Below are 57,671 nucleotides of genomic sequence, written 5' to 3'. Positions count from 1 at the left end.
AAGCGGCCCAATGTGTGGACCTTCCTTCATAGGATCCCCGACTACGGTTTCAATAGCTGTACGACGGGCGATCTTTATAACATCTTCGTAGACTGAACGTTCGACAAGCAAGCGTGTCGGTGCATCACATGATTGACCAGAGTTGTTGAAACATTCAGCGACACTGCCAGCGACCCGTTTCTTCAGATCGGCATCCGCGAAGACGATATTCGGAGACTTACCACCCAATTCGAGAGTGACCCTCTTTACTGTGTCCGCAGCATCTTTGCTCACTGCAATCCCGGCTCGGGTCGAGCCCGTGAATGACATCATATCCACGTCTTGGTGTCTGGATAAAGCAGCACCACACGTCGCGCCATCGCCATTGACGAGGTTAAAAACACCTGGCGGAAAACCAGCTTCATGGATGATATCTGCATAAAGCATAGCGCTCAGCGGCGTAAATTCGCTCGGCTTCAGAATACATGTGCATCCCGTCGCCAAAGCCGGTATCACCTTCAGTGTGATCTGATTAATTGGCCAGTTCCATGGTGTAATCAAACCACAGACGCCAATCGCTTCACGCAGCATTGTGTCTCCGTTTGCGAGTTCCTCTTGTTCAGTTGCGCTTCCAAGCGCATCAATGAAACTCTGCAGGTGCCCTACACCGACATCAGCTTGTTGTTCTCGGCTCATTGTAATTGGAGCACCGAGTTCCAAAGTTATCGTTTCCGCCATTTCGTTGTAGCGTTTACGATAAATAACCAATAATTTTTCGAGTAGTGAAAGACGTTCTAATACAGTGGTTTTGCTATAGGTAGCAAAGGCCCGTTTTGCAGCAACAACCGCGCTGTCAATATCCTCTCCCGCCCCCATTGAGATAATAGCAACAGGTTTTTCCGTCGCAGGATTGATGACGTCCCGCGTCTGCGGAGAATGGGGCGTAACCCAGACACCATTAATATAGAATTTACGCTTATCGAACATATGAACCTCCTTTCAGAGTACGCTTCCATCAAATTGAATCCGACCAGCGCTTAAACTCTTCATTCTGGTCATAAAATTTATCAATAATGTTTCCACATAGTCGAAATCTGCCTGATGTTTCGACAGATACTGACACGTCACAACGGAAAACCCATGTGATGAACGAGCCTCGCCCATAACTTACGCCACCCTCCCTTCGTATCTACCTCATCAAGTGCATACATCGTTAGTTTGGCACCAATCCAGCGCAACGGTTCGGGTGGAATCATTTTTGGGAGTGTTGCGGCAAAATCAAGTTTGAGGTCAGGATTGTCTTCACCGTCCAGCAGAGCAAGCCCCATACGGGCACCAAACCGTGTTGCGGTTACGCCAAATCCTGAATAACCGCCTGTGTAAAGCGCCTTACCGTCATAATAGAGTTGGAAATGAACAGCGAGGCGTGTTGAAAGGTCAATTGGTCCGGACCAGGCATGAGTGAAGCGAATGTCCGACAATTGTGGGAACGTGTTAAAAAAATAGGTTGCTAACTGCTGATATGTTGCGACCCGCCGATCTTGCAGCGGATCGATATTGTCATTGAAATAGTAGCCAACTCTGCCGCCGAAGATAATTCGGTTATCCTTCGTCAATCGCATATAATTTAACTGTGTACGAGTGTCGTAGATTCCCTGCCGGTTTTGCCAACCAAGACGCGCCATCTGCTCGCCAGTCAATGGTTCTGTCGCTAACACGCGATCACGGATAGCTGCAATGCGTCGTTTTATATTTTTGTGACCAGCTGCCCAGGCATTGGTCGCAAACATAACCTTCGGTGATTTCACGGACCCATCATGACTGACCACTGAAAGAGTCGTGCCGTTATTCTCCACGCTGACCATCGGTGTGTGTTCATATATACGAACGCCGAGTTCGATTGCGACGCGTCTCAAGCCCCACGCGAGTTTGGCAGGGTGAACTATACCGCTCCTCGCACGCGACCACATGCCTGCTTTAAACAACGGCGAAGCAACCTCAGACTGTACCTTTTGTTGGTCCAACATGACTACATCATGTCCATACCGTTTTGCCAAATCATACTCACTCTTAAGATAGTCTAGATGATTGTGTTCAATGGCAACTGTCATTTCACCAGACCATTCCAGATCTGCATCGATGCCAAAATTGAGCAGAGTGTTGGACCAGCCTTGTAGGTTTTCAACTCCCAATCGTTCTAGTTGTGGCAGGTCCTTCGGAAAAATTTTCGATGCATGATAAAGGCCATGCATAACTGATGTAGACACAATACCGCCCGGCCGCCCGGAAGCGCCGTGCGCAATTTTTGTTGCTTCTATAATAACAACATCGCGTGACGGGTTTTGCTGTTTTGCAAGTATAGATGCCCAAAGGCCAGTAAACCCACCGCCCACGATCAACAGATCAGTTTCAGTTTTACCTATCAAGTTTGGTTGGCAATCAGGTTGCAACGCATTGTCCAACCAGAATGGGTATAATGTGACGTCCTTTAATGCGTTCCAACTTTTATGCATTATGAAATTCCCACTGCCTCAGGCAATTATTACCGACCCAACATCGCTTTGTTTACCGCCTTCAATAAGCACATAGGTTTTACGCATGGTCCTGGTGACCTCGAAACGCCCAACAAACCCATCGGTCAACACATAACTGTCGCCGCTGGCAAACTCATATCGAACGCCATTACTATCCGTAATAGTGAAAGCACCCGACAGAATAATTGCGTACTCGCATGCGCCGCGCATCTCCAGAATTTCGGAATAAGGCGTTGCCTCCCAGGTGCCGACTGACATACACCTATCTGTGAAATACAGCGCTCCCATTTCAATAGGATTTAGTGACAAATCAGCACCCAGAGGAACAAACGCACAGGATTCTAGCTGGTCGGGTTCACATGCAAGTGCCGATATTCTATGTATTCTTTTCATTTATTGTTCCCTATCCTAGCTTTAGGATAGGACGGACAACCAATCACGGAAATGTTAAATTTCAAATCGGAACATTTGCATTATTGAATAGTGAATGAGAATTTCAGGCTCGGATATACATCTATTCCGTGTTTTCGATAGCGTTATTCGCAACAATGGAATTTCATCTGCGCAAGTTGAATTGTCGCTTAGTCAACCGACAATTTCTAACCACTTAAGCGCTTTGGAAGACCGTATTGGATTAAAGCTTTGTGAACGTGGACGGCGCGGTTTTGCTTTAACCGAAAAGGGCAGAATTGTTCACGAAGCGATTTGCGAGATTTTGAATTGTCTCGATAAGAATTCAAACAGACTCAATGAATTACGCAGTCCTCTAAGCGGTCGCGTTCGTATAGCGATTGTAGATTGCCTGTCGACAGATAAGAATTTTTACCTCCCGGCCATCCTCGCCAAAGCAGCACGTGAAGCACCAACACTTGAAATTTCTTTGGAAATATTGCCCCCCAACGAGATCATAGTCCGCTTGTCCAATAACCAGCTCGATATGGGACTCGGTGGTTTTGATCTCCATCTGAATGGTCTGAAACACACGATGTTGTATAACGAGGAACACCGGCTCTACTGTGGTGCCGAAAGCCCGCTTTATGCCATGGAAGACCACGATATAACAACTGGTATGTGTTATCAATTGCCCTGGGTTCATCGCAAGTATTGGAGCCATATGCGTCAACGCAGCTTCCTGTTTAATGAAACTGACAGGCTTATTGACGACATTGAATCCCAACTCTTATTTATAATGTCGGGAGCGTACATCGGATTACTGCCTGTTCATTATGCCCAGAGTTTTGTTGGCAAGGAGCTTTTGCGTCCATTACCCGTGCGCAACGACGACTATCAGGCGAAAATCGAGATGGTTGTGCGGGCGGGTAAACAACAAAGAAATATTTCTTATGTAGAACAATTAGTCTTTCAGACCTATGCGAAACATTTGCTCTAATCAATATATCGATTGGCATATTCTAATTTAAACCAGGCGTTATGTTTTGTACCCTCATGCATATTTTCATGCGGTTGTAGAGGAGCGAAAGCATGACGGTATCCGAGAAAAAATTTAAGTTTAATCAGCCTTTGGGTGGGGATACCATGCCACGCTTCGCTGGTCCAGCGACGATGATGCGCCTACCACAAGCGGTTAGCGGCGCGCTGTTGGACGCAGCATTCATTGGCATTCCATTGGATATTGGAACCTCCAATCGCTCAGGAACCCGTTTGGGGCCGCGCCAGATTCGTGACGAAAGCCGCATGATCCGCCCTTTCAACATGGCGACAGGATCCGCCCCGTTCAACCATATTCAAGTTGCAGATCTTGGTGATGTACCGATAAACACATTTGATCTCAAGCGCAGCGTCGATATCATTACCCAATATTACACCGATCTTCTTCGTCATGAGGTTATTCCACTGACAATGGGCGGCGATCACACTATTTCGTGGCCAATTCTGCGCGCCGTAGCACGCAAGCATGGACCAGTCGCTTTGATTCATGTTGACGCGCATGCCGATACGAATGAAACCATGTTTGGCGAAGCTGTTGCTCATGGTACGACCTTTCGACGTGCCGTTGAAGAAGGACTACTTCAATGTGATAAGGTCTGGCAAATTGGCTTACGCGGGAGTGGGTATTCACTTAGCGATTTTGATTGGGGGCGACAGCAAGGCTTCACGGTCGTGCCCGCTGAAGAATGTTGGTATAGCTCAATGGCGCCAGTTATGGCACGCATCAGATCAATCATTGGGCAAGAGCCGTGCTATTTGTCCTTTGATATTGACAGCCTGGATCCCGCCTTTGCTCCCGGCACCGGGACTGTCGAAATTGGCGGGCTGACGACTATCCAAGGACTAGAGATTGTCCGTGGCTGTAAAGGGCTAAACCTTGTGGGTTGCGACCTGGTGGAGGTGTCCCCGCCCTATGATCCCACAGGCAACACAGCCGTAATTGCTGCCAACCTACTATACGAGATGCTATGTGTGTTGCCGGGGGCAAAATGATGCCCCAGGAACCAGTTATTTCATACTCAACAAAGCGTTTTTCTTCTTTCCGAAAACTCAATCAGGATGGATTAACAGCGCAGGTTTTGGCGAGCTATGTCGGATCAATTGCGCTATCTCCGCTTATGCTGCTACCTATTCTGGTCTATGCATATGACGTCCACTTGGGTTTTGGACCTGATATGGCTGGATGGATATCGTCGTCCGCAATCATTGGACTCTCTATCGCCACTGTTCTAGTCGCATTACGCGCCAGCCACTGGAATATGGGACGAATATCAGTTTACGGCATGATTATCATGCTCATATTTACGATGTTTACACTTATATCTCACCAGATTATTGCAATTTTTATATCCAGCTTCATTGCGGGATTTGGTGGCGGTCTGACACAAGCTGCCGTTGCCGCAGCACTTGGTCGAACAAAGCGTTATGAGCGCTCTTTCGCCATTTTTACATCATTTCAGTTTTTCTACCCAGGCATAGGTGCGTATATTTTTCCGCGACTGCTACAGAGACCGGTAACGTCTCTTTTGCATGGTTTCAACGGTATGCAATGGGGGCAATCGATTCTCATTTTGTCGGGACTGCTATTAGCACCCATCGTCGGAGCATTCATCTATTTGCCAGAAAACGGAATGTCCGTCGACCATTCTGCTGAGGCGAAAAATCTTGAGCTAAAGGCTCTAACATCTTTGCCTGCTATACTATCAAATATAGGTATATGTATTTATGGTGGATCAAACGGAGCTATATTTGCCTATTCCGAAGGGATTGGACGCATAGCCGACCTCGATATTAATCGAATTGGCGACATCATCGCATATGCAAATTTTGCGGCTGGAACCGCCGCATTAGGAGTGGCCTGGATCGAAAATCGATTTGGCCATTATCCTCCTCTAATCACCGGCATTTTAATACAATTGATCTCAGCAATAATTCTATATGTCTTCGCGTCTGAAGCGGGTTATATTACCGGAATGTTTGTATTTACAATATCGTGGGCACTGGTATTCCCTTTTTTCCTCAGCATACAGTCGCAACTTGATCGTTCAGGTTCAGTGGTAACATTTGGCCAGTTCGCTAATCTGGTTGGTACTGCAGCCGGGCCTTCAATCGCCGCTTACTGGGTTGGCTCAAAAGGCCATTTCGTTTCGGCGATATGGGTGGCGGCCGTCATGACGATTTTGTCAATGCTTCCAATGATCGCAATAAGAGTCGTTTATAAAGGACAACCCAAATAATGTGGAGTATCCCATACCAGACATTCTTGTCGGCTTAACGTAACTCTTAATGGTAGGCGTCCATCGACCCTCTCCGCTATTGTTTAAGCGTTTATGCAGATGATGACCACAAACGTATAGCCAATCTTTCCTTAAAAGCTCGATACGCCTTAGTTTTTAGCAATCATTATGTGGGGAAACACCCCTAGCCTGAAAGGAGCCTACTGATAACACTTTTGGTAGCGATAGTATGATCGCGGTTTGTACGGAATTTTTTTGGTTAAGTTCATTCTGATCGTCAACGCGCCAGAGAGTATGCTTCGCACCTTTGATTTATTACAAGTACTCAACTAATTGCCATAAGTCACCTGGAGATGATTTACGGAAAAAGGTAATTGTACAATGCTGTCCTAACTTCTCATAACCATTCGGTTACTTTCTTAGCGAAAGCGATTGTACCCCAATAAGTCAACATGGCTCCAACCATCCGAAAATTCATCAAAGGAAGCGGATACATCCATCTGATACCGCGATGATTTCAACTGAAAATGATACCGATGACACAGCAGAGAGGGAGACTATGGCTTAGTAAATGATCGGCTCCTTAGATAACAAGAAAGTTACTTAGCGATGCCACGGGCTACACCTATTCCTTAACGTCAGAGCCATGGGTGGCGCGTCTGCCCCAACAGAATTAGCGCAGCAATACCGTTTGGCTTTGTTTGTATAAAACGGATGAAATAAGGTTCCCGAGACAATGGAATTTGTTGTTCGCGGACGATGTTTTCCCAATTACCCGCAAGTTCGGCGTTCCCCTTATAATCAACAATCAAAAGGTGAAATAATGCGTCTGATTTTTGGTCTTCCCGCAATTTTGAGCGTAGTCATTTCCGTCACCCTTGCGATCGCCGACGTAACCATCTATAGCGGTCAGCACGAGGCCGGTACGAAGGCTGTTGCCTCAGCATTTACGAAAGAAACTGGAATTAAGGTTGTCGTAAAGCGCGGCTCTACAGAACAATTCGCAGGTCAACTCGCTGAAGAGGGAAATGAATCCCCCGCTGACGTTTTCTGGTCAGAGCAAATTCCTCCGTTACTGGCTCTTGCCGAAAAGGGTTTGCTTGCTCCACTGAACGCTTCGTTGATTGCTCAAACGAACGGTCAAGGGTTCAAATATGTCCCTAAGGCGGCTGGCAGGGATTGGGTTGCAACAAGCGGAAGAGCCCGCGTGGTCGTTTATGATCCAAAGCAAATCGCTGAATCCAAACTGGCGGCATCAATCCTCGACTATTCAAGGCCAGAATGGAAAGGCCGGATCGGCTATGTTCCCACGTCGGGTGCGTTCCTGGAGCAGGTGATTGCTATTACAAAGCTGAAGGGCAAGGAAGTCGCTCGCAGCTGGCTCACGGGTCTGAAGGAGAATGGTAAGCTTTATGCCAGGAATTCCGTCGCACTGAAGGCAGTTGAAGCTGGAGAGCTCCCTGCTGCGCTCATCAATAACTACTACTGGTACAACATGCTCCGCGAACAGGGCGGCCTGGACAAGGTCAGAAGCAGATTGCATTTCATTGGTCATGAGGACCCGGGTGCGATGATAACTTACGCAGGGATCGGCGTTGTTAAGGCTTCTGTGAACAAAGAAGAAGCTAATAAGTTCGTTGAATTCGTCGTCAGCAAGAATGGACAGCAAGTATTCTCGGACGTCAGAGCTGAATATCCGCTTCGTTTGGATGTCAAATCTCCTTTCGGTATGATGCCCTACACGGAACTGGAAGCGCCTGTGGTGCCCTCGACAACGTTTTTGGATGGCGAGGCCGCTCTGAAGCTGCTTGAGGAAGTTGGCCTCAAGTGATTTCAAAACGATATGTCGTCAGTAGTCGAAGCAGCCAGCGCCCGCCCCTGGGGCTGGTGTTAGTGGTGATGGGGATCAGCGTTCTGATGCTGATCCCTCTTGCTTACATTGCTATTCGAACATCGAATGTCGGCATGGATCGTGCTGTCGCCCTACTTTTTCGAGAACGTACCTGGTCTTTGCTCGGTAATACCATGATACTTGCCATCCTCGTTTCCCTGATCTCTGTGAGCGTCGGCACATGTTCTGCATTACTCCTTGAACGCTATCGGATACGCGGGCGGCAATTCTTTTCGTTAACAATCACCTTACCGCTTTGCATCCCGGCTTTTGTATCAAGCTTTAGCTGGTTAAGCTTAAGCTTTCGCTTTTCGGGATTGGCTGGCTCTGTACTGGTTATGTCCATGGTATCTATTCCGCTGGCATATCTTCCAGTCGCAGCAGTCTTGAGACGAATAGACATATCATTGGAGGAGGTCAGTTTTTCGTTGGGACGTAGTCGCGTATTCACCTTCTGCCATGCCGTGTTACCGCAACTTCGCCCGGCTTTGGGCAGTGGCTTCCTGCTTATATCGCTGCATCTGCTCGTTGAGTTCGGAGCGGTCTCAATCTTAAATTACCCGACTTTCACAACGGCGATATTTCAAGAATACGATATGGCCTTCGATAACGCTACAGCGGCCCTTTTGTCGCTTGTTCTGGCCTTCATCTGTCTTGTTATTGTTGTGGGTGAGTTCTTCATTCGCGGTAACGAGGAACTAAGCCGCCGCGGGCGCGGCGTAGCAACGCAACCGGTTCCGCGTGAACTGCCCGGAGTGCTACACATCTTAGCGGTACTTTTTTTTCTCATTCAGTTCGGTGTCGGAGTGATCATCCCAGGTGCCGTGGTCGTCTATCGGACGGCGATGGGTTCGTCTCTGCAAACAAAGTTTGCGTTTTGGGAATTGGCTGACTCTATTGGCCTCACCATGGGAATATCGCTTGTAGGCGCGCTTGTTACCCTGCTTGTAGCAGCGCCGCTTGTCTGGTGCTCGGTACGATACCGAAGTTTGCTCACCTTGTGGATAGACCGGCTACCGTTTCTGTTGCATGCGCTCCCCGGAATTGTCATCGCTTTGGCTTTGACATACTTCTCCATTCATTATGCCCGCCCCTTCTATCAAACATTTGTTCCTGTATTACTGGCTTACCTGATGCTATTTCTGCCTATGGCACAGACAGCACTCAGGGCATCGTTCCTAATCATACCCAAAGCAGTTGAGGATGTTGGATATTCTCTAGGGCGGTCCCGGGCCTTTGTATTTCGAACGTTGGTAGTCCCAGCTATGTTACCCGGCATCGCAGCTGCATTTTCCCTTGTCTTCCTCAATATGACAAAGGAACTCACCGCTACACTGGTTTTGACACCCACGACAGTACCGACGGTAGCAGTATCTGTGTGGGAATTGACTCAGGATGGTTCGTATGGAGCCGTCGGCCCATATGCTCTGGCACACATACTCTTCTCAGGTATTCCAGTATTTTTTGTGAGGAAATATGCGTTCCACTGACAAAAAAACCAGTCTGCTAAGCTTGAGCAATGTCAATAAAAGCTTTTCAGGCAAAACCGTCCTTAATGATGTCTCACTGATACTTGCTGAGGGTGAAGTAATTTTCCTGCTGGGTTCATCAGGCTGCGGCAAGACGACCCTACTGAGGATTATCGCCGGATTTGAACAAGCCAACCAGGGCAGCATGCAAATCCGCAATCGGATGGTTTTTGGACACGGCAGTTTCATTCCGCCTCAAGGCAGGCATCTGGGTTACGTCGTGCAGGACGGCGTGCTATTCCCGCATCTCAATGTCTATCGTAACATAGCCTATGGCCTGGGTGACGGTACGGGGCGGTCGCGTGAGGATCGCGACAGGATAATTGAAGTTATGAAACTTACCCAAATTTCAGAATTGGCCAATTATATGCCGCATCAGGTCTCGGGAGGGCAACAGCAACGGGTGGCGCTTGCTCGGGCACTCGCTCCAAAGCCTGAGGTCATGTTGCTCGATGAGCCATTCAGTGCTCTCGACGAGCATCTAAGAGCTCGGATTAGAAACGAAGTTATCGAGATACTGCGCAAGAGTGGCTCTGCAGCAATTATTGTCACTCATGACCGCAAGGAAGCTTTCAGCTGCGCTGATCGTGTTGGCCTGCTCCAGAACGGACGACTCGTCCAGCTCGACACACCAAAGGAAGTTTATAACAATCCGACTTCAAGGGAGGCGGCAGACTTCATTTACGATGAATACCTTCTCTTACCCGCCCGTCTTTCCAAAGACGGAAGTTATGCGACCTGTACACTTGTAGACCGCGTACCCGTCCAATGTCATGAAGCAGCAGCGAACAGTGGAAAAATAGGGCAACTGCTTATTCGCTGTAATCAACTGCAACCGGTAGCGCAAGACGATGCTGAAGCGCTATTCTTAGCAACGGTTAGTCAAGTGAATTACCTAGGCGCCTCGACCCGGCTATCAGTGTCGACTAAACGAATCACTTTTTGCTTAGTGCTGCCTGGCGAAGCTCTGTCTTACAATGTGGGCGATGTTATTGGCTTCAAGGTTTTCGGTAGTAGTAACTTTTTCTAGGAGTGTATATATTTTGCTCCATTTTCAGATGTTACCTCTCCTTTACCAGGGGAGTGTCCGTTTTAATCGCGCAGGAGACTTACGTTCAGCGGGCTTGCCGCGCGGGTAAAATAGTTCCAATTTTATTGGAGTGAGAACTTTGCTGTGCCTGGTCAGGAAAGCACCAGTTACTGGTTGAGCATTTTAAGTTGCCTAACAGTCCAGCATCTATGTTCAGGACCTACGCGTGCATGCGAAAATTCCCTAAACAATATTGCTTGTTGGACTGCATCAAGATCAAAACCTGCAAAAGCAGCTCCCATAGAAAGTTCCTGACCGTCAACGTTAGTGTCCTCACCAGACAGCGATTTGCCGTTTATTCTTGTGGTGTCGGCAATTTTAACCACCCCATAACTCATAACAGTGGCAGCGTAAAAGCGATTAAATCCGTGTCTAAATCACCAACAGAGACTGACGCTCCGACATCAATGGCCCTGCCTTCAACCTAAGGCCGCAAATCATGATCGCCGCCAACAATTACAGCTCCATTTGTAGAGGCTTTACTCACGACAAAAACAATATCGGAAGCGGCGCTCGTCGCAACGATGGTAAGGGTGGCCGTCGCGACGAGCGCCCCGCCAGTCGGGATACTGTCAGAAACACCAACATCCAGTCCGGCGGTAAGGGTCATATTGTGGAAACTGACAATCGAGGCAGCAGCGATAGAACCAAACGTAGCCGTAAAGCAATCTGAAGCAACTCGTTATCAGAGGACTTTTTGTCAGATTCCGGTGCGGTCCTCGCAATTGCCAATGTGAGAACATTCACGTTTTCCTCACCTTGCTTGAACCGTGCAGTCAGTACAACTAATCACTACGAAACGGCCTTACTCTATGCGGCTTTAACCTCAGCGCAACCATGTCAATTATCAAAACGGACCGATTGGACTGCTGGTGCTTTTGGCTTCTCTGCTTCACCCTCCGCCTGAGCTGACACAGAAACGGTCATTAGCATGGTGGAGACAACAGATAAGGAAATCCGACATTAAATTACGTTCATTCCAGCAAAAATCCCAACTCATATCATCACTCCCAACACTGGCGATAATTACTAATCTGAATGTTAAACCTCTGGAACGACCCTAGGAGTACCTAAAGCGAAATCAGCAATTACCACTGTTTTCGATTTGCATACATAAGTCATACAGAATAGATTTCATAATGGAAATAAATTCATATATTCTTTTCGGAAAGAGATTTATGTCAATGAATTTTAACAATAAAAAATGAAAATAAAAAATCCTTAATCAACCCCAACGGAATTTATGTGACTGCTACCAGTGCTGTCGCAATTATATCTCATATGATAAGTTATAGGTCGATCTATGTAGGAATTGACCGGGACAGGCGCGCGTTTCGGCTGACTTCAAAGAAAAACCTTTTCTCAAATCCGTCATCCTACATGCGGTTTTCTTTTACGTTCGCTACCCGGTTTCATATCGAGAACTGCGAGAGATCCTTAATAAAAGAAGCATGTCAGTGGATCATGCGATCCTGAGGCGATGCGTCGTTTATTACTCACTGCAGATTGTGTGGTCATGGGCACATGGCTTTGACGATGCTTCGCCTTCAAGCTTCAGAAACTGATGTTATTCGACTTGCTCTGAAAGCGAAGGCAAGTTTCCTGCTTCGCCATTTTGGTTTGACAACCAAGGTATCAACCTCACACAATTCGGGTAGGAACTGCGTGTTATGAACAAGCGAGAGAGTAACAAAGCCGACACCCGGCGTTGTCGCCGGACATATCTCAGCCTTGCCCGCGCATCTGTGATTGTCGCCGGAATAGGTCTCGCAATTGTCATTCCGCTTGGGTGGGGAAGCTTGGTCGTGGGCATGACCAATCAGACGACCGACAATGCCTGTCTGCGCTCTGACACTACGCAAATGCATTCGGTACCCTAATCATAAATACGTCCGTGGAGAGATTTCTTCTCGTTCGCGCGCCATTTGTGGATTTTTGGCCATCAGGTCCAACGTGTTAAACGAGTCCGAATGATATCGTTTGGCCTGTATAGGCCCGAACATTGCTATGCCGTGCGCATCAATAGCAATGATGTCTTCTTCCGCCTGAAGCGAGAGAGCTAATTCCTTCAGTTGCGTTTCAGAGATTATTCCGCGTTAGCAATTGCCATAGCAAAGAGATCATCCCGCGAACGAGTTCCCTTTCCACTTTGTAGGCCCTCATCGACACAATGCTGCATTGTTGCGATCTTATCCCCACGCATCTGATCCTTATGGATCAAGTCGCGAACAAAGTCACTCGCGTTCGAATAGCGTCCTGTTTTGGCCTGAGCCTCAACCCATTCTTTCATAGGGTGAGGGAGCGATACATTCATCGTTGCCATCAAACTCTCCTGTCTGTGCAAGCCATATTCACAGCTTGGCAAAGTTTGTCAATTTAACATCAGCTCTCCCCCTTGCGTTGTGCGCAACCCTATTGATGCCGATCACCAGTTAAGATCCTTAGTTCTACTTCTCTCGGCACCAATAAAGACTTATCTTGAAAGGTACAGAACCTGATCAGCAAACAATAGGGAGATTGGAGCCGACACAGTGTGGATCACGCGTTTACTGATCCAATTTAGGCTTCCGACGGCCTAATTTATTATCCTCTAATAACTAGATCCCATCGAAGATTTTTTCCAACTCAGCATAAATAAAAACATTTCCCGCAATAACGGGATTTCCTCTCCTCAAACCGCCATTCGCGAGAAAATCATTAGTGTTAAGCCCGGCTGCACGAACCACAGCGATCGCGCCTAGACAATCCCAGGAATTGATATGGGGCTCAATGTATCCAATGAGACGGCCGCTCGCCACATAACACAGCGTTAAAGCTCCAGAGCCTTCACGGCTGAACATACCCCCTGCCTTGAGGAGACGTTCAAACATTGGCAGAAACTCGTCGGGCGTCACACGAGGGGAATAACCAACACCTACAATACCTTCGCGCACTGATTGCGCTGGATGTCGCTCAACCGGTTTACCATTTAGCGTGGCAGCATGGTTTTCACCACCAGCGAAGAGTTCATTTCTCGCTGGAGCATATACCATCCCAAATTTGAGCTCTCCATCTTTTACAAATGCGATTGATACACACCAACTCGACATGCCGGAGATAAATGGTTGCGTTCCATCAATCGGATCAACAACCCAAATACCCTGGCCAGGTTTAAAGTCAGTGATACCCGTTTCCTCTCCCAGAAAAGCATCTTGAGGAAAAGAGGCAGCAAGTCTTTGTTTGATGAGAAGTTCTGTCTGTAGATCGGCTTCGCTTGCCATATCCTGAAGACCCTTGCTCTGAATAGTCAATGCTTGCCGATTGTTAAAAAATTGATTTGCAAGATCGCCTGCTTCACGAATCAGAGCGAGCGAAAACTCAAAACGTTCATCAATTGCATGGGATTCAGTCACGATAGTCCTCCCTTATTTTAAAAGCACGCCAACGGCAGATTCTTTCAAGCGCTCCAGAGCCAGGCAGCTCCGCGTACACCGCTGGAGTCGCCATGAACAGCCCTGCAAATCGGGGTTTGAAACACAGTCGAAAAAGTTCGCTCGGCAAGCGCCACAGGCAAATCCTCGTACAGCTCGTCGACATTCGACATACCCCCGCCCATAACAAGAATGTCCGGATCGAGTGTGTTGACGACCGTTGCAAGTCCACGTGCCACTCTGTCTATATAACGTGACCACAACAGACCGCTCAATCGATCACCGGATCGCTTGCGTTCTATGATTTCTCGGGCTTTCAATTCCTCTTGAGTGTGGCGGAAATATTCCGCTTCAAATGCGCGACCAGAAACCCATGTCTCCATGCAACCGTGGCGACCGCAATAGCATGGTTGACCTGGCAACTCCGTTACATCAGGAAACGGCAGCGGATTATGTCCCCACTCGCCACCGCTATTATTGGGTCCATGATGTGCTTTTCCTCCAATCGCAATACCTGCGCCAGCTCCAGATCCCAGAATGACGGCAAATACCACGTTGTAACCAGCTCCCGCCCCATCCATAGCTTCAGAGGCTGCAAAGCAATCTGCATCATTTTCAACCCTGAGGTCACGTTTGAGACATTCCTGAAGATCTTTCTCTACCGGACGTCCGAGTAACCAAGTAGAGCTGGCACCCTTACCCACACGACTGACCGGCTCAAGCGAACCAGGAATACCGATACCCACGGACCCAGTTCGTCCCGTTTTCTTTTCCAGTGCGGTAATCATATCATTGATAACACTGATACAACCAAAATAGTCGTGGCGTGGCGTATCAGCACGCAAACGCAAAAGCTCCCGACCATCTCGTTCCATGGCAACACCTTCAATTTTAGTGCCACCCCAATCAATCCCAATAAGCATGCTCCTCCCTTCCGGCACATGGATAGCCAACTGCCGCTCGTATTCACTCATTTTAAATTGCCGGCTAACTAAAGAGAATATCCCTGTCACGGGCATATTCTGCAAGAAGTGGGAGGCTCGCCGCACCCAAAACACGAGCATCGCTGCCAATATTTCCTTCAACTATTTCGACAGGCGCAACCCCCTGAACTTCCATTTTGGCAACTTTCTCGCGTGTCCGGCGCACCAGATCGGCACGTACGTGTGGTGGAAACCCACCGTCGATCACTACATTATGAAAGTCGATCACCGAAATTGCTGAAGCGATCACAAAAGCCAGGCTGTCGGAAGCCTGTTCCGTCCAGCGATCCAACACGGTACCTAAATGGCTCCAGTCGTCGGACTTATGCCAGATCACGCTAGGATCACCGCCCTCCGCCACGATCATGCGTTCAAGAAGATAAATGGACGCGCATTGAATGAGACGTTTGGGCGCTTCGCCTAAAACAGGTGAAGGTACGGGCGCAGAACCAATAGAGCCCGCATAGCCACGGCGCCCCGGGTACAAAGCGCCATCAAGCACTACCCCACCACCAACCAGGGTGGCGAAAAACACATAAAGGAAGTCCTGATATTTCCGCCCAATGCCAAAAGCCATCTCGGCTGCGCAAGCAGCAGTGGCATCATTATAAGAATGAACAGGCATAGAAAAGACCTGCTCAATATGTGCTTTGAGATCAAAAGCCTTCCAAGCATCGACGACAGTATGCGGTGCGCCGACTTCTTCTTCCCAGCTCCACATCTCAGATGGCATCGCAATCCCGATCCCTCTTACCCGCCCCAGCTGAATCCGGGTCAGATTATCAATAATCTCATTGATGCCTTTGTTAACAAACTCTACCAGCACAGCCGGTGTAGGGTATGCAAAATTAAGGCTGATCAGACGGCGCACTTGCCCCGCCATATCCATCAGCAAAAGCTCAGCCGTCCGGCGTCCTACTTTCACTCCAATCGAGAAGGCACCCTCTGGATTAAGCGACATCGGCACGGAAGGTTGCCCCACTTTGCCCCGTTGAGGCTCACCACGCAAAAGCAAACCATCATTTTCCAGCTGACCCATAATCACTGAACTCGCCTGCGCTGAGAGCCCAGTCATGCGAGATACTTCGCCTTTTGATAAAGGGCCATGCGAGCGGATGAGCGACAAAACCAGCCGTTCGTTATAAAGTTTCATACCGGTTTGATTTGTACCACGGCTCGGATCACTCAAGCTTGGCTGAAACTCTTCAAGTCCACCCATCTTAAACAAAGTCACCTCCCCGATTCAAATATCCGCTCTATTCTTTAACCGTAAACTGCACAAGCTGGTGCATGAACTTTTTCAATTCCAGACATGCCATGGCGATTACTCTCATATCGTACGAATGTTGATGTTCATGATTAAAAACTTTCTTCGACACGTCAATATATAAATCATACCGAATGAGATATTTAACCATAAAATCTCTATATCCCGCATAAGTCGGCCGATTTCTGTGTGAATATCTTTTTATTAAATCATCCGGTATTATATATTGACACTGATGCAGATAGCTGATTGCATCCGAAAGCCAGCACTGCGGAAGAGGAACTGTCAGTCTGGAGGCACTTGTTCAAAACCGGATTACACCGGTAATGGGAGGAATGATGCGCAAATATCTGACACTTATGCTTTCAACAATCGCTGTCTCTGCCGTTTCATTTGGGAGTGCCCGAGCGGATGAAACGAGCGTCTGTTTGGTAACGAAAACAGAAAACAATCCATTCTTTGTAAAGATGAAGGAAGGCGCCACCGCAAAGGCTACAGAACTGGGTATGAAACTGCTCAGCTATGCAGGTAAAGCGGAAGGAGATGTCGACACACAGATTTCAGCGATTGAGTCCTGTATTGCGGCCGGAGCGAAAGGCATCCTCTTGGTGCCAAATGACTCAAGTGCACTTGTACCTGTCGTTAAGCAAGCGCGAGATCAGGGTATACTGGTCGTCGCACTCGACACACCACTGGCGCCAGCCGATGCTGCCGATGCAACCTTTGCTACCGACAATTTTAAAGCGGGTGTTCTGATCGGCGAATGGGCAAAAGGACGTATGGGAGAGAAAGCCCGCGACGCGAAAATTGCTCTCCTCAATCTAAATGCCCAACAAATTACAGTCGATTACATGCGCAACCAGGGCTTCATGTCCGGGTTTGGTATTGACATCAAAGACAAGACCAAAATTGGAGATGAAGACGACAGCCGAATTGTTGGAAATGAAGCCAGCAACTCCAATGAAGAAGGCGGGCGCACTGCGATGGAGAGCCTGCTGCAAGTGAATCCGAAGATAAATCTAGTCTATACCATCAACGAACCTGCGGCAGCTGGCGCGTATGAAGCGATTAAAGCTGCTGGACTTGAAGACCAGATCACCATTGTATCCATTGATGGTGGTTGCCCCGGCGTCAATAATGTCAAACAGGGCATTATCGGAGCGACGTCAATGCAGTTCCCATTGCAGATGGCTACAATGGGCGTAGAAGCTATCAAGACATTCGTAGATAGCGGTAAGAAGCCACAGGCTTCGGATGGACTTGATTTCGTCGACACTGGAACCGAACTTGTTACAGACGATCCGGTAGACGGTACAAAATCCATGACATCGGAAGAAGCCCTCAAAAAATGCTGGGGTTAGCCAGAAATTTTGAAAAAACCTGACGAGAGATGCGGATGGCTCCTCAGAAACCATCCGCGATCGCCGAGGCCATGAACGGAAGGTTGTCATGTCAAACGCCCAGCCATCGCAGGAAGTCCTGCCTAAAATTACGAGCAACCCACCGGCCCATGCGCAGTTTGAAACATCTGACGCCGGATTTCTCGTCCGTATCCAGCGCTTCTTTCATAGTTATCCCACCGCAGTTCCACTGGTTGTACTCATCCTCTCACTAATTGGTTTCGGCATGGTAGCTGGGGACCGGTTCTTCTCAGCCTACAACATGTCGCTGATTGTGCAGCAGGTTTCTATCATCGGAATTCTCGCCGCAGCCCAAAGCCTGATTATTTTAACAGCCGGCATCGATTTATCTGTTGCAGCTATTATGGTTCTTAGTTCGGTTATTGCAGGAAATCTTGCTGTTAAGCTTGGGGTTCCAGTCGGCTTCGCACTTATGATCGCCTTTTTGTGCGGAACTGCAATTGGTCTCTTCAACGGGTTTCTTATTACTAAGGTCAAGTTGCCGCCTTTCATTGCCACTTTGGGCACATGGAATATCTTTTATGCACTCAACCTGTATTTGTCCGGCGCCCAGTCGATCAGGGGAACTGAGATTGATGCTACAGCGCCAGCGCTGAAGTTCTTCGGCAATACTATTTCAGTTCTGGGGGCACAAATCAGCTACGGTTCTCTTTTGCTGATCGCTGTGTTCGCAATCCTTTGGTACGCACTTTCGCGGACGTCCTGGGGAAGGCATGTCTACGCAGTGGGCGATGACCCGGAAGCTGCCAAGCTCGCTGGTATTCGCACTGATCGTGTACTGATCTCGGTTTACGCTGTTGCAGGCTTCATCTGTGCTCTTGCCGGCTGGTCAGCGATCGGGCGTGTGGGATCTGTGTCTCCGACCAGTTTCTTTGAGGGAAATCTACAGTCGATCACCGCCGTAGTAATTGGTGGAATATCGCTGTTTGGCGGCCGTGGCTCTATTCTTGGTCCACTAATCGGCGCCCTCATTGTTGGCGTTTTCCAGTCTGGCTTACGCATCGCTGGCGTCGATGTGCTTTGGCAACTATTCGCCATCGGCTGGCTTATCCTCCTTGCCGTGGCTGTAGACCAGTGGATCAGAAAGGTATCAGCATGACCGTCACTCCAGTATTACAGGCAAAAGGCCTCTCCAAAAAATATGGACGTGTTGTAGCTATAGACGGCGCGGACTTTGAACTAATGCCGGGCGAAATTCTGGCAGTGATTGGTGATAATGGAGCCGGCAAGTCGAGTTTGATACGCGCCCTTTCGGGAGCCCTAAAACCCGATAGTGGCGAAATCCTTTTAGACGGCAAACCGATCAATTTCTCATCGCCAATCGAGGCGCGGCATGCAGGAATTGAAACTGTATACCAGACACTCGCTCTGTCACCAGCCCTATCGATCAGCGATAATATGTTCCTTGGCCGCGAAATCCACAGCAAGGGCTTCTTGGGTAAGTTTTTTCGACAGCTCGACCGCCAAGCGATGGATCGCGTAGCACGTGAAAAGCTTAACGAACTTGGCTTGATGACAATTCAGAACATTGCTCAGCCAGTGGAAACACTTTCCGGTGGTCAACGTCAGGGTATCGCCGTAGCACGCGCCGCAGCCTTCGGGTCAAAAGTCATCATTATGGATGAGCCGACAGCTGCGCTTGGTGTCAAAGAATCCCAAAAAGTGCTTGATCTGATAAAAGCGGTGCGCGCTCGTGGCGTTCCAATTGTGCTCATAAGCCACAACATGCCCCACGTTTTCGAATTGGCGGACCGTATCCATATCCACCGGCTTGGAAAGCGACTAGCCGTAGTGCGCCCAACCGAATGTTCAATGTCAGATGTGGTCGCAATGATGACAGGAGCCCTGCAACCCCCAACGGAAGTGTTGCAGACAACGCATTGAACAGCCCATGGACGCGAAAGCCTTTGGGACAGACAGCTTAACTTTGCATGCTTAATAGGTGTACCTTGAAATTTGGCTTTAATACTTTTGCGTTCAGCAGTTTTCCAACATTCTTGCCAACATATTCCCTTAAAGAGACGATCCGCATTTTGGCAAGAATTGGGTATGATGCAGTTGAGATCGGATGCTGCGCGCCACATGCATGGCCAGATCACCTATCCAAAGATGATCGCAGAGAGATCGCAAAGACAGCGAAGGGGGAGAATATTGCCATATCAAGCCTCTTGCCAGCCATTGGTGGGGGGTTCGGCTGCAACCCCTGCTCGATTCTCGCATCTGAACGGGAAGCGACTATCGATCATTACAAGAAAATTATCGATCTCGCACATGATCTTGATGCCGGCATGGTTCTTTACATCGGCGGCTGGCGCGCACAGGGTATGTCGCAGACTGACGGCTGGGCTCACAGTCTAAATTGTCTGCTGCAGGTTGCAGCCTATGCCAATACAGCAGGAATCCAGATTGCAATTGAACCTACCACAGCTGACACCAATCTCATTGACAGTGCTGCTGACGCGCAACGCATGATGAATGAATGCAACGCCCCCAATGTGGGTTTGATGTTTGATACTTGCCATGTTGCATATGAAGGTCAAAGCCTTCCATCCTATGTGACTGCAATGGGTGATAAACTCTTGCATATTCACGCTGCAGATACAGGTCGAACAGCCATCGGGAAAGGCAATATGGATTGGAATATTTTGCTTCAATCGCTTGCGGATCATCGCTACAAGGGTGTGTTTACAGTAGAAACAGGCTTCGGCAATAGAAACATAGACCCCATTGGAGTTGCTCGGTCTAGCCTTTCGTATCTGCGAGAACGACTAAATGGCCTACATGAATGCCGTTAAGGTCAATTTCTAAAAACGCTGAAATAAAACTAATCAAACAAGAGGCTCCATGGCAAAAAGTCATCTGAAATCTCTCGAAGGTTTATGAGCCACTGTTAACTGCCATTAGGCGGTAATTTGATAGCCAGTCAATAGCATTTGAGCGGTCTGTCGTCTTTAATGATGCATTTGATATTGATGAGCCTTTAACACCTCATTTTCAAGCACAACTCTCCGGTCAAGTGCGCTTCAACTTATCGTTTATCGACCAATTCCTGAACGCCATTGTTTTTCATGCCTCAGGACAACGTAGTTTGAACCGGCTTAGCCATGATGGAGAGAACTCGAGATGACTTACTTGCAGCTTTGAAAGCACCAACGTACTCTCAAGGAAAAACTATGGCTGATTGGGCTTGATCAAGCCAGCTAAGCAAAAGTCACGCCAGAGCTCTTACCAAATGAACGTCGCGCCATTCAACTATGCTGAAAACATAGTTGGATTTCTATAGGTACTGGTGGGACACGGCTGCTGAAGATAATGGATTGCTCATATTATCTTTTGCAATTTGCGGCACCCCATTTGAAGACGGGCGCCGCAAAAAACTTGCAGTAAATTAGTGAGCGATCAGCTCTTCAACGATCTGCTTCGAGTTCAAAGCCGACGGATAATATGTCGGCCAATTGACAACTTCATCGAGCAGGGCAGTGCGGTCATTGCCCCAGAAAAGGTGATAGTGGTGTGCCTTCGCAGGATAAATCCCATGATCGCTAAACTGGATAAACTGCGGAGCTTCTGCATCGCCTTCTGTCTTTTTAAAGATGAAGCGAACGCCACGATTACCCTTCTTATACGTCAGAACTTCGTAACCGTCGTAAGTATAATGACCTGCGGTTGGTTTGCCATCCTCGTAAAAGGAGACCTTATCGCCTTCAATGGTGATGCGTTCTACATTCGTTTTATAGCCAGCGTCATATTCTGTCCGAATCTGTTCAGCCGTTCTATCGCTGCCTTCTGCTTCATGTTTCCATACAGGATCGAGGCTTCCATCCTGAAGATATGGATAAACTGACTGCCAGTCGCCTTCGTAGTCGGAAAGCGGGCGATCCTTGATCTGGCTATCTTCAAAGATACCCTTATTAATCTGAGGATCTCCATGGCTATGACCATGCTCATGAACTTTACCACTGCCTCCAGCAACCGCAATATTGTACGGCTTGCCTTCGACCTTGATTGTGCCAAGCTCCTTCAGATCAGTTTTGGAGATGCGGCGAACGACACCCGCATTAGGGTCACTCATAACGACTTCATCGCCGGCCATAGCAATGCGTGGGCGTGCATCATTCCAATGACCATCCATTGAATAAGGTTCTGTTACCTTTGCACTCTTGCCAGGTTTGCCTTCCAGAACATCAATCTGATGCAGAGTACCATCTTCTGTCAGCACATAACCGAAGCGGGCATTTGCCGGATCAAGTGCAAAATCAATACGGCGGAATGGAAGCTCAATGTACCGGAAGTTCGGTTCATCAACCGGATCCACAACAACCAGACCCTTAGGCCCATAGTTTCCGAGGAATACCTGCATACTTTTTGCACCAAGCAGCGTGCCAGTTGTTTGACCGCCCGGCAAGTCTGCTGGATAGGTCAGCATTTTTGTCTTTGGCCCATCCTGACCGGCAGTTACTGTCAAAATGCCCTCTTTGCAGCCAGCGGCCAGATAAACGCCGGAAAAAGCTTCTCCGTGGATGCCGGTGCATGTCGCAACGTCTCCTATCGGAGTGCCGTCAGCTTTTACAGCCTGAAGACCAACACGCGCTGGAGCCTTGTCGCCTTCAACAGGCTCTTCTGATGCTACTGTAGTTACCCAATTTTTTCCGACCGGTGCAGCAAAACCATGATGAGCCTTACCCTGTTTTAACTGGCTACCTTTCAGCTCACCTTGAGAAAGCTCATAAGCATTCAGAATTTCTGCGTAACCGCCCTTATCGAAGTTTACGACAATTTTCCCATCATGATCGATCACATGAAAAGGCCGCGGTCCCTTAAGAGGTGTCTCGACGGCTTTTGGTTCACTGATATCAATGTCGGAATGATCGCCATGTGAGTGTAGCGAGATACCGCTGTTGATGAAATGAACTGTGTCGTTGTCTGACTCTACGGCAGCAATCGATGCACCATCGTTGACGCTGTAGAGTTTATTTTGACCAGTCGTTTTAAAATCCCAACGGTTCTCTGGTTTGCTGAGATCAAAGGCTGTGACCTTTCCGTCTGTGTGATCGCCAACGAAAACACGGTATAGCGTCACATCTTCATCATCGTGAGCAAAAGCTCCAGATCCTATAAGACTAACAGAGATCGCAAGGGCTGATGCGCCCAAAACCCATCGTTTCATATCGAACGCTCCTTTATGATATTACATAACATTAACAGGCAAGGTTTTTGCCCATATGATGAGGTTTCAGCCTTCATGAATGGCTGAAACGATTGTTTTGACGTTGCTCTTCATTATGTCGATATAGGTCGGTGCAGGACCATCTTTTGTCGACAAAGCATCCGAATACAAAACTCCACCCATCTGAAGGCCGGCCTCGGAAGCTATCTGCTCTACCAGACGTGAATCTGAGATATTTTCAGCGAAGACGGCAGCAGCACGCTTAGCTTTAATTTCCCTGATGAGAGACGCGACATCTGCCGCCGATGCCTCAGATTCAGTTGATACGCCCTGAGGTGACAAAAACGAAATTCCGTAATCCCGCTCAAAATAGCGAAATGCATTGTGGGCTACGACTGTAACTCGGCGATCTTGCGGGATCGTTTGAATTGCCGCCTTAATATCCGTATCAAGCGAAGTAAGCTCTTTCAGATAATCTTCAGCATTGTTTTTATATGTAGCGCATCCGTCGGAGTCCGCTGCACAAAACGCCTTTTCAATATTTTGCACGTAAATTTTAGCATTTGATACCGACTGCCAGGCATGTGGGTCATTCGGTGTGGCGTGAAATATCGCCTTGCCATCGATAAAGTGGTAATGCCCACCTTTGGGATCGTTCAAAATGGCAGTACCATCCGTTACAACTGTAACCGGGGCATCTGACTGACTGGCCTCAATCAGACGCTCCATGAAGCCTTCCAAAAGCAAACCGTTGACCAGAATAACATCAGCCTTCGCCAACGCTAATGCGTCAGAAGGCCGGGGTTCATAAACGTGTGCGTCGCTGTCAGCACCGACAAGCGTTCGCAGATTAATACGATCTCCGCCAACCTTTTCAGCAAAATCACCGATGATGGAGAAACTGGCCACGACATCCAGCTTCTCCTGCTGTGCAAATGCAGACTGATCGAATGTACTAAACGACATTGCGAGAATCCCGCCAAAAAGTGCCGTTAATCTATTCATGGTATTTCCTGTAGATTTAGAGATTACGCGCGTCGATAGTTGCGCAAATACAGTCGTGAAAAAAGCAAGCCGCGTGGGCTGACAACGACTGAGACGAAGTAGAATACTCCTGCTGACAAAATGATGGATGGACCTGAAGGTAGTGCTAAATGATATGACATCAGAAGGCCGCCCACCGAAGACGCAAGTCCTATACATGTTGCAAACAAGCACATAGTTAATACGCGTTGCGTCCAGAAGCGGGCTGCTGCTGCAGGCAGGATCATCAGACCAACGGAAAGAAGAGTCCCCAGGGCCTGAAACCCTGCAACCAGATTGATCACGACAAGTCCCAGAAAGATAAAGTGCACGGGCATTCCCAAACGCGACACTGACCGCAGAAAAAGTGGATCCATACATTCTGCAACAAGTGCGCGCCAGAAAACCCATAAAAGGATGGTCGTTGTTATTGAGACCAATGCAATCAGCAGCAGAGCGTCATTATTCAAGGCGAGCACCGTCCCAAAAAGTACGTGCATGAGATCGACGCTTGAGCCTCGCAATGAAACCAACAACACTCCAAGAGACAAGGAAATCAGATAGAATGCAGCCATAGAGGCGTCTTCTTTCTGAATAGTAAGTCGCGCAACTGCACCTGCACCCAGAGCCACAAACATGCCGGCGATTAAGCCACCAATCGTCATTGGTATGATCTTTAGCCCGTACAACAGAAAACCAGCGGCAGCACCTGGCAGGATCGCATGAGACATGGCATCACCCGTCAGGCTCATACGCCTTAGCGTCAGAAAAACCCCAACCGGACACGCACATACTGATAACATCACAGCGCCCAAAAGAGCTCTCTGCATGAAAGCGAACTCAACAAAAGGTTCGATAATCACAGCCAGATATATCATTGAACTGTATTCATTTTGCCAGCTGAGTGACGTGCATATGCACGTTGGCTTTGCGCAACAGCGCCTGTTCCAGGCATAGAAAGACTATATTCACGTGCTTGACGGAGGTTTTTTAAGCTCAAGGTTTTTTTAGCATCACCCCAAGCGACAGGGTAGTTAGCGAGCAGCAGTGCTTCTGGAAAATGATCTCGTACTAATTGGAGATCATGGATGACTACCATAATCGTTCGACCTTCCTGATGCCATCCTTCGATCAGAGCAAGCAGATCGCAAATTGTTTGTTCGTCCACAGCGTTGAATGGTTCATCCAGCAGAATTAGATCTGCGTTTTGAATAATCACTCGAGCAAAAAGTGCACGCTGTAGCTGTCCACCCGAAAGAGCATCGATTGAAACATTCTCAAAGCCATCCAACCCAACTGAGGAGAGCGCGTTGCCCACGACTTTGCGATCTTCACTGGTATATCGACCCAGAAGTCCTCGGCGAGGCCAAAGCCCAAGCGTTAAAAGGTCCAGCACGCGAGCAGGGAATGTGTTATCTAATTCAGAACGTTGAGGCAAATAAGCGACCCGCACTGATGCATCCACAATGCATGCACCCGATATTGGTGTTAATAGCCCACTGACCCCCTTCATCAGCGTTGATTTTCCGGATCCATTCCCCCCAACGACTGCGATCAAGCTTCCCTTATCAACAGTACCAGTCAGATTCTGAACCGCGGCATTTTTGTTATAACCAAGCGTCAGGTCGTCAAATATTAAGCAGGCGTTTGACATGAAAAATGATAACCTCAGCATACGAAGCGAAATGTAACGTTATTACGTTTATGCACTCCTTTACGTCAAGGCAACCCGTTTTTTTGTCTCTAATTTTTCGCTCATCTGGTGCCCAGATGGAATGGTGAATGCTACACAGCCCACATCGGAAATGAGATTTCATCAATCTTGCTAAAGGTTTTCAGCTATCAGAATTTTTTAAGCCTTAATTATTTCGCGCATCATCACTGCGAGGGGATCTGACTTTATCTGGTCACGATTCAAGTACCCAATACAATTTGGACTTGCTCAATCGCCAGCTGATGCTTTTTGAAGCAATCGCTGAGGAAATCAGGCGATTTCCATTGGCTTCGACAGTTTGTTTCAACACCGTTTCCATTTCTTCTATCATTCAACTGACCTGTTGAAATTTCGCGACTTGCTTATGTTACGTAATACCATTACATCGCAATAGGATTTTTACTATTGGGGGCTTACATATGCAGACGTCATCCAGAATCAAATCGGGTTTTCGCCGATTAATCAAAATAGCTGGTCCATCATCATTGATGTCAACGTTGTCTTTCACATTAGGGATGACGATCGTTGGATTTGCCGAAGATAGCAGTTCCCAACCTGAAATCACGCTCGACACAATCACCGTAGTTAGTGGTGACAACAACTCGTACTCAGCAAGCAGTTCGAGCGTCGCAAGCCGACTGCCGATGGCAGTTAAAGAAATTCCCCTCTCTGTGAGCACTATTACCCGCCAACATTTGGAGGACGAACTGATCTACGACGATATGGAAGCCATCTCTCGGATGAGTGGTATGTACGTAGAGGGTGCGCCTTACGCATCCGGTATCAGTTCACGCGGCTTTGCAACACTTAGCAATGTTGACGGCCTCCGGATGCAAAGCGAGGATAGCAATTTTACCCCTGTCTTAGATGCGTTCTTATTGGATAGCATTGAGATCATGCGCGGCCCAGCAGGTCTGCTGGAGGGGGCGGGTCAACCAGGCGGAGTTGTCAATCGTCAGCTCAAACGCCCAAATAGTTCTTTTTCAACAAGCGGATCGATTGCTTACGGAAGCAATCAATTCAAGCGAACAGAGCTCGAGATGGGCGGGCCATTGAATAAAGATGGATCTGTTCGCGCGAGAATTGCGGGTGCTTTTACTGACAGAGGTTTCTTTTACGATGTCGCGGATCATCAGCGCTTAGCCTTGCTTGGCACGATCGAGGCCGACTTAACAGATAGCACAACAGTGCGATTGTCAGCTGTGCATCAAAAAGATAAGCGCACACCGTTTTGGGGCGTTCCATCTCACGAAGATGGTTATCTGCTAAAACTCGACCGCTCCACGTTCCTTGGATCGACTTATGGTCGGTTTGATACTGATTATTCCATGTATTCCGGAGACCTTACCCATCAGTTTGATAATGGCTGGACAGGGAAAATTATGGCGAACTATTTCGATCAGAAGATTGATGAGTTTGATCTCATGACGGTTGGACCTGCTTACACAACGGACGGCAAGACCTATGTCGTTCTGGGTTTAAATGTGAATCAGGATCGCGAACGAGGGTATAACATCGACACCTCGCTCAGCGGCGATTTCAACCTGCAGGATAAAGAACACAAGTTCGTTGTAGGTGCGAGTATCATTCATTCGAATTTGAAGGTGGATGAGCGCTGGGGCTATGATGGCTTCCCGGTAGAGATATCAAATCCTAAGCATGACCTGCCGTTACCCGGTCAAGCAGATGGAGGCATCAGACAAGACAGAGATTACAGACAGTTCGGTATCTATGGACAGCTCAACTATAAGATAACATCTCAATTGGCTGCCATTGCAGGTGGGCGCATCAACTGGGCGCAAATGTCATCTGATATCACCGGAACAATTGTTCAGGATTACAGGGAGAACGCATTTTTCACCCCCCTTCTCGGCCTCGTCTATGACGTCAACCCGTCTACATCGCTATACGCAAGCTACTCCGATATTTACGAACCTCAGTTTCAGCGTGATAAAGACAGACACGCGCTACCTCCGTTAACGGGGACACAATATGAAGCTGGCGTAAAAACTGAGCTTTTTGATAGCGGATTGAACGCTTCCGCCGCCGTATTTCACATCACAAGAAAAAACCAGGCTCATATTGTTGGACGATGGGCTGAGCAAATTTATGAAGCGGATGGTGAAACACAAAGCAAAGGTGTCGAGCTGGAAGTATCGGGTAAATTGAACCACGCCTGGAAGCTATTTACCGGTTACACCTTTATGCTCAATGAAGTCACTGATTCAAAAGATGCGAACCGAATTGGAAAAGTGGCAAGTAATTCGCCGCGCCATAAATTCAATATATGGCTCAATCATCAGTTCCAAAATGAGCGTCTTAAAGATCTGCAGATTGGCAGCGGGTTAACGGCTGTCAGTCGTTTTCAAGATTACGACAACGGATTGAAAGCCGAGGGTTATGTAACACTGGATGCAGCTCTTCACTATAAAATTAATCCGAACTTAGATCTTGCGATAAAAGCCTCAAACATTCTCGATAAAAAATATTACGAGCGCCTGGGTAACTCTGGGATGTATCATTACTACGGAGCGCCGAGGAATATCACGCTACAACTAAAGGCGCGCTTATAAAATCTCTGCACGCATTCAGAGCAAGTACGCGCATTCTGCGAGAAAAATAACTCTCTTTGATTTCAGACAACGTTATCCGAAAAGAAACCTGCTATGAATTTCGCTATCGCAAAGCTGAATACAGATTTCAGCTTTGCGATAAGCCTCCCAAATGCTAGGGAGGGGTAGTTCTTTCATTGGATGTCTGACGTTGCGCAGCTATAAACGAACACATAACGAACAATGGACGACCCTTCTCGTCGCCTTTTTCGTTGTTGTTCAAGCCTTCTTGGGCTCCTACGTCACTGCCGCACAAGCAGCGCCTGATAATCTCGATTATTATGGAAATGTAATCTGCTTTGGCGGCGGACATGCGCCAGATGACACTTCAGATAGCCAAAAACATATTCCAGATTGCTGTAATCTTGGTTGCGGGATGTTTGCGGCATCGCTTGAAGCCCGTATTCTGGCCAGCGGTGCATCCCCTCGCATTCAATCAAGCCCTCTTCGCTATTTTGTTGATTTAAATGTATTTTCCCCGGGGCCAATTTTATTTGGTATTTCCCTACCGCGAGCGCCACCATTGTCGGGCCAGGTTTAAACCCCGGCGCTTTCGTTCAAAATGCGGCACTCTCCTTCTGCAAAAGGTTCGATAGCCGGGGCACTCTGTTTGCCCCGTTCCAAAGCGTGATTTCTTTCCGAATGACGTTTCCTGGAATGATAGTCCTCTGGCGCGCGCTAAACGTGCAGCCTTTCCATATATTGAAAGCTCGTAATGAGACATTCACTCCTTAAATTCGCCGCAGGTGTTGCAGCGTTTCTTGCAGTCACGTCGATGCCAGTGCTGGCCGATATTCAAACGACAGATGTCAAAGGCCGAACGGTCACGATTCCTAAAGTGCCAGAACGTGTGGTGCTGGGCTTCTACTACGAAGACTACCTGGCAATAGCCGGCAGTCGTGCATTGGACAAAGTGGTGGGACTCTCGCTCTCAACCTGGAAAGATTGGCGGCCCAATCAGTTTAAGGCCTACGAAGCTGCTCTCCCAAAACTTTCGACAATAGCTGACATCGGCAACACAGAAGACGGCACATTTTCAATCGAAAAGGTCATTGCAGCAAAACCCGATCTGCTCATTCTGGCGGCGTGGAGTTACGATACGCTCGGTGACGGTATAAAGCAGATAGAAGCTGCTGGAATTCCGATTGTAACACTCGATTACAACAGTCAGACAGTTGAAAAGCACGTTGCGTCTACCCTGGCGCTTGGCAAACTGATGGGCACCGAAGATCGCGCCGGGCAACTGGCCGATACATATAAGAATGCTATGGATGACATTCATTCCCGCATCGAAAAACAGCCGAAATCCAATAAAAAAGTCTACGTCGAACTGGCACAAAACGGCCCCGACACCGTAGGAAACTCCTATGGTGGTACGATGTGGGGCGCACTCGTAACGGAACTCGGCGGAACGAACATCGCAAAAGGTCAGATCGGCAACTGGGGACCGTTAAGCCCTGAATATGTCATTGCACAACAACCTGATCTGATTTTTTTGGCGGGCTCTGAATGGTTAAACAAGCCGCAGGCGGTGACTGTCGGCTTTGGTGCTAAAGAGGACGTTCTTCATGAGCGCATAGGCGCTTACTTAAAGCGTGCCGGCTGGGCTGATTTACCTGCTGTGGCAAACCTGAATGTCCATGCGATTTATCATGGCGGCGCACGTACGCTGTCTGATTTCGTTTACGCGCAGTATATCGCAAAGCAACTGTATCCTGAGGCGTTCAAAGATGTCGATCCAGCGCAAAACCTGCGCGACTATTATGATAAATGGTTGCCGGTTAAAGCGGACGGCGTGTTTGTAAGCGGCTATCAGGACTGAGTGCCATGGCCATTGTGCAAATTAATGCGCAGACCATACGCGGCGATTATCGCCGCGTAGCTGGTCGGCGATTGGCCGCTGTTCTAATCAGCACATCAATCCTCGCATTGCTCATGATACTCGACATGACAACCGGACCATCGGGCATGTCGTTCAGCGATGTCATAAATGGCCTTCGTGACGGACCATCTGGCGCGGATAAGGCCGTTGCGACTATTCTCTGGCAGCTGCGCATGCCGCAAACTCTGATGGGTGTGCTTGTTGGTGCTTGTCTGGGCTTGGCTGGTCTGCAAATGCAAACTATTCTGGGCAATCCACTTGCGAGCCCTTTTACGCTTGGCTTCTCAGCTGCAGCAGGTTTTGGAGCGGCACTCGCTATCATGTTTGGCGGGATGTTGGCTATGCCCGCTTATATCGTCACGCCAATCGCTGCATTTGCCATGACGTTAAGCGCCTGCGGTATGATCTACCTCATCGCAAGAGTCAGAAGTTCTGCACCCGAAGTTTTGATTTTAGGCGGAATAGCTGTTCTGTTCTTTTTTCAGTCCATACAATCCTTGTTACAATTCATGGCTTCGCCCGAAGTGCTGCAGCAGATCGTTTTCTGGCTATTTGGAAGCTTGCTAAAGTCGACCTGGACAAGTGTCTATGTCACCGGCGCAATTTTGGCCGTCTGCCTTCCCTTCGTCATGCGAGACAGTTGGGCCTTAACAACATTACGCCTTGGCGATGCCAACGCGCTTAGTCTTGGTTTACCCATCGAGGCTATTCGTCGGCGAACCTTCCTGCTCGTCGCCTTATTGACGGCTGCAGCTGTCTCTTTTGTCGGAACAATTGGCTTTGTCGGATTGATTGCGCCACACATGGCAAGGACCATGGTTGGAGAAGATCATCGTTACTCCCTGCCGATCTCTGCATTAACTGGTGGCATTATCATTCTTGGAGCGTCGGTCTTCGGAAAGTTGATCTCACCGGCGGCAGTTATTCCAGTGGGCATTATTACAGCAGTCGCAGGTGTGCCAATGCTGTTCGGTATCATTCTGAGACGTGGTAAGGGCGGGAAGCTTTAAATGACACTTAAGATGCAAAACGTGTGTGTAAAACGCGGAAATACACCCGTCTTAAACAATCTGGAGTGTGAGCTTGCCCCGGGGCAAATCGTGGGCCTTGTGGGGCCCAATGGTACCGGCAAATCGACATTCATCAACACAGTCGCGGGACTGGTTGCTTACACCGGTCAAATTAGCTGGCAGGAAAAGAAGGTGGATATGAAGACTGTTGGTTTCATGCCGCAACACTGTCAGGTGCGCGCTGATCTAACGGTGATCGAAACAGTACTGTTGGGAATGCATGAACGCCTTGGGCTTCGTATATCGTCCGATTTTCTGGATCAGTCTATCAATATCCTCGAAGAATTCGGCATCGCACATCTTTATAAACGTTCTATGCAAAGCCTTTCAGGTGGGCAGCAACAGCTTGTTATTCTGGCGCAGCGTCTAATTCGAAGGCCCGATTTATTATTGCTGGATGAAGCTACAAGCGCGCTCGATATTCGCCATCAGATGCGGGTCTTCGATCAATTGCAAAGCTACGTTGAAAAAACCAATGCGCTCGTCATCATCGCCATCCACGATCTCAATCTTGCCGCCCGGCATACTCAGACAGTGCTGTTGCTGGGCAAAGGAAGCATAGTAGGACAAGGTAAGTTTAACTCAGTTATAACTGAGAGAAGCCTGCGTGACGTTTATCGCATAGACAGTGAAATCATCCACTCTGCATCAGGACGAACGGCAATTCTTCCGATAAGTGCAGCGCGTTAAATCTGATAATGTCACGTGCTGCAATACATAGAGCCATCACTCCAGAAGGATCATAAAACTAGCGTCAAATAGTCAACTTATTTGTTCTGGAGCAAATAAGTCATGTTTAATTTGCTTTACTGCTTTGCCCCACGAAAGACTGCGTATGGGGCCCGTTTTGCATGCCGTCCAAGTTTGATGTTCAAAGCTTTTATGCCAATGAAAACGGTGCTGATCCTTTAAAAGATGCGTTTTCGAAACGCCGCGCAGTCATGCCGTTTCGCGGTACATCAAAGCTTGAATGTGATGATTTGCAATCGGCATGGATTGATATTCTGTCTCAGCCGTCTGAACGCAGCAAGCGCCTTGCGTATATTCACGTTCCATTTTGTGCCAATCACTGTTTGTTTTGTGGCTTCTACCGCAATGCGTATGTTCCACAAATTGGTGCGGGCTATGTTGATCTGGTCATTGACGAAATATGTCGCGACGCCTCCCGTTTGGCGCTGCGCAATAACCCTATTCATGCGATTTATCTCGGCGGGGGTACGCCTACAGCGCTTTCGGCTGATGAGTTATCGCGGCTTCTAACGACGGTCCGTGAGGAGCTACCGCTTGCTCCTGATTGCGAAATCACAGTCGAGGGGCGGATCATCCATTTTACGGATGACAAGATTGATGCATGTCTTGAGGCGGGAGCCAACCGCTTTTCAATCGGTGTTCAAAGCTTTGATACGGACGTGCGACGAAGACAGGGACGAAAAGCCAGTCGTGAGGATGCTATTCGATTTCTGGAGGGTATCCGGGATCGTGATCGCGCAGCGCTGATTATTGATCTGATCTATGGTCTGCCTGGTCAAACGCTAGATGTCTGGCAGCGCGATTTGGAAACTGCGGCAGAGCTTTGTCCTGATGGCATCGACCTTTATGGCCTTAATCTCATTCCGGGTACGCCACTTTTTACTGCGATTTCTGCGGGTAAATTTCCAGCAACAGCCGGGTTGAGTGACATCGGTGCTCTCTATCAGACTGGCGTTGAGTTTTTCCGGCGCCGAAACTGGCACCAACTGACCAATAATCATTGGGGGCGTACTACCCGCGAACGTAATCTCTACAATATTCTGATTAAGGAAGGCGCAGATTGCCTGGCCTTTGGCTCAGGTGCTGGCGGCTCAATCGGGCCGTATAGTTATGGATTAAAAAGCGATCTTAGCAGTTATTCCGAGAGCGTGAATTCAGGCTTCAAACCGCTTGGTATGTTGAACAGATCTGACGGCAATCAGCATCTGCGCAACTTCATCACCGCAAGTTTTGAAGTGGGCTTTCTCGATCTTGCGCAATTGTTGCAGCTTGCCGATCACCGGCTTTCCTATGGTGATTTTGTTCCGCTTGTGCAGCAATGGCAGCGCTCGGGACTGCTTACTTCTCACGACAATATTATTGAGCTCAGCGTTGCCGGACGTTTCTGGTACGCCAATCTTATTTCAGCGTTTCAAGACATTCTTCAAGGCCGGTTATTGCCCACAAGCAACGCCGCCTGATCCCAACCACAGCAATTATGGAGAACAGATATGCAATCAGTGAGCTATGCGGAAAAAGTTGAACGTATCCGTCAGAATATTGCTGAAAAACCCGATGGCATTCTGGAGAGCCTAGCTACCGAATATAATGTGCCGATCCAGACCGTTCTCGAGTGCGTTCCGGCAGGTGGGGTCACGCGTATTGATGGCAGCCTGTTTGTCGACGTGATGAGCGATATTGCGGACTGGGGTGACATCACATTCATCTGCCATTCTAAAGATGCGATTGTGGAGTTTTGCGGGCCGGTACCTCACGGCAAAATCGGCCATGGCATGTATAATTTGCAAGGCGGCTCAAGCGGACTTTCCGGTCACCTTCGCCATGAAAATTGCAAAACCATTTTTCTCGTTCGCCGCCCCTTCATGGGTGTTGATACTTTGTCTGTTCAGTTTTTCAACGCCGATGGCGAGACAATTTTCAAAATCTACGTTGGCCGTGATGAAAAGCGTCAACTGAAGCAGGATCAGGTCGAATGCTTCAATCAGCTCGCAACGCGCTTTGCCTCAGGCGCGGGAAATGCCTGATATGTCGAGACTTCTGATTTTTGGTGCAAGCCGTGGCGTTGGACTGGAGTTAGCGCGTCACGCGCGCGCCAATGATCGCCAAGTGAGAGCATTGGTGCGAGAAGCTTCAGACGCAACGGCACTGGCAAAAACCGGCGCGCAAATTATTCGTGGCGATGCCTTTAGCATTGAAGATGTTGCGCGCGCATTTGCACAATCCGGCGAAGAAATTGATGTGATTTCCACATTGGGTGGGCGCATGGAAGACGGTCGCCGCGCAGATGATGAAGCCAATATCAATGTGATTGCCGCGGCAGTTGCAGGAGGGATAACGCGGCGATTTGTGTTGGTAACGTCAATCGGCTGCGGGAACATGGCTCCTTATCGTTCAGAACGCGCAATCGCGGCCTTCGGTGCGGCGGTTGACGCAAAAACGAACGCGGAAGCTTATTTGCGAAAGTCGAACCTGATCTGGACAATTGTTCGGCCTGGAGGGCTTGTTTCAGAACCTGCAACCAATAAGGCACTTCTGTCCGATGATCCTGAGATTCATGGTTTTGTTCATCGGGAGGACGTCGCATTGCTTGCGTTACGAATTTTGCGTGATCCAGCAACCGCTGGTCGCACATTTGCAGCTGTGGATGCGGCGCGAATGCAATGCAGCAATCCCATTTTACCATTCCCGTTAGCAGCGCTCTGACTGACGGCTTTTTCAAAAGATCAGAAGCTTCAGGAGCCATCAAAATGGATGCCGGCGTTGTCATGATTATATTGACCCTGCTTTCTGGGGGGCGAGATTTCTTCAACCTTCGTCAATGTCGACACGCGTGCCGAGTGTAATGAAAGACTGGCACGCATTCGTCCTGTGCTGGAAAGCGGAGAAATAAAGCTTGAAGAGGCTGGCTGCTTCGATAGTTCTGCGCAGTTTGATGATTTTGATCATTCGATGCCGCAAGACGCGCCACGCTACAGTTTTCTGGTGAATATCGATGGCGATCACGCCCTTATCAGGAAGCATAAGAGTGCTGCAGATTGCCAGACGTCTCTTGAACTTTTGCCCAGGGCAACTGCCGGACAGAAGAAGTATTGCACCACATCAACACAAGATTTGATTGTTCTAGGCGGGTGAAATCTATCCGCGTACTGCTATAAACGGAGAGGGTATATGACACAGATTTCCGGTGGGACGGGTCTGAAACCAACGGCGTTAACGCATTGCAAATTTGTAGCAGCCTTGCTGGTTTCTGCGTCATTTGTAGGCGTCGGATCGGTACAAGTACGTGCGCAGGAAACTGCGCCGATGACATGGCTTGATACAATCACTTTGGTTGGCACGCGAACCGAACTTGCAATCAAGGATAATCCACGCTCTGTCGCGGTCATTGATGAAAAAGAAATTGAACGACATCCGACTGACAGTGTTGCAGAACTTCTGCGCGATATACCAAGCGTTGAGGTCAGCGATGAATCCGTTGCGGGCATGAAGCGTTTGCGTATTCGTGGCGAGAGCTCACGCCGCGTGACAATTCTTGTCGATGGGCAGGAAATTACCGACCACAGCACTTACGGAACGCCTATTCTGGTCGATCCATACACGATTGAGCGTATCGAGGTCGTCAAAGGGCCGTCTTCGGTTCTTTATGGCGCGAAAGCAATCGGCGGTGTGGTGAATATCACAACCAAAAAGGGAGCAGACAAGCCCATCCAGTTTGAAGCCGGTGGCAGCTATTTTTCTGGCAGCAAAGGCTGGCAAAGCTGGGCTGCTATATCTGGAAGCAAGAGTGGATTTGATTACCGGCTGTCTGCATCTACCGATAAGCACGGAAATCGCATTGTCCCGGAAGGCATTTACTCATCGACCGGAACACTTGACGATACGTCTTATAATAATCGTGATCTTTATGCCCACCTTGGCTATCGGTTTGGTGAGAGTGACAATCATTACTTAGCGCTTAAACTGGAGCAGCATCGCCTTGAAAGTGAGGGCTGGACAGGTATTTTCGCGGCGCCCATCCAGCGCTTCAAGATTGATTTGCCAAAGCGTGATCTTCGCAAAGTCGGCATTTATTACGATGGCGAGGACATCAGCGATACGATCCGCAAGATTCACGTCGATGCTTATTATCAGACCATTGATCGGCTGTTCAGAAATGAGGTGACAGTTTCTCCAATGCCGCGGCGCACAGTTGATGTGACGTCAACATCTGATGATCGTATTATTGATTACGGCATGAATGCCCAAATCGATCTTGATCTCTGGACAGATCATCAGACTATTTTTGGTTTGCAGTATCTTTCAGACAATCTTGTGACGGATAAGACCTCCGCCACTGTCATGACCGGATTTGGACCATTTCCTATCGCAACGAATTCAGCGTCGCGGGATAAGGCGCATATCGATACGTTCTCTGCCTATGCACAAGACGCATGGGATGTGACAGAAGATCTGAAGTTTATTTCGGGATTACGTCTCAGTCATATCCGTACTGCACTTGATGACAGCTCAGATATGATACGGGCGGAATTTAAGCCCCAGAATGACACGCGATTGTTGTCGTCCTTCGGTGTGACCTGGGCCGGACTAGACCCCGTCACGGTGCGCGCCAGCTATTCTGAAGGTTACATTACGCCTACATTGCTGCAATTATTCAGCTCAACGACGGCTGGCGGTCAGGGTACAATCTTTGGCAATCCTGAACTTGAATCGGAGACCGCGCGTAATTTCGAGATCGGGGCGCGTTACGAAAACCGCGGTCTGACATTTGATTTGGGGGCTTTCTATACAAAGTCGAAGGATTACATCACCACGACGCCCTGTCTCACCGTTACAGATTATTGCCTGAACACCGGAACATCGTCTGTATACATCAATGCTGACCGGGCTTCGTCATATGGTCTTGAGTTTCTTGCATCATACGAACTGGCAGCCACTGGATTTACGCCTTATTTCGGCGGAAGCTGGATGCGGCGTGAACTGGAATACGCAACGTTTTCGACTTACAACAGCGACACCCCACCGCTCTCCGGTCGCTTAGGCGTACGTTATGAGGGAGAAGTGCAGAAGCATCCGTTCTGGACTGATCTTTATATGCGTGGCGCTACGTCTAACAAGCAGACTTATCTGGATACGAGCGGACTCGTGACTGAAAATCTTCCATCATGGGCGACATTTAATTTTGCTTTCGGCGGCAGCTTTGGTGAAAACGAGCGGCTTACATTCGCTGTGAATGTCAACAATATTTTCAACAAGGAATACCGCCCGACATTTGGCGAGCTCCCCGGAGTGGGCCGGAGCATCGACATAAGCGCACGCGTGAAGTTTTAGAATGTCTTCGAATAACCGTGTTTGTTTCAAATCCGCGAATGTAGCATAGGCTTTTGGAGCAAGATGTGCGTAAGACGGCAAACCAGAGCATCTCCAGCGATTTAATCTACGCTGAGAACGCTCTGGCGGGCTTAAGCTGGTTGGTCAAGAAAGACAGATGTTTAACTGACGAATTATAGAAATGTTACCGAAGAATTACTTGGTGCATTCAATGTAAAATATTCGCCATTTTGTCGTCGGGCGAAAACCCACATATCAGGTTGATTAAAAAGCGTGGTCTTAATGTCCTGCTCGTTCATGAGGTTGAATGCTGTCGCCCAGGCATCCGCTCGCGCCGCGTCATTGCTCACAACTGTTAAATATTGATAGAGCGAGGCTGAATAGCCTGTTTTTGGATTGAGAAGATGGTTGAACTTTCCAGTATCGTCAAACTGGAAACCCGAAAAGCTCGACGTCGCAAGCCCCTGATCGGCAATATCGACGGAGGCTTCTATTTTTGATCCCGCTTCGAGCTGCGAAATACCAATTTGCCAAGGCTTTCCGTCAGGTTGATGACCAATGACGCGATATTCTCCCATATCCACAAGAGCATGTTCGACACCACCTGCCTTGAGCAAAGTTGTAATACGGTCGGTGATATAGCCCTGCGCAATTCCGTTGAGCGTTAATGCCATCGATGATTTGGTAAAGGCGATCCGGTTGTTGTCGAACCGAACATGATCAAAACCAACTTTCGTCAGTGCATTATCCCAATCTCCACGCGATGGCCCGCCGGGTTCGGGATCAGGTTGCGAGAAATGTTTCTTCAGGCAATTCCAAAGCGGTTGAACTGTTGGATCAAAAAGCCCTCCACTTTGTTGCCAACACTCATGGCAAATTTTGAGAAGCTCGATGAGTTCTGGCGAAGGCGATGCCAGCGCACCAGCGCGATTAAGACGTGAAAGCTCACTGTCTGGTCGATAGAGACTGAAAATATCCTCAAGGCGCGCAGCCTCGTAAGCGCTGGCGCGAACCAACCGTTCTGCCGTATTGCGGTCTGGATGATAGACCATGATTTTTGCAGGTGCACCCAATGCCTGCCCCTGCCATGTCACTGGGGTCATCGAAGTAGAAGCTAGAGCCAAACACGGAAGAGCGCTGAGCGCCGTGACAGCAATCCCACCGACGAGCAGATGACGACGCGTAATAGTCATGGCCAACTCCCTTCAATGCGCATGAGTTGTATCAGCGTCTTTATTGAGAGCCGTCTGATCGCCCAGCACATAGGCTTGAGGCATTTCAGCGAAGCGGACGATCCGACCACCTTGTTCTGCGACGAATTTATCCGCAGCCTCCTGTGTCGAAAATGGAACCGCTTCGTGTGCGCCCATGCCGCCCACGGCTTTACTTTCAATGACATAGAAAGCTTCACGCGCATTCACCCAGTTTTCCGCGCCGGGTTCTTCCCAGTTTGGAGCTTTGGCCATGTCGGAAACATAAATCGCGCCGATGCTTTTGGGTTCTTCCGGCAGCATGGTGAAGGCAATTGTGTCACGCGCGGACGAAAACCACACTGGCTCGTTGGCTGGTGAAAGAATGACCTGACCTTTTGGCCCGGGATGCTCAAGAACATTCATGCCACAATAGCGGCCCATGGCTGAATCCGTTAGGGCGAACGGTGGTATAATTTCTGCCGTTTTCTCTTGCGAGCAACCCGCAAGGACTATGAAAAATGCGGCGGGGATCAGAAGCAGAGACTTTTTCATAGCTCTTTCCTTGAAAAAATCAGCATTGAAAATACGAGTGGCAGCACGGTCCACAATCCGAGTGTCAACGTCATAATGAGCGGTCCAAGCGTTGCATTGCCGGCCACACCGCCCATGCCTGTCAGTGCACCGGCCTGACCTGAACCAAAATTCAGCAGACGATAAGAGTCAGCCGGATTAATTCCGAGAAGCGTGTTGAGGATGCCCGTTCCAATCATCTTTCCCTGATCGAAAACCAGAAGTGCGAGCAAAGCTGCATCGTAGATCAGCACAAAGAAAAGCCAGACGCCAATGGCAATACCGGCTGCGGTGCTGCGCTCGCGTACAAGTGTACTTGCCAGAAAACCAATAGCGATGAAAACGGCACCCAGCAGTATTGATGATCCGATGAGGGTTGCAAAAGCTAGCCAGCTTTCGGCGTTGGCTGCCGAGCCGCTTGCCAACAAAGCAAGTGCAGCAATGCCGTAGCCAAAGAAAGTCGCAAAGGCGAGAATGGCAAGCTGGCCGAAAAACTTGCCTAAGACAACCTGTGCACGGCTCAAAGGATAGCTCAGCAAAAGCAGCATCGTGCCGCGCTCCATCTCACCGACAATGGCATCATGTGAAATGAGCAGTGCAATAAGCGGAATGAGAAAAATCGTCAGACTGGATAGGCTGACAATAACCACATCCATCTGGCTCGCACCAACGGAGCTTCCTGTTGGGGCGCTGCCCAGAAATGTCATGCTGAGTGCCAAAGCTGCCAAAAGAAGCGTGGTCGCCAATACCCAGCGATTGCGAAGCCCTTCCTGTATTTCCTTGAATGCGATGATGGCGATGTTGTTCATTCTGCCGCCTCCTTTGCCGACGCATCACCTGCATTCAGAAAATGCGCATAAAGCTCATCAAGTGTGGGCGGGACCACATCGAGTTCTGTCAGATCGTTATTGTTTGCGATAATATGTCGGACAAGCTCCATCTTGCCTTCTGCAGGTGCTTCGGCTTCAAAAAGCCCTGTATTGAGTTGATGCCACTTGAGTTCAATTTGTCTGCATCTGTCGGGAAGCTGTGGTGTATCCTCTGCCTGCACCCGGATACGCAGAGGGAGCTGCGAGATCCTGCGCAATGCTTCGATCGATCCATCGGCGATGATATTGCCCTTATTGGCAATGATCACACGCCCGACTTTGCTTTCGAGTTCGGTGAGCGCGTGCGATGACATCAGGATCGTTGTGCCTTCCTGCCGCAAATATTCGAGAATGTCGTAAAAGCTCTGGCGCAATGCGGGGTCTAGTCCGGTTGTTGGTTCATCCAGCAGCAGCACCGATGGCTGGCCTAAAAGCGCTTGAGCCAGTCCCAGTCGCTGACGCATCCCCTTGGAGTAAGTCCCCACCCGTCGTTTGGATGCATCCGCCAGACCTACGCGTTCAAGCAATCCGGAAATCTGGCTTCCTGATACATTTTTGAGCCTTGCATAAAATTTGAGTGTCTCGGTGCCCGTCAGCGCCATATTGAAGGAGACATGTTCGGGGAGATAGCCAAGCTTCAGGCGAGCGGCAAAAGCTCCGGCTGCGGGATCGTCACCCAAAACCCGGATGCTGCCTTTTGTGGGGCGAATAAGACCAAGCATCAGTTTGATCATTGTGGTTTTGCCAGCGCCGTTATGGCCAACCAGGGCGATAGTCTCGCCCGCATTGAGCTGGAAACTCGCATTTCTTATGGCGTCGAAATTGCCATAGGTTTTCGTGACACGATCAAGAATGACGGTCTCTGTCATTGTGGTTTCCTTCCGTCACTATTGGCTTCGATAAAGGGTGGCTTCATAAGGGGATGGTTATCCACAACACCGCCCGGAAGGAGCGCAGGAAACTGTGTTTGTGCCCAGCGAATAGTTTGCACAGCAGGGCTATTGATCAGAATCTTGGCTTGTGGTGAGGTCCACAATACCCGATCGATCAGATCATTAGGGCGGTAGGGATTATCGGCAACGCCATCGCCATTGAGATCAAATGCGGGATTGTCGCTCCAATAATTGCCACGCCCTTCATGTGACCAGTCGAGATTGCGTGTGCCGACATATTTAACCTGATTGCGATTGTTGATGAAAGCATTACCAGTCATGGTATTGCCTTCAGAACCGGCAGTGAAGTGAATGCCGATGCTGCAATTTTCAAAACTGTTATCGGTGAATTTGTTTTTGTTTGCGTTATAGATGAAGACACATTTTTCCGGTCCAAGGCGCATGGTTTCGCCTGCTCGCGCCACTTGCTGGTCTTCGTTAGGAAGACCGTGCTCGGCTTTCTGCACGCCGGCATTAAGCCAGCGATCAATAGCCTGCATTCGCCCAATCACCTGATTACCGGAAACCACCGAACTATTGGCATAGTTGAGCAACAACCCATGATCACGATCACCGTCAGAGATGTTGTTCATCACCTTCAGGCGATTGGTGTACATGATGGCAAAGCCAACCGAATTATTGCGCGAGATGTTGCCGATGACTTCGCTGCGGTCGGTATACATGTAATGCACGGCAAAGCGCACGTTTTCCATGAGGTTATTCTGGAAGACATTGTTCTTGCTGGCATTGGTGTAAATACCGTCGCGGCCATAACGGATTGTATTTCCGATAACCTTTGCGCCCGGTGCATTCCAGATGGAAATTCCGCTTCCGGTCTGACTCATGCGCACGCCGCGTTGCCCGATGACTTCATTATCCTGAGCGATGGAGTTGGCGGCTCCATGCAGATATATGCCGTAAAGATTGTCGATCAGACGATTGTTTTCAACACGCGCGCCCGTTGCAGTACGGGCAACGAAAATGCCGGAATTCAGCTCTGACATATTGCGGCCCGAACCGCGCACCTCAATGCCGCGCACAACAACATCCGGCGCATTCACAAGGATCGCATTTCCTGTGCCTTGTCCGTCTATGACAGCACCCGGCTCGCCGATTAGCTCGATATGCTGATCGATCACGACAGCACCTTTGTGGGTGCCTTTGCCAAGCCGGACGACATCGCCCGGCTCAGCCTTATTGATGGCCGCCTGCACACTTTCTCCTGCGGCCACATCGACTTTTGCCGCCATGACGGTAGAACAAAACCCAAGTGACAGGATGGTTGTCATACATAAAGAAAGCGGCAAACGGGGGATCGTCATGGTGTTTAGCTCTTCTTCGGTTCGACGAGCATACGGCCCTTCATTTCCATGTGCATGGCATGGCAGAACCACGAGCAGTAGTACCACCAGACACCCGGCTTATTGGCCACGAAGGTAACGGAGGCGGTGGCCTGTGGTGCCACTTCCATGTTGATGCCGTAATTGATGATGGAAAAGCCGTGTGTGAGATCGTCGATTTCATCGATATTGGTGATGTAGACGGTGACTTCATCGCCCTGCTGGACGGTGAATTCCTCCAGCCCGAAAGCAGGAGCGGCAGAGGTCATGTAAACACGAACCTTGTTGCCATCACGGATGACTTCGGAATCGATCATCAGATCGACGCCATCGGCCTCCGCCTGTTTAACCGCATCGGCAAAAAATGGATCCTCTCGGCTCCAGAGATTGACTGGGTTGATCTTGGAGCGATGAACAATCGTCGCATCATGCGGTTCTGCGAAGCTTGGACCATCATGGACAATCTCCATGGTTTCACCGGAAATATCGATCAGCTGATCGTTTTCGGGTTTGAGTGGGCCGACATTGAGATAGCGATCTTTCGAGAATTTATTGAGCGAAATCAGCCATTGGCCATCGGCATCCTTCGTCTGTCCCATTGATGTGTGGTTGTGGCCGGGCTGATAATGAACATCGAGCTTCTGGCGGATCGGATCGACCTTCTCGCCTGCAAAGGCGCGCTTTGCATCTTCGATGTTCCACTTGCAGATCTGGCTGTCGATGAACAGCGTTGTATAGGCATTGCCCTTGCCATCATATGCGGTATGCAATGGCCCAAGGCCAAGTTCAGGTTCTGCGACAACCGCAGCGCGAGGCTCGATTTTGTCGTTGAAGAGATCATCGAACTTTCTGACGTCGAACACTGTAACGGTTGGCGACAATTTGCCATTGGCGACAATATGAATGCCGTCAGGAGCCGTATTGATACCATGCGGGCTGTTTGGTACCGGGATGTAACGGGTAAAGCGGGAGCCATGCCGACCGTCCACAACGGGCACGCCATTCATTTCCTTGAATTCGCCCTTTGCGACAGCGTCTTCAATGCGCTTCAAGTCAAAGACAACAAGCCAATCCTGCTCGCTGCTCATCATCTCGGCAAGCGTTACGCCCTCTTCTGAGTTATAGCAGGTCGCGAAAGCATATTTGCCCTGATAATCGCAATCGACATTGTCAAGATTGCCGTCAACCATCACCTGCCACGCAACCTTCATCGTATCACCATCAACGGCGGTGAAAATCGCATGATATTGTTTGGTATCTGTGAGATTGGTCCCGTTGTTTGGAATTGGCACACGGTCTTCACCGTTACAGAACACATAACCTGTGCGCGGGTATTTTTGCACACGCAAGCCATGAACCGTATGCTGGTTTGGCAACTGGATAATCTTATCGCATTTCATCACATCCAGACGAATGCGACAGACGCGCGTGTTGGCTTTGTCATTGGCATAGAGATAACGGCCATCATAAGTGCCATCAGTGAAGGACAGATGCGGGTGATGCAAATCGCCATTCTGGAACACGCCGCCGCGGTCCTTCATGAATTCGCGGTCTTCCGGCAACATACCGTCACGGATGATCTTCAGACTTTCATTGGTCTGTCCCCAGCCCGTCGCACTGTCACGATTGAAGACCGGGATACGCATCAGTTCGCGCATCGAAGGCAGCCCGACGATACGCACTTCGCCCGTCTGGCCGCTGGAGAAGAAGACGTAATATTCGTCAAGCTCACCGGGCTTGACCTCAACGCGGCCTGCGTGTCCGCTGCCAGCTGCAAGTGCTTGTGTGCTTGTTCCGGCAAGAAGAGCACCACCGATGCCACTCGCGCCTGCGGCTGCTACGAATGCTGATGTACCCAGCAATTGCCGCCTGTTGAAACGGGATTTTGAGATTTCTTCAGTCATATTTCTCTCCTTAAGAAATTACGTTGGCGAACCGGAGCCCATTTGGGCATCCAACGGTTGACCTTTGATGGAAATCACGGGCTTGGCAGGACCGCCGCCGCGTTCAGAAGCTGCAGACAGCGGTGCATTGCGTGCTGCGAATTTTTCCCGTTTCACGCGCACCTGAATCATATGTGGGCAGCGCTGGTCGTCCTGATAAAGCTCCTGACAATGCATGCAGTAGATGCACTCATTCACATTAATTTTGCCTTCGGGATGAATGGCTTCGACCGGGCATTCCTTGGCACAGCGCTGGCAGGGTGAGCCGCATTCGGGCCAGCGTTTGAGCCATTCAAACATGCGGATGCGTCCGGGGATCGCAAGGGCAGCCCCGAGTGGGCACATGTAGCGGCAGTAAAAGCGTTCAATGAAAAGGCCAGCTGAAAGCAGCGTTAGTGCATAGATCACAAACGGCCATTCGCGTGAGAACTTGAGAATGATAGAGGTTTTGAACGGCTCAACTTCAGCGAATACCTCTGCCAGTGCCACCGAGTAGAGTGACAGTCCAAACAGCCCCAGAAATATGATGTATTTGACGGGCCATAGGCGCTCATGCAGTCCCCATGGCAGTTTGACCTGTGGTATTTTTAGCCATTGCGCGACATTGTTACTGAGCTCCTGCAAGGCACCGAACGGGCAGAGCCAGCCACAAAATGGTCCGCGGCCCCAGAATAACAGTCCCGCAGCCACTGATGCCCACAGAATGAAGATCAACGGCGACGTGAGGAAAAATTCCCAGTTAAAGCCGGTAATCAGCGAATTGGTAAAGGTCAGAACATTGACCACCGACAATTGCGCATTGTTGTAAAATCCAAGCCAGAGCAGAATGAAAAGCAGATAGCTGCGTCTGACCCAGACAAAAATGCGCGGACGCGCGACAAGAGAATTCTGGAAAAAGAAAATGCCGACGAGAATAAAGATTGCGAGCCCCGCAATCACTACATTGACGCGGTTCATCTCCCACATTTTTACCCAAAGCGGGTTATTGTCGCCGAAAATGTCGGATGCCGTTGCTTCTCCCACCGGCTGCGGTTGACGTGGTGCCTCGGAAGCAGATTCTGGCTGCACGGGTGAGGGAACCTGCTTTGCGAGCAGATGGCGTTCTGGCAGGCTATAGCCCAAATCATAGCTCAGATTAGCCTTGTCACGCGCACCAAATCCACGCTGCACGAGAAGCTGCAAATCCCATGGCTTTGTTACATCGAAGGCGAAACCAGCTGGCACGCGGAAGAGCGCAATTTCGCGCAATTGCGGCGCGCCATCGGCCTCAATGTCACCGAGGCGCGTATGATTTTTATCGCGAAAGCGAACGCCCTGTCCGTCCTGCAAAAGCTCGATGCGATCAAAAATCCCGCCGCGTACATAGCCTGATCCCTTAAAGGAATAAGCGCCGTCACCGGCAACCAGGATTGCCTGTTCACCGGGTTTAAGCTGTTTTTCCAGCCGTTCATAACCGTCTTTACCAAGCAGACTAATCCCAATGCCGGGCACGGAAACAGGAGCGGCATAAAGTTCGATAAAGTTATCTTCGGGGTTGGAAGTCTCTGCGTTGTTTGCAGCCTGTTCATGCTGAGCGTCGCGAAAGGCTTGGCTGACCTCGCCAACATTGAGTTTAAGGCTGCGAACTGATCCATCACCGATAAGCGTCTGCCAATCCTGCGGCTCGCGCAGTTCCATATTAATCGCGCGCGGAGCATCAACGCTTGCGGCAAACACAGGTGTATTTCCCAAACGACCGCTGCGAATAAGACCCACTGCCGAGCGCACAATACTATCACCCATCACAAGAACCGTGACGGTTGCACCGCTGACAATCTCGACCTGTGGCGGTTTCGCCTGACCTGCTGAGACCGCAGCCAGATCGCTATTCACAAGGGAATTAAGTGCTGCGACAACCTTGGCTTCAGGAATGCCAATGAGGACTATTGGCTCTTTGTGGTCCACCAGTTTGATGCCGCGAATGACACCTTTGGTATCTATTCCAACAAGGATGCGGATCGGCTTACCGGAATATCCGATCGAACTGGTGAAATCGGAATTGAGATATACATAGCCGAGCAGTTCCCCGCCCTTCGTCACAGGCGCAATCGGTGGTTCACCAACAGGTTGGCCAACATTGTTTGCGCCGGGGAAGACCTGCGTGACGTCCAAAGCGGGAATATATTTTTGCAGGTCGGCAGAATTTGAAGGAGACGTAAAAATACTTAGCGCGGTCAGCGCAATCAAAACTGCACAAAGAAAATTTAAAGAGCGATTGAAGAACGTTCTGCAAGCCAACTCCCCGACGCTCTGAGATTGTCGGATCACATAATCGAAAACTTTGGAGTCCGTAGTCAACATATTCACTTCAACCTAGCTGGTCGCCTTTCTGGGGAAGGCAGCCGTTTACGCTGATGAATAGTGATCTATGCGCCGTGTTCTTTGTTGCAGAGCAAGTAGAGGATAGCTTCGTGGGTTGCTAACGTTTATTCTGAAGGGAGCACGGCTTAAATTTGGACGCGTTTACGCTGAAAGTGCTTCGAAACGCCCGTTGAGGAAGCATGTTTTCTAACCTGCAAAAACAGCATGTTATTTACCGATCATATAGATGAGTTTGACGCTAGTGAAGGCAAGAGCTCCACTTAATCAGAAATGGCGTATCCGCTCGCAAAACTATCTGGGTTCCAGCTTTGCGCCTGTGGAATGCCTGCGCCGACAAGATCAATGGCACGCGCTGCAATATGATCCACGATTTCTTCCACACTTTGAGGATTTAGATAAAAAGCCGGAACCGGCGGCATCACGATTGCGCCCATTTCTGTAACCGTGCACATGTTGCGCAAATGAACCAGATGCAATGGCGTTTCGCGGGTCAGCAAAACCAGTCGGCGCCGTTCTTTGAGATGCACATCAGCAGCGCGCGTTAACAAGCTGTCGCTGAAGCCATGTGCAATAGATGCAAGTGTGCGCATCGAACACGGCGCCACAATCATGCCTGCGGTTGGCACCGAACCACTGGCGATTGTCGCACCCACATCTTCAACGCAATAGGTTTTGTCTGCAAGCTGATGCAGCATTGAATAGCCATTGGGGCCAAGCTCGTAGCGCAAGGTTCGTTCGGCGGCCTCCGAGACGACGAGATGTGCTTCTACATCTTCTAGCTTTGCCAGCTTTTCGAGGATTTTGAGTGGGATAATAGAGCCTGATGCACCGGAGACACCGATAACAATCCGCTTCATGTTCTTGGTACTCCGCTTAGACCAAGTTCATCCCATATAGCATCGACCCGCGCGATTGTGCTGTCGTTCATGGTCAGCACCTCGCCCCATTCCCGATCGGTTTCGGGCCCGATCTTATTAGTGGCATCGAGCCCCAATTTGCCCCCGAGACCAGAGCGCGGCGATGCAAAATCGAGATAATCGACTGGCGTATTATCAAGCGTGACGAGATCGCGGCTTGCATCGAACCTTGTAGACAAAGCCCACAGCACATCATCCCAGTTGCGCACATTAATGTCGGGATCAACTGCGATGATAAGTTTGGTATAGCTGAACTGTGGCAGCATCGACCATAGCCCCATCATCACGCGCCGCGCCTGCCCCGGATACCGTTTGTCGATCGAAACCACCATAGCACGATAAGAGCAAGCAGCGGGAGGCAACCAAAGGTCAACGATTTCCGGAAACTGCGCATGCACAACCGGCACAAAAAGCTGGTTCATTACTTCGCCAAGCTTCGACGGTTCATCTGGCGGTCGTCCCGTATAGGTCGATAAATAGACAGGCTTTTTACGCATAGTGATCGCGCTGAGCTGCATTACGGGGAATTCTTCGACACTGTTATAATAGCCGGTATGATCGCCATACGGCCCTTCAGGTGCCGTATGTGATGCTGACACATGGCCTTCGAGAATAATTTCTGCATGAGCAGGCACACTCAGCGGAACTGTGCATGCGTCGGTGATAACAGGTCTGCGGCGTGACAGGAGGCCTGAGAACGCGAGTTCGCTCATACCTTCGGGCAGCGGCATGACGGCCGCTAATATGCTCGCAGGGTCAACACCGATGGCAACAGCGACGGGCATATCAAGCCCACGCTGCTGCCACATGCGATGGTGACGCGCTCCACCGCGATGCGCGAGCCAACGCATAATCATGCGGTCTGGTCCTAATTTCTGCATCCGGTAAATTCCGACATTCACGTCTGACGGATCGTCGGGCGCACATGTGATTACCAGCGGCCATGTCACAAGCGGCGCAGGCTCACCCGGCCAGCACCATTGGATCGGCAGTTTACCAAGATCAATTTCATCGTCCAGAAGAACCGTTTCATGAACCGGTGCACGGCTTATCCGGCGTGGACGCATCGCGAGCGCTGCACGGGCAAGCGGAAGTTTACTCCAAATTTCTTTTGCGGAACGCGGTGGCTTTGGCGCACGCAATTCTGCGAGCATCTCAGCCAGCGCTGGCAGTTCTTCGACTTCCCGACCAAGCCCCCAGGCAATCCGCCGCTCGGCGCCGAACAGATTGGCCAGCAGTGGGATCGCTTGAACATAACCATTAGCATCGACCGGTTTTTCGAAAAGCAGCGCCGGGCCGTCCGCGTGCAGCACGCGTTTATGGATTTCCGTTATCTCGTGAACCAACGAAACCGGACGCTTGATACGAACCAGATCGCCGCGCTTTTCCAGCTCACGCATGAAGCTTTGCAAGCAGACATAATTCGGCGGCAAAACAGAAGCATTTCTCATGCGTCAAGTTTGAATACCGAATTGGTTCGCCGTCTTTGACATTAATCAAACACGACAACACTGGACCGCATATTTTCAAATATTCAACAAATGATGAGTAATCATGGAGAGCCCGCCTTCTGGTCCTGTCAAAAACTTAGTGGGCTCGACACGGGCCTACTTCAAACCATGTCACAGCACCAAGATGCAAAACTATAGTCGCCACATCCTCTCAGCCAAACTGATTATCACCACTCTGCAACACCCGTATCGCGGGCCAATAGCTTTTGAGCCACAGCAAAAATGCCGACGCCCATAAAACTGCCGCCAGCGCATAAGGCGAGCCCGGCAGCTCCGGTAAAAAACCCGTATCGGGCAAAATACGGAAAACAACGGCTGCAACAAGAAGGAAAATCGCAAATTTTGCGACGCGCGGTAGACCAAGCGTCTGATGCGTGTGCAGCAGACCCGCGATACAGAAGACTGCAAGAACACCAAGCCCCAGACCACCCATCAGAGCCACATGCACACCTGCAAGCTCGGGAATAGGTGCGCCGAGTTTGGCCGCACCGCTTAATAATAATCCGATACCCGCCAAGGCTGAAGAACCAGCAAGCGCTATGATTTCAGCGCGCAAAGCCTCTTTGCCGATATAGGCTTCGCCCACGCGGTCCATAAAAGCGGCACCCGCCGCAATCATCACATAGCCACATGTCTCAGGCGAGAAGCCAAACATATCGACCACAACTGCAATAACGATCAGCCCCGGCGCCAGATTGAGTCTGCCGGGATGCGGACGAAAAGGCGCCGTGCTTCGTGTTGGGTCCAGCACCAGATTGGTAATCGGCACCGTAATACGCGCCAGTGCAATGCCAAGAAGCCCGAGAAACACCAGTCCCGCGATGCGCAGCATCTGGCTTGCAAGCTCAATATTCTCAACAAAAAAACCATATCGCACCAGCGCCTCGCAGAGTGTCAGCGCCACAATCCAGCCGACGAATGCCAGTAGCCGGTCTGTGCGTCGCACAATCGTGAGTTTGAGCATGTAGGCAATAAGAAAGCCAAGCCATGCAAGGTCGGCTAATGCGCCAATAAGTCCAAGGCTGTCGGCACCCAGAAAACCGACCAGGCGGCCGGTCAACCATAGTGTTGCGAGTACCAAAAGCGGTCGGCCCTGAAGGCGCTTCGTGTCGGTCCATTCAGGCACTGCCGTGGTGAGAAAGCCGAGAAGTGCCGCACCAAAGGCACCGAAAATCATTTCATGCGCATGCCAAAGCGCAGGCGGCGTGGAGCGCACAAGCGGTAGATCGAGACCAAAAACCAGCACCCACTGAAAAGGCCAGATAGCTGCATAAAGTGCTGCGAGCGGGAAGAAAAGCCGAAAGCCTTCATCCGTCAATATGGCCAATAATGGCTGTGCGGGCCGCTCCGTGATGGCAGTCATGGCCGTCTCCGCTCATCGACATCATCAATATGACGGAAAATTGGATCGTATTTGAGAAAATCCTGCACAAGCACAAACACGTCGTCATCAGAGCGTTGGCCCGGCAACAGCGGTAGCCTACGTTCGCCCGTAATACCGTTGCCATCACTGTTGAGCACAACAATGCGATGCGCGATACGGGCCGCTTCCATGAGATCATGAGTGACGAATATTGAACCGAAGCGCGTTGTTCGCCCGGCATCAATGATGATGTCTTGCATCCGGCGTTTGAGAGCGACATCGAGCGCGGTAAAGGGTTCGTCGCAGAACAGGAAGTCCGGTTCAATGACCAGCGCACGCGCAATGGCGACACGCTGCTGCATTCCGCCCGAAAGTTCAGACGGATATTTATCAAGATCAGCTAACTCGAAAGCAACACGATTTGCTGCACGTTTCACAGCCTCATCACGGTCCCGACGCTTCATGCCTGCAATGCGCAGCGGATAGCCAATATTATCATTGGCAGTTGCCCAAGGCAGCAAACGCGGGTCCTGGAAAATCATGCCATGCTGGCTGTAATTGCGCCTGATGCGCCCACGGCGCTGATCGACAATGCCAGCGGCGATATGGATCAGTGTGCTTTTACCGCAGCCTGACGGCCCCACCAGCGCGACTATTTCAGCCGCTTCTACATCGAGACTGATATGATCGAGCACCGTGCGCCCGAAATAAGCATGTCCGATACGATCAAGTTCCAGCACTGTCATGACAACCACCTCAACGCTTAACGCCCCATGGTTGGGCTGCAACACGCCAGCGTTCGAATTCTGCACGCACTGGATGGATCAGCCCGTATTCGATCACGATCAGCGCGGTTACCGCTATCAGCACCCAGGCAAGCGAACCGGCAATATCGAGATTGGCACGACTGCGCGCCAGTTCACCGCCGATGCCGCCGACATTGGCCAGTAGTTCTGCCATGACCGCCACTTTGAAGGCCGAGCCGAGCGATACCGCGAGCGCAGGAAACAGATAGGCCGAAACATGGCGCAGACTAAGTGTCGTCTGACGCTTTAAGCCACTTGCACCAAAGGCGCGCGCCATATCATCAAGCTTACGATCACGGGTCATGATGCCTTCGGCCACAGATACGAAAATCAGTGGCGATGACGATACGAGAATGGTCATAGCAACAGTAACATCTGTTGAACCAAACCAGATCATTGCAAGCACGATCCATGCGATGGGCGGAACCCCAAGCAATACTGTGACAAGCGGTCTTGCCAAACGCAGAACTGCCGGAAAATAACCCGCCATGAGACCAAGACCTGCACCAAAAGCAGCTGCAAAAGCAAAGCCATTCAGCGCGCGACGCGTCGTCATAAACGTGAGTTCCCATGCGTGCTGATCACCCAGCAATCCGATTGCAGCGTGAAACGTCGCTAAGGGCGATGGCAGGATAAAATCGCCATAGGTCTCATGTCCGAACTGCCAAAGTGCTGCCAACAACATCAAAGCTGCGAGGCCCGACCATGCGGACCAGAGAAAGCGTCCTGTCCTCCCTACCCTTTCAGCCCAGCTTGTCATTGTGTTTCCAATTAAAGATAGAACCCGTCATCCGGCAATTTTCCGGCGATAATCGCAGGATCATTTGATGCAAGCGTTTCAAGCATCGTTTCAATTGCGGGCCGTGCCTTGCTGGCACGCGTTGCCATAAGACGCGACGTTGCGATGGATGCGGCAAGAACCGGTTCGGGAAAATCAAGAGACTGCGCTGCAATGCTCGCAGCCTTGGCAGCATCAGCATTCACGCGCTGCGAAGCGGCTTCAAGAGCGCTCTGCAAACGATCGGCCAAATCTGGATGTTCTATAAGGAGCTTATCTGTCAGCACCAATCCTGCTTGCGGTAGAGTAGGTGCCTTCCCCGTCACCTCTCCCCAGAGTTTTTGCACGTCGATGGTGCGGCTGATATCTTTGCCCGCGGTTTTGCCAAGCATTATAGCAGCAGAAATTGCTGGCTCAGGCGCAAGAACCGCATCGACCTTGCCTGTCAGAAGCATCTGCATTGCCTCAATCGGCGACGACGTATTCTCAAGGGAAATATCTTTCTCAGGCGCTAATCCGTAATGAGCAAGCAAGCGCTTGAAAACAAGGTCAGGCATGTCATTCCTGAATGGCACAGCCAGCCGCTTGCCTTTAAGGGCAGGAATTGAGTTAAGCTCTGTATCGTCTGAAACAATGTAAATCAGGCCATCGGTCATCGTGTTGAGAAGCTTGAGCTTCATGCCACGATTATAAAGATTTGCCGCTACCTGAACCGGCAGCACCACCGCCGACATTGTGCCAGAGGTGAGACCGGCACGCATTTCATCAGGGCTGCGCCAGACTTTGAAACTGGTCTTGTTGGCAAGGCCATTGAGTTCACCTGATGCCAGCGCCTCGGCCAGAATGATCGACGGACCGGCGGGCGGCCCATAGATCACCAGCTCATCGAGTGTGTCAGCGCGTGCTGAGCCTAAGCCGCCCATCAGTTGAGATGCCAGTAAGCCTGTCGGAATGGCGGCAAGGCCAGCAAGCAAAGCACGTCTGTTCAAGGGCGCAGCCATCGCAGCTCTCAGCGTTTCACTCATTGTCCACTCCAATGGGGTTCAGATTTTTCCCACTATTATAGTTGTGGTTAGCGGCCCTCTTTGATTTAGATCAAAGAAGAGAATTTCCCTCATGTTTATTTACCGCCTGTCACTCTGAGCGCGGGGCGCTCGCAATTGCAGGGGAATATTCATGCTCATCAAACAGAGAGCGCCTAAGCCAGAGGTCTTTCATCAAAAGCGAATGCTGCAACTTCTGACATCGACCGGATTGATATTGATCAGCGCGTGCGGCTTTGCTCTGGCACAATCAGCATTGCCCGGATCAACGATTGTGCTCGATCCGATCGTCATTGGTGCCGACGACAATGCGGCGCTAAAAAAGCGCTTCGATGCGATGCCGGGTGGGGTTGCACTTGTCGAACAGAGTGATCGGGTCGTCACCGCAAACGAGACTGTGTCACGCGCACTGCGTTCTGTTCCGGGCGTGGTTGTACAGAACTTCTTTGGCGGCAACGACCAGCCACGAATTCAGATACGAGGTTCCGGCCTGCAACAAAATCCGGTCGAGCGCGGCATTCTGATGCTTCAGGACGGATTACCGCTCAATCGCGCAGACGGCTCTTACGCGGTCGGATTTGCAAATCCCAGCCTTGCAGAAACGATAGAAGTCTATCGCGGCTATATGGCCAATCGGCTCGGCGCTTCCGTACTGGGTGGAGCGCTTAATTTTGTATCACCGACAGGCGTGCAATATCAGGGAGTACAGGGAACGGTCAGCGGCGGTTCATTCGGACAGGTTGGCGTTTCTGGCAAAGTAGGCTTCCAGACCGGCACGACGGATGGGCTGTTTCAGGCAGACTACACACGCCGCGACGGCTTCCGCGATTATAATCAATCTGAACGCGTGAGCGTAGGCGGCAATGTGGGCTTCGAGGTCACGGATAACATCAAAACCCGCTTCTTCTGGGGTTATACTGACCTTGGCTTTGATGTGTCGGGGCCACTCACCAAACGCCAGCTCGAATCCAATCCCCGTCAGGTTCACACCGGCCCGACAGTTACCCCTGGCGGCGCGATCAATCCCGGCCCCAATGTTCTGCGTGACAGGCCACGACGCGATGCAAAACAATTTCTGATCGGTTCACGCACCACAGCCGAATTCGATGCACATCTCTTTGATGTCGCCATGGGATACACCTACACGGACGATACCTTCCGCTTCCCTATTTCCGCAGGGATCCGTGAAACCAAAGGTGGCGATTTCACCGGCGTTGTGCGTTACGCCTATAGCCCTGACGATGCTGCACCTCTGCCGCTGTTTGAGACCACCGCGCAGTATTCCATCGGTTCGGCAGATCGCAATTATTACCTCAATCAATCCGGTACACAGGGCGCGCAGTTCGGTGAAAACGATCTCGATGCCAGCACACTTTCGCTTCATGCAGGGTTCAACGTGCCCGTTAACGACACAATCACCGTTTCGCCTGCGCTTTCCTACGCCTATGCAACGCGCAAGAACGACGACACTTACGGCCTTTCGACGCGGCCAACCATTGCCTACAATCCAGCTAATCCTACTGTGCGTTTGCCTAGCGGCGCAGTGCCAACGAACAATAACAGCTACGACCGCAATTATCAGGGCTGGAGCCCAAGCCTTGGCGTGAGCTACAAGCCAGATGATATCAACACTTTCTTTGCAGCCGTCAGCCGTAGCTTTGAACCGCCCACACATGACGATCTTCTGGCAACCATCAATGGCACGCCTAACAGCAGTGCCGGACGACCAACGCCCGGAGCGCCTTTTGCGGTTGCCGATGCTTTCCGCATACCCGACCTTGATGCGCAGAGCGCAACAACCATTGAAGCCGGCTGGCGCTCCGAAATGGGTCAGTTTGCTTGGGATGTGACAACTTATTATTCATGGGTCAATAATGAACTGCTGAGCTTACGCGATGTTACCGGCGCGTCACTTGGCGCGATCAATGCTGATGATACACGGCATTTTGGTATCGAGCTTGGACTTGCAGCACGGATTACAGACCATATAACGGGACGCATTGCTTATACCTATCAGGACTTCCGCTTCCATGATGATCCACTTCGCGGTGACAACCAGCTTGCCGGTGCGCCGCGCCAGATCATCAACACCGTACTCAATTATGAAGTGAACGAACGCTGGACTTTGCAGGGGGCTGTTCAATGGGTGCCAGAGAAAACGCCTGTCGATAACATGAATACGCTTTATTCTGACCCCTATGCCGTGGTTGATCTGCGCACGGAGTTGAAAATCAGTGAAAATCTACTGTTCTTCGGCGAAGTCACCAATGTCTTTGACGAAAAATACGCAAGCTCAACTCTCATTGTTGATCAGGCAAGGGCCGATCAGGCAGCGTTCCTTCCCGGTGACGGACGCGGGTTTTTTGTTGGCCTAAAAGCCAAATATTAAGTCATCCAATGCCCCCTTATCTGCAACGAATATGCAAAAGGGGGCATAACGCTATTTCATTCATGCGTTGTGTCTGATAGCCAGTTCCCTGCCCCAATGTTTGCTCTTCGCATAAATTTGCGGGTGACCGGAGTAGGAAATGGCCACCGACACACCCTTGAAAATACTGGTGCGCGAAATGCCCGTCTTTTCAGGCATGGATGCGCCCGCTTTTGAAAAGCTTCTCGACCAATCGACCCATAGAACAGTTCCACAAGGGCATACTGTTTTTCAGCAGGGCGAAGAGGCCAAACTTTTTTACATCCTGGTCCATGGACGTCTGAAAGTGACGCAGGTGACAGCTGACGGACAACAGCTGATTGTGCGCGTGGTCAACCCCGGCGATCTGTTTGGATTTGCGCTTGCTCTGGGTCGCAAGGACTACCCCGGAACTCCGTTTGCTTTGGTCGATAGCAGAGTTCTTGCATGGCCAATGGACCTGATGAGCGAGTTCATGGCACGCCATCCAACACTGGCCGTCAAAACAATGCAAATGATCGGCAGTCGTCTGGATGCGGCTCATTCGCGTATTCGCGAAATTTCTACGCAGGAAGTCGAACAACGTGTGGCTCATGCGATCATCCGGCTTGCTGATGAAGCGGGTGTGAAAGAAGATAGCGGTATCCGAATTGATTTTCCTGTCTCAAGGCAAGATATTGCGGAGCTGACAGGCACCACTTTGCACACGGTCTCACGCATTATTAGCCAGTGGCAAGGCAAAGGCTTGGTTGAAGGCGGTAGAAAATCGCTTATTGTGCGCGATCTCAAGCGACTGAAACACATAGCGACCAGCGATTTCTGATCTTTTCTCTCCACTATTGAAATCTGTTTGATCCCAATCAAAGAGCGCGACCGAAAGGCATTCTAAATTTTCATCGCACTGGTGAATGGCATCTTTCCGAAACTGCCCAAGCCAGCTTTGGAGATCAACAAAATGCGTAAATGTGCTATTTCCTTCGCCGCAGCGGCCCTTAGCCTGATGATGGTGGCCCCCGTTATGGCTGAAAATATCGAAGTCCATATGCTCAACAAAGGCGCAGACGGCGCCATGGTTTTCGAGCCTTCTTACATTAAGGCCAATCCCGGCGACACGATCACGTTTATTCCCACTGACAAGGGCCACAATGTCGAGTCGATCAAAGGAATGATCCCCGAAGGCGTTGAAGCTTTCAAAAGTAAGATCAATGAAAATTACACACTGAACGTCACACAACCCGGCGCTTATTTCGTTAAATGCACACCGCATTATGCCATGGGCATGGTGGCTCTGCTGGTTGTCGGCGACAACCCTTCAAACCTGGAACAGATCGTTGCAGCCAAGAAGCCAAAACCAGTGCAGGCACGGCTCGAGAAAGCAATCGCCAGCGCACAGTAACAGGCTGTTGGAAATTGCAGATATTGGTCAGGTGACGAGGATATTATGACAAGACAGGAAGGCCTGCTGGCCACCCCCGCAGTGATGCCCTCCGAACGACGCGGCGCAATTGCGCGGGGGTTTAAAAAGACCGGACCCGCAATTTTCAGCTACGGCTTCCGCCCATTTTTTCTGGGTGGAGCCATCTGGGCAGTTCTGGCCATGCTGCTCTGGATATTCTCGCTCACCATAGGCCTTTCGGTCGGCGGTGCCTATGGCGCGCTCAACTGGCATGCCCATGAAATGGTGTTCGGCTTTTCTTCCGCAGTTCTTGCTGGCTTTTTGCTGACCGCAGTACCCAACTGGACCGGCAGATTACCCGTTTCCGGCATGCCACTCGCTCTGCTATTCGGAGCATGGTTTGTCGGTCGGTTGGTGTTTCTCAATCCGGATATAACGAATATCTATGTCGCGGTTACCATTGAGAGCCTCTTCCTGCCCTTACTTCTTTTCATCTGCGCGCGTGAAATCGTTGCAGGTCGTCAATGGAAAAACCTTAAAGTTTTGATTGCTGTAGCTGTCGTTACACTTGCTAATCTGACCTTTCACTATCTGGCACTGAGCGGCGGTGATGTGGCGATGGCAAACCGTATTGGGGTCAGTGCCTATGTGCTTCTGATCATGCTGATTGGCGGTCGCATTATTCCAAGTTTCACCCGCAACTGGCTTAACAAAGCCGGATTAACGCAGTTTCCAACCTCGTTTAACCGCTATGACGGCTTGTGCATTATTGTAGGAGCAGTGACCTGCGTTGCCTGGGTGGCGGCACCGGAATCTTCAATCACTGCCATTCTCGCTATCATCACTGCCGTTCTTCATACAATCCGACTTTACCGTTGGCGAGGCTGGAGTGTGGCGCGCGAAAAG

At 50.0% G+C, this 57,671-nt stretch carries 50 protein-coding genes and 2 pseudogenes (2 of these 52 running past the window's edge); 25 read left to right on the top strand and 27 right to left on the bottom strand.

The annotated features are described in order from the left end of the window. The 3 genes from WH356_RS11315 to WH356_RS11305 all read right to left on the bottom strand — a co-directional run. Positions 1-966, bottom strand: partial view of an aldehyde dehydrogenase family protein gene (locus WH356_RS11315; protein ID WP_339510798.1) — the 5' portion only. 462 nt of this gene lie to the left of the window's left edge; the window shows 966 of its 1,428 coding nt (coding positions 1-966); it begins with the start codon at positions 964-966; the stop codon falls past the left edge of the window. A gap of 137 nt (positions 967-1,103) precedes the next feature. Then, complete coding sequence (locus WH356_RS11310; protein WP_339510796.1) at positions 1,104-2,492, bottom strand: NAD(P)/FAD-dependent oxidoreductase; 1,389 nt, start codon at positions 2,490-2,492, stop codon at positions 1,104-1,106. An 18-nt stretch (positions 2,493-2,510) separates the two neighbouring features. Beyond that, positions 2,511-2,906: a cupin domain-containing protein gene (locus WH356_RS11305; protein WP_339510794.1), complete on the bottom strand. Its 396-nt coding sequence runs from the start codon at positions 2,904-2,906 to the stop codon at positions 2,511-2,513. 94 nt (positions 2,907-3,000) lie between these two features. On the opposite strand from WH356_RS11305, the gene WH356_RS11300 reads away from it, so the two are divergent. From WH356_RS11300 to WH356_RS11275, 6 genes are all read left to right on the top strand, one after another. Further along, on the top strand, positions 3,001-3,903 hold the full coding sequence (locus WH356_RS11300) for a LysR family transcriptional regulator (RefSeq protein WP_339510792.1): 903 nt from the start codon (positions 3,001-3,003) through the stop codon (positions 3,901-3,903). A gap of 92 nt (positions 3,904-3,995) precedes the next feature. Continuing rightward, positions 3,996-4,955, top strand: a complete 960-nt coding sequence (gene speB / locus WH356_RS11295) for an agmatinase (protein WP_339510790.1) — start codon at positions 3,996-3,998, stop codon at positions 4,953-4,955. Beyond that, positions 4,952-6,199, top strand: a complete 1,248-nt coding sequence (locus WH356_RS11290) for an MFS transporter (protein ID WP_339510788.1) — start codon at positions 4,952-4,954, stop codon at positions 6,197-6,199. Before speB ends, WH356_RS11290 begins: the two co-directional genes overlap by 4 nt. Positions 6,200-6,935: 736 nt before the next feature. Then, the gene (locus WH356_RS11285) at positions 6,936-8,030 is read left to right on the top strand and encodes an iron ABC transporter substrate-binding protein (protein WP_339510786.1); all 1,095 of its coding nucleotides are present in this window, start codon (positions 6,936-6,938) and stop codon (positions 8,028-8,030) included. Beyond that, on the top strand, positions 8,027-9,580 hold the full coding sequence (locus WH356_RS11280) for an ABC transporter permease (RefSeq protein WP_339510784.1): 1,554 nt from the start codon (positions 8,027-8,029) through the stop codon (positions 9,578-9,580). The genes WH356_RS11285 and WH356_RS11280 overlap by 4 nt, the downstream gene beginning before the upstream one ends. Continuing rightward, positions 9,567-10,649, top strand: a complete 1,083-nt coding sequence (locus WH356_RS11275; protein ID WP_339510782.1) for an ABC transporter ATP-binding protein — start codon at positions 9,567-9,569, stop codon at positions 10,647-10,649. The genes WH356_RS11280 and WH356_RS11275 overlap by 14 nt, the downstream gene beginning before the upstream one ends. Positions 10,650-11,133: 484 nt before the next feature. On the opposite strand, the gene WH356_RS11270 is transcribed toward WH356_RS11275, so the two are convergent. After that, a complete protein-coding gene (locus WH356_RS11270) occupies positions 11,134-11,319 on the bottom strand; it encodes a hypothetical protein (protein ID WP_339510780.1) in 186 nt (61 codons plus the stop codon). Positions 11,320-12,082: 763 nt separating this feature from the next. Between WH356_RS11270 and WH356_RS11265 the strand changes: the two are divergent. Next, a pseudogene (locus WH356_RS11265) lies at positions 12,083-12,208 on the top strand (IS6 family transposase); the annotation flags it as partial. A gap of 171 nt (positions 12,209-12,379) precedes the next feature. Beyond that, a complete protein-coding gene (locus WH356_RS11260) occupies positions 12,380-12,589 on the top strand; it encodes a hypothetical protein (protein ID WP_339510778.1) in 210 nt (69 codons plus the stop codon). Here WH356_RS11260 and WH356_RS11255 read toward each other — a convergent pair whose 3' ends face one another. The 5 genes from WH356_RS11255 to WH356_RS11235 form a co-directional block, all read right to left on the bottom strand. Beyond that, positions 12,590-12,781, bottom strand: coding sequence for a type II toxin-antitoxin system RelE/ParE family toxin (locus WH356_RS11255; RefSeq protein ID WP_339511181.1), 192 nt, complete (start codon positions 12,779-12,781; stop codon positions 12,590-12,592). Positions 12,782-12,795: 14 nt separating this feature from the next. After that, positions 12,796-13,032 carry a type II toxin-antitoxin system ParD family antitoxin gene (locus WH356_RS11250; RefSeq protein WP_339510776.1) on the bottom strand — a complete coding sequence of 79 codons (237 nt, stop codon included), beginning with the start codon at positions 13,030-13,032 and terminating at the stop codon, positions 12,796-12,798. A gap of 274 nt (positions 13,033-13,306) precedes the next feature. After that, positions 13,307-14,101 (bottom strand): inositol monophosphatase family protein, encoded by a 795-nt coding sequence (locus WH356_RS11245; RefSeq protein ID WP_339510774.1) that lies wholly within the window; start codon positions 14,099-14,101, stop codon positions 13,307-13,309. A gap of 44 nt (positions 14,102-14,145) precedes the next feature. After that, positions 14,146-15,093 (bottom strand): ROK family protein, encoded by a 948-nt coding sequence (locus tag WH356_RS11240; protein ID WP_339510772.1) that lies wholly within the window; start codon positions 15,091-15,093, stop codon positions 14,146-14,148. Between the two features lie 13 nt (positions 15,094-15,106). After that, entirely contained in the window at positions 15,107-16,321 is a 1,215-nt protein-coding gene (locus WH356_RS11235) for an ROK family transcriptional regulator (RefSeq protein WP_339511179.1), read from the bottom strand. Between the two features lie 386 nt (positions 16,322-16,707). Between WH356_RS11235 and WH356_RS11230 the strand changes: the two genes are divergently transcribed. The 4 genes from WH356_RS11230 (at position 16,708) to WH356_RS11215 (ending at position 20,585) form a co-directional block, all read left to right on the top strand. Further along, positions 16,708-17,730, top strand: a complete 1,023-nt coding sequence (locus tag WH356_RS11230) for a substrate-binding domain-containing protein (protein WP_445253666.1) — start codon at positions 16,708-16,710, stop codon at positions 17,728-17,730. A gap of 88 nt (positions 17,731-17,818) precedes the next feature. Then, positions 17,819-18,889 carry an ABC transporter permease gene (locus tag WH356_RS11225; RefSeq protein WP_339510770.1) on the top strand — a complete coding sequence of 357 codons (1,071 nt, stop codon included), beginning with the start codon at positions 17,819-17,821 and terminating at the stop codon, positions 18,887-18,889. Continuing rightward, a complete protein-coding gene (locus WH356_RS11220) occupies positions 18,886-19,674 on the top strand; it encodes an ATP-binding cassette domain-containing protein (protein WP_339510768.1) in 789 nt (262 codons plus the stop codon). The genes WH356_RS11225 and WH356_RS11220 overlap by 4 nt, the downstream gene beginning before the upstream one ends. 149 nt (positions 19,675-19,823) lie before the next feature. Then, positions 19,824-20,585, top strand: coding sequence for a sugar phosphate isomerase/epimerase family protein (locus WH356_RS11215; RefSeq protein WP_339510766.1), 762 nt, complete (start codon positions 19,824-19,826; stop codon positions 20,583-20,585). A 593-nt stretch (positions 20,586-21,178) separates the two neighbouring features. Here WH356_RS11215 and WH356_RS11210 read toward each other — a convergent pair. The 4 genes and pseudogenes from WH356_RS11210 to aztA all read right to left on the bottom strand — a co-directional run. Further along, positions 21,179-21,766: pseudogene (locus WH356_RS11210) on the bottom strand (ZinT family metal-binding protein); the annotation flags it as partial. 1,257 nt (positions 21,767-23,023) lie between these two features. Continuing rightward, positions 23,024-23,962 carry a zinc ABC transporter substrate-binding protein AztC gene (gene aztC, locus WH356_RS11205; RefSeq protein ID WP_339510764.1) on the bottom strand — a complete coding sequence of 313 codons (939 nt, stop codon included), beginning with the start codon at positions 23,960-23,962 and terminating at the stop codon, positions 23,024-23,026. Positions 23,963-23,985: 23 nt separating this feature from the next. Beyond that, positions 23,986-24,858, bottom strand: a complete 873-nt coding sequence (aztB, locus tag WH356_RS11200; RefSeq protein ID WP_339510762.1) for a zinc ABC transporter permease AztB — start codon at positions 24,856-24,858, stop codon at positions 23,986-23,988. Further along, on the bottom strand, positions 24,855-25,634 hold the full coding sequence (aztA, locus tag WH356_RS11195; RefSeq protein WP_339510760.1) for a zinc ABC transporter ATP-binding protein AztA: 780 nt from the start codon (positions 25,632-25,634) through the stop codon (positions 24,855-24,857). Before aztA ends, aztB begins: the two co-directional genes overlap by 4 nt. Positions 25,635-26,113: 479 nt before the next feature. On the opposite strand from aztA, the gene WH356_RS11190 reads away from it, so the two are divergent. From WH356_RS11190 to WH356_RS11155, 8 genes are all read left to right on the top strand, one after another. Then, complete coding sequence (locus tag WH356_RS11190) at positions 26,114-28,267, top strand: TonB-dependent siderophore receptor (protein ID WP_339510758.1); 2,154 nt, start codon at positions 26,114-26,116, stop codon at positions 28,265-28,267. Positions 28,268-28,457: 190 nt separating this feature from the next. Next, positions 28,458-28,847, top strand: coding sequence for a DUF2946 family protein (locus tag WH356_RS11185; protein ID WP_310016251.1), 390 nt, complete (start codon positions 28,458-28,460; stop codon positions 28,845-28,847). A 174-nt stretch (positions 28,848-29,021) separates the two neighbouring features. Further along, on the top strand, positions 29,022-30,128 hold the full coding sequence (locus WH356_RS11180) for an ABC transporter substrate-binding protein (protein ID WP_339510754.1): 1,107 nt from the start codon (positions 29,022-29,024) through the stop codon (positions 30,126-30,128). A 5-nt stretch (positions 30,129-30,133) separates the two neighbouring features. Then, positions 30,134-31,198 carry a FecCD family ABC transporter permease gene (locus WH356_RS11175; protein WP_339510752.1) on the top strand — a complete coding sequence of 355 codons (1,065 nt, stop codon included), beginning with the start codon at positions 30,134-30,136 and terminating at the stop codon, positions 31,196-31,198. Next, positions 31,199-31,948, top strand: coding sequence for an ABC transporter ATP-binding protein (locus tag WH356_RS11170; protein WP_339510750.1), 750 nt, complete (start codon positions 31,199-31,201; stop codon positions 31,946-31,948). Positions 31,949-32,109: 161 nt separating this feature from the next. After that, the gene (hutW, locus tag WH356_RS11165) at positions 32,110-33,468 is read left to right on the top strand and encodes a heme anaerobic degradation radical SAM methyltransferase ChuW/HutW (RefSeq protein WP_339510748.1); all 1,359 of its coding nucleotides are present in this window, start codon (positions 32,110-32,112) and stop codon (positions 33,466-33,468) included. 30 nt (positions 33,469-33,498) lie between these two features. Beyond that, complete coding sequence (gene hutX, locus WH356_RS11160) at positions 33,499-34,032, top strand: heme utilization cystosolic carrier protein HutX (RefSeq protein WP_339510746.1); 534 nt, start codon at positions 33,499-33,501, stop codon at positions 34,030-34,032. A gap of 1 nt (position 34,033) precedes the next feature. After that, positions 34,034-34,711: an SDR family oxidoreductase gene (locus WH356_RS11155; protein WP_339510744.1), complete on the top strand. Its 678-nt coding sequence runs from the start codon at positions 34,034-34,036 to the stop codon at positions 34,709-34,711. Between the two features lie 102 nt (positions 34,712-34,813). Here WH356_RS11155 and WH356_RS11150 read toward each other — a convergent pair whose 3' ends face one another. Next, a complete protein-coding gene (locus WH356_RS11150) occupies positions 34,814-35,029 on the bottom strand; it encodes a hypothetical protein (RefSeq protein WP_339510742.1) in 216 nt (71 codons plus the stop codon). Between the two features lie 147 nt (positions 35,030-35,176). On the opposite strand from WH356_RS11150, the gene WH356_RS11145 reads away from it, so the two are divergent. Continuing rightward, entirely contained in the window at positions 35,177-37,336 is a 2,160-nt protein-coding gene (locus WH356_RS11145) for a TonB-dependent receptor plug domain-containing protein (RefSeq protein ID WP_339510740.1), read from the top strand. A gap of 173 nt (positions 37,337-37,509) precedes the next feature. Here WH356_RS11145 and WH356_RS11140 read toward each other — a convergent pair whose 3' ends face one another. The 13 genes from WH356_RS11140 to WH356_RS11080 form a co-directional block, all read right to left on the bottom strand. Beyond that, positions 37,510-38,529, bottom strand: a complete 1,020-nt coding sequence (locus WH356_RS11140) for an FAD:protein FMN transferase (RefSeq protein ID WP_339510738.1) — start codon at positions 38,527-38,529, stop codon at positions 37,510-37,512. Between the two features lie 12 nt (positions 38,530-38,541). Then, positions 38,542-39,081, bottom strand: a complete 540-nt coding sequence (locus tag WH356_RS11135) for a nitrous oxide reductase accessory protein NosL (RefSeq protein WP_339510736.1) — start codon at positions 39,079-39,081, stop codon at positions 38,542-38,544. Beyond that, the gene (locus tag WH356_RS11130; RefSeq protein ID WP_339510734.1) at positions 39,078-39,908 is read right to left on the bottom strand and encodes an ABC transporter permease subunit; all 831 of its coding nucleotides are present in this window, start codon (positions 39,906-39,908) and stop codon (positions 39,078-39,080) included. Before WH356_RS11130 ends, WH356_RS11135 begins: the two co-directional genes overlap by 4 nt. After that, positions 39,905-40,837 (bottom strand): ABC transporter ATP-binding protein, encoded by a 933-nt coding sequence (locus tag WH356_RS11125; protein WP_339510732.1) that lies wholly within the window; start codon positions 40,835-40,837, stop codon positions 39,905-39,907. The genes WH356_RS11130 and WH356_RS11125 overlap by 4 nt, the downstream gene beginning before the upstream one ends. After that, entirely contained in the window at positions 40,834-42,222 is a 1,389-nt protein-coding gene (locus tag WH356_RS11120; protein ID WP_445253660.1) for a nitrous oxide reductase family maturation protein NosD, read from the bottom strand. Before WH356_RS11120 ends, WH356_RS11125 begins: the two co-directional genes overlap by 4 nt. A 5-nt stretch (positions 42,223-42,227) precedes the next feature. Beyond that, the gene (gene nosZ / locus WH356_RS11115; protein ID WP_339510730.1) at positions 42,228-44,144 is read right to left on the bottom strand and encodes a TAT-dependent nitrous-oxide reductase; all 1,917 of its coding nucleotides are present in this window, start codon (positions 44,142-44,144) and stop codon (positions 42,228-42,230) included. Between the two features lie 18 nt (positions 44,145-44,162). Next, entirely contained in the window at positions 44,163-46,523 is a 2,361-nt protein-coding gene (locus tag WH356_RS11110) for a regulatory protein NosR (protein ID WP_339510729.1), read from the bottom strand. Between the two features lie 281 nt (positions 46,524-46,804). After that, complete coding sequence (locus WH356_RS11105) at positions 46,805-47,401, bottom strand: UbiX family flavin prenyltransferase (protein WP_339510727.1); 597 nt, start codon at positions 47,399-47,401, stop codon at positions 46,805-46,807. Continuing rightward, positions 47,398-48,912 carry a UbiD family decarboxylase gene (locus tag WH356_RS11100; RefSeq protein WP_339510725.1) on the bottom strand — a complete coding sequence of 505 codons (1,515 nt, stop codon included), beginning with the start codon at positions 48,910-48,912 and terminating at the stop codon, positions 47,398-47,400. The genes WH356_RS11105 and WH356_RS11100 overlap by 4 nt, the downstream gene beginning before the upstream one ends. Before the next feature lie 211 nt (positions 48,913-49,123). After that, complete coding sequence (locus WH356_RS11095) at positions 49,124-50,335, bottom strand: NnrS family protein (RefSeq protein WP_339510723.1); 1,212 nt, start codon at positions 50,333-50,335, stop codon at positions 49,124-49,126. Next, positions 50,332-51,081, bottom strand: a complete 750-nt coding sequence (locus tag WH356_RS11090) for an ABC transporter ATP-binding protein (protein ID WP_339510721.1) — start codon at positions 51,079-51,081, stop codon at positions 50,332-50,334. The genes WH356_RS11095 and WH356_RS11090 overlap by 4 nt, the downstream gene beginning before the upstream one ends. Positions 51,082-51,091: 10 nt before the next feature. Then, positions 51,092-51,901: an ABC transporter permease gene (locus tag WH356_RS11085; protein ID WP_339510719.1), complete on the bottom strand. Its 810-nt coding sequence runs from the start codon at positions 51,899-51,901 to the stop codon at positions 51,092-51,094. Between the two features lie 11 nt (positions 51,902-51,912). Then, entirely contained in the window at positions 51,913-52,944 is a 1,032-nt protein-coding gene (locus tag WH356_RS11080; protein ID WP_339510717.1) for an ABC transporter substrate-binding protein, read from the bottom strand. Positions 52,945-53,095: 151 nt separating this feature from the next. On the opposite strand from WH356_RS11080, the gene WH356_RS11075 reads away from it, so the two are divergent. The 4 genes from WH356_RS11075 to WH356_RS11060 all read left to right on the top strand — a co-directional run. Beyond that, positions 53,096-55,351: a TonB-dependent receptor family protein gene (locus tag WH356_RS11075; protein WP_445253659.1), complete on the top strand. Its 2,256-nt coding sequence runs from the start codon at positions 53,096-53,098 to the stop codon at positions 55,349-55,351. 139 nt (positions 55,352-55,490) lie between these two features. After that, positions 55,491-56,192 (top strand): Crp/Fnr family transcriptional regulator, encoded by a 702-nt coding sequence (locus WH356_RS11070; RefSeq protein ID WP_310016294.1) that lies wholly within the window; start codon positions 55,491-55,493, stop codon positions 56,190-56,192. Between the two features lie 132 nt (positions 56,193-56,324). Continuing rightward, positions 56,325-56,765 (top strand): pseudoazurin, encoded by a 441-nt coding sequence (locus WH356_RS11065; RefSeq protein ID WP_339510713.1) that lies wholly within the window; start codon positions 56,325-56,327, stop codon positions 56,763-56,765. A gap of 45 nt (positions 56,766-56,810) precedes the next feature. Continuing rightward, on the top strand, positions 56,811-57,671 hold the 5' portion of the coding sequence (locus WH356_RS11060; protein WP_339510711.1) for an NnrS family protein. The gene runs 372 nt beyond the window's last position; only the first 861 of its 1,233 coding nucleotides appear in the window; its start codon is at positions 56,811-56,813; its stop codon lies off the right edge, out of view.

Origin of the sequence: Ochrobactrum sp. MYb379, assembly GCF_037479515.1 — a bacterium.
Taxonomy (GTDB): domain Bacteria; phylum Pseudomonadota; class Alphaproteobacteria; order Rhizobiales; family Rhizobiaceae; genus Brucella.
This window is presented reverse-complemented; position numbering and strand designations above follow the sequence as displayed.

Excerpts from the sequence above, each read along its gene's own strand:
- WH356_RS11310 (WP_339510796.1), bottom strand. The coding sequence starts at position 2,492 with ATGCATAAAAGTTGGAACGCATTAAAGGACGTCACATTATACCCATTC.
- WH356_RS11305 (WP_339510794.1), bottom strand. The coding sequence starts at position 2,906 with ATGAAAAGAATACATAGAATATCGGCACTTGCATGTGAACCCGACCAG.
- WH356_RS11300 (WP_339510792.1), top strand. The coding sequence starts at position 3,001 with ATGAGAATTTCAGGCTCGGATATACATCTATTCCGTGTTTTCGATAGC.
- speB (WP_339510790.1), top strand. The coding sequence starts at position 3,996 with ATGACGGTATCCGAGAAAAAATTTAAGTTTAATCAGCCTTTGGGTGGG.
- WH356_RS11290 (WP_339510788.1), top strand. The coding sequence starts at position 4,952 with ATGATGCCCCAGGAACCAGTTATTTCATACTCAACAAAGCGTTTTTCT.
- WH356_RS11285 (WP_339510786.1), top strand. The coding sequence starts at position 6,936 with ATGGAATTTGTTGTTCGCGGACGATGTTTTCCCAATTACCCGCAAGTT.
- WH356_RS11275 (WP_339510782.1), top strand. The coding sequence starts at position 9,567 with ATGCGTTCCACTGACAAAAAAACCAGTCTGCTAAGCTTGAGCAATGTC.
- WH356_RS11270 (WP_339510780.1), bottom strand. The coding sequence starts at position 11,319 with ATGACCCTTACCGCCGGACTGGATGTTGGTGTTTCTGACAGTATCCCG.
- WH356_RS11260 (WP_339510778.1), top strand. The coding sequence starts at position 12,380 with ATGAACAAGCGAGAGAGTAACAAAGCCGACACCCGGCGTTGTCGCCGG.
- WH356_RS11250 (WP_339510776.1), bottom strand. The coding sequence starts at position 13,032 with ATGGCAACGATGAATGTATCGCTCCCTCACCCTATGAAAGAATGGGTT.
- WH356_RS11240 (WP_339510772.1), bottom strand. The coding sequence starts at position 15,093 with ATGAGTGAATACGAGCGGCAGTTGGCTATCCATGTGCCGGAAGGGAGG.
- WH356_RS11235 (WP_339511179.1), bottom strand. The coding sequence starts at position 16,321 with ATGGGTGGACTTGAAGAGTTTCAGCCAAGCTTGAGTGATCCGAGCCGT.
- WH356_RS11230 (WP_445253666.1), top strand. The coding sequence starts at position 16,708 with ATGCGCAAATATCTGACACTTATGCTTTCAACAATCGCTGTCTCTGCC.
- WH356_RS11225 (WP_339510770.1), top strand. The coding sequence starts at position 17,819 with ATGTCAAACGCCCAGCCATCGCAGGAAGTCCTGCCTAAAATTACGAGC.
- WH356_RS11220 (WP_339510768.1), top strand. The coding sequence starts at position 18,886 with ATGACCGTCACTCCAGTATTACAGGCAAAAGGCCTCTCCAAAAAATAT.
- aztC (WP_339510764.1), bottom strand. The coding sequence starts at position 23,962 with ATGAATAGATTAACGGCACTTTTTGGCGGGATTCTCGCAATGTCGTTT.
- aztB (WP_339510762.1), bottom strand. The coding sequence starts at position 24,858 with ATGATATATCTGGCTGTGATTATCGAACCTTTTGTTGAGTTCGCTTTC.
- aztA (WP_339510760.1), bottom strand. The coding sequence starts at position 25,634 with ATGTCAAACGCCTGCTTAATATTTGACGACCTGACGCTTGGTTATAAC.
- WH356_RS11190 (WP_339510758.1), top strand. The coding sequence starts at position 26,114 with ATGCAGACGTCATCCAGAATCAAATCGGGTTTTCGCCGATTAATCAAA.
- WH356_RS11180 (WP_339510754.1), top strand. The coding sequence starts at position 29,022 with ATGAGACATTCACTCCTTAAATTCGCCGCAGGTGTTGCAGCGTTTCTT.
- WH356_RS11175 (WP_339510752.1), top strand. The coding sequence starts at position 30,134 with ATGGCCATTGTGCAAATTAATGCGCAGACCATACGCGGCGATTATCGC.
- WH356_RS11170 (WP_339510750.1), top strand. The coding sequence starts at position 31,199 with ATGACACTTAAGATGCAAAACGTGTGTGTAAAACGCGGAAATACACCC.
- hutW (WP_339510748.1), top strand. The coding sequence starts at position 32,110 with ATGCCGTCCAAGTTTGATGTTCAAAGCTTTTATGCCAATGAAAACGGT.
- hutX (WP_339510746.1), top strand. The coding sequence starts at position 33,499 with ATGCAATCAGTGAGCTATGCGGAAAAAGTTGAACGTATCCGTCAGAAT.
- WH356_RS11155 (WP_339510744.1), top strand. The coding sequence starts at position 34,034 with ATGTCGAGACTTCTGATTTTTGGTGCAAGCCGTGGCGTTGGACTGGAG.
- WH356_RS11150 (WP_339510742.1), bottom strand. The coding sequence starts at position 35,029 with ATGCTTCCTGATAAGGGCGTGATCGCCATCGATATTCACCAGAAAACT.
- WH356_RS11145 (WP_339510740.1), top strand. The coding sequence starts at position 35,177 with ATGACACAGATTTCCGGTGGGACGGGTCTGAAACCAACGGCGTTAACG.
- WH356_RS11140 (WP_339510738.1), bottom strand. The coding sequence starts at position 38,529 with ATGACTATTACGCGTCGTCATCTGCTCGTCGGTGGGATTGCTGTCACG.
- WH356_RS11135 (WP_339510736.1), bottom strand. The coding sequence starts at position 39,081 with ATGAAAAAGTCTCTGCTTCTGATCCCCGCCGCATTTTTCATAGTCCTT.
- WH356_RS11130 (WP_339510734.1), bottom strand. The coding sequence starts at position 39,908 with ATGAACAACATCGCCATCATCGCATTCAAGGAAATACAGGAAGGGCTT.
- WH356_RS11125 (WP_339510732.1), bottom strand. The coding sequence starts at position 40,837 with ATGACAGAGACCGTCATTCTTGATCGTGTCACGAAAACCTATGGCAAT.
- WH356_RS11120 (WP_445253660.1), bottom strand. The coding sequence starts at position 42,222 with ATGACGATCCCCCGTTTGCCGCTTTCTTTATGTATGACAACCATCCTG.
- nosZ (WP_339510730.1), bottom strand. The coding sequence starts at position 44,144 with ATGACTGAAGAAATCTCAAAATCCCGTTTCAACAGGCGGCAATTGCTG.
- WH356_RS11110 (WP_339510729.1), bottom strand. The coding sequence starts at position 46,523 with ATGTTGACTACGGACTCCAAAGTTTTCGATTATGTGATCCGACAATCT.
- WH356_RS11105 (WP_339510727.1), bottom strand. The coding sequence starts at position 47,401 with ATGAAGCGGATTGTTATCGGTGTCTCCGGTGCATCAGGCTCTATTATC.
- WH356_RS11100 (WP_339510725.1), bottom strand. The coding sequence starts at position 48,912 with ATGAGAAATGCTTCTGTTTTGCCGCCGAATTATGTCTGCTTGCAAAGC.
- WH356_RS11095 (WP_339510723.1), bottom strand. The coding sequence starts at position 50,335 with ATGACTGCCATCACGGAGCGGCCCGCACAGCCATTATTGGCCATATTG.
- WH356_RS11090 (WP_339510721.1), bottom strand. The coding sequence starts at position 51,081 with ATGACAGTGCTGGAACTTGATCGTATCGGACATGCTTATTTCGGGCGC.
- WH356_RS11085 (WP_339510719.1), bottom strand. The coding sequence starts at position 51,901 with ATGACAAGCTGGGCTGAAAGGGTAGGGAGGACAGGACGCTTTCTCTGG.
- WH356_RS11080 (WP_339510717.1), bottom strand. The coding sequence starts at position 52,944 with ATGAGTGAAACGCTGAGAGCTGCGATGGCTGCGCCCTTGAACAGACGT.
- WH356_RS11075 (WP_445253659.1), top strand. The coding sequence starts at position 53,096 with ATGCTCATCAAACAGAGAGCGCCTAAGCCAGAGGTCTTTCATCAAAAG.
- WH356_RS11070 (WP_310016294.1), top strand. The coding sequence starts at position 55,491 with ATGGCCACCGACACACCCTTGAAAATACTGGTGCGCGAAATGCCCGTC.
- WH356_RS11065 (WP_339510713.1), top strand. The coding sequence starts at position 56,325 with ATGCGTAAATGTGCTATTTCCTTCGCCGCAGCGGCCCTTAGCCTGATG.